Here is a 57,671-nt window from a genome sequence, read left to right on the forward strand (position 1 = left end):
TCACTTACACTACCATTCTGAGTCCCGTTCATAGTTTTTTCTCTGTGAGGGACGAAGAATCTGAACGTAATTTCAATGAGTTATAGTAACTCAGACTCTTCGCTTCGCTCAGAGTGACGGGGATTCATCTAAATCACGTTTTCTTTCATCACTTTTGCCACAGCTTCAGCGCGTGATGAAACGTGGAGTTTTTCGTAGATATTATGGAGGTGGAAACGAACTGTGTGAACGCTGACGAACAATTTATCTGCAATGGATTTGTAACTATGCCCTTCCGTCAACTCCTTTAAAACGTCAATCTCACGATCCGAAAGTTCATAGTCTGTCGATTTCTTTTTTTGCGGCATTTGGAAATAGTTCAGCACTTTTCGTGCGATCTCACCGCTCATGGGAGCTCCCCCTTCATATGCATCACTAATCGCCTGGAGAAATTTTGCTGTAGGGGTTTTCTTTAACAAGTACCCAACGGCACCAGCACGCAACGATTGAAAAATATTTTCATCGTCGGCGTACACTGTCTGCATAACAAACTGTACTTTAGGATATTGTATTTTTAATTCGCGTACGCATTCAATCCCCGATTTTCCTGGAAGGCCGATATCCATCAGTACAACATCCGGTTGTGTTTCAGCAATTCCGTGTAAAGCTTCGGAGTAATTTTTATATGCACCTGTGAGCTCGTATCCGTCGGTTTGTTGAATAATCCAGCTTAGTCCATTGCGGATTTCTTCATCGTCATCAACAATGGCAACGTGGATTACTTTGAATTTAGGTTGTTTTTCAGTCATACTGTTTTTCTACGAGATAAATTACAACAAGTGCTGATAGTTTTCAACTGAACATATAGTCAGTAGTCAATTCGAACACAATGGTAAACAACGTTCACTTTTGTTTCTATCTGTGCAGAGGAATTGTCGCAAAGACTGTTGTCCCTTTTCCCTTGTTAGAATTCAGCGTAAACAGGCCTCCGATCTTTTCGATTCTCAGTCTCATGTTCGTCAATCCGTTCATCCGAGAAAGTTCATTGATATCGAATCCCTTACCGTCGTCGCTGATTTCTATGACAAGATCCTGTTTAACAGCATTGATTGAGACAGCAACATTCTTCGCATTCGAATGGCGCACAACATTGGTCAACGCTTCTTTTACTACTAACAACACAGCACGGATACTGTCTGAACCAACTTTTAATTTATCCAAATCATCGGAGACCGTAAGTTGTAGTTCGATCTCTTTCGCTTCACACACTTCCACCGCAAAGGTTTGAACGCGGTGTAACAAGCGCTCCATGGAACTATTCGTTGGATCAATCGACCAGACAACATCACTCATCGCATCAACCAGCTCACGCGAGATCGCTCCGACTTTTTCGGTCAATGATGGAACTGTAAACTGCAGATCGGTCTGTTTCTTCTCAGAAATCGACTGACGATGAATCATGTCCGACAATAATGCAATTCTCGTCAATCCCGAACCGATGTCATCGTGCAAGTCTGCCGCAATGCGTGAACGAATTTTTTCGATCTCCAGCAAACGGCGCACCCGAACACGTTCAATGGCTGCAAGAACTCCCAACGCCGCCGCAATCATAAGAGAAATAAACCACCACCTCATCCACAACGGCGTGGCAATACTCACAGATAGAATTGACGAAACTTCGCTTGGTTTCCCCTCCTGATTGAGTGCACGGACTGCAAAAATATAATTGCCGGGACTGAGATGCGCGTATGTCACTGAACGATTTGTTGTGGCAATGTGCCACTCTTCTTCCAGCGGTTCAAGCTTGTATTGGAAGCGGAGAGCACCTGTGTTGCGGAACGAAATGGCCGTATAATCAATCGTGATTGTATTCTCTGTAGAGGAAAGTTCGATGTCGTTTGTTACGCGCCGTTGATTGCCATTGACGAAGATGGACGTAAAGAGTACTTGTGGAAACTTTGCCGCCAACATATTATTTGGAATATCAAACATCGTCAATTCAAATCTTGTTAACGCGTACGTCAATTGCGGTGTAGACGCAATTATTTGTACGGGTGATTCTGTATATTGCTGAAGCGATGTGAACCGTTCAATTCGATGATCGGGCATTAGCATCAACCCTGCCTGTGTTCCGATTAAAATTCCGCCATTCGGCGTTTCTGCAAGACTCCAAATCTGATTACTAATTAAACCGTCTTTTGTTGTGCATTGTTTGAGTTTACCGTCTCTATAATAAAAAAGCCCGTTATATCTTGATCCAAACCACATTGTTCCATCATTCGTTTCCAATATCGATCTGAATGGAATTTTGGGAAGCATTGTCAATATCCGGTCGGTCGAATCCAAAACAATCCCCTCGGAAGTTCGCTTAAGAATTCTGTTTTCAGGATCAAATCCCATCGCCCAAATATTTCCTGCTCTGTCTTCATAGAGTGCGCGAACATCACGAAGTTGTGTAGTTTTCTGATAATGAAATTGAGCAACAAGCTTCGGTTTTGATGAATAATCAATCCCTGCTACTCCCCCCTGTAACAGGCCATACCAAAGAATGTTTTTTGAATCGATAAAGAGGGAAATATTCAATCCGCGCGGAAATCCGCTTTCTTCTGATACTGAATATTTTTGGATCAGTGATGAATTCGTTAAATGATCTCTGACCACTTCAAGATACGAAAGCTGACCATCGGCGTCGGTAATCCAAAGATGATTATTAGAATCGACTGCAACAGCAATCGGAAGAGCAATTTTATTATTCACTTTGATAACATGGAGAAATTTTTTCCATTGATTAACGGAATCTTTCCACACTTCGTATAGACCATGCGATGACGGAATCCAAATATGAGCAAAGCGGTCTGATATTCCTTTCCCAGACATGCCCGGAAAAATAAATTGCGTCGATTGCTGAGTTTCCAGTTTTGTAATACCGCGTCCAAAACTTCCAAACCAGATATTCTGTTCACGATCCTGATAACCAATCGTCAGTTCGTTCACTGGTAATCCGTTCGCAGTAGTGTAGATCAAAAAGAACGGACTGCCGACACTTTCTTGAACCATCTGTAGCCCTTCGGTCGTCCCGATCCAATATTGTTTGTTCGGACCAAGCACGGTAAATAATGCCGCAGGAAAAAATAGCTCGTACTTTTTTATGACTGTTTCATCTTTCACAATAAATACTTCCGTATTCTTCTTTCTGCGGACATGAACCACCACCGAACTATCAGCTAATGCACTCACATGAATAATGCTGTCCAATGGGAGGTCCTTCACTCTCGGACGAATGAGTGTTTTTGTATCCGGAGAAAACGTAAACAAGTTCATCTCATCAAAACACCAAATTGTCCCATCGAGACTTTTTGTAAACTTTACGTAGGTTTTCAAGTCGGAAGATGGGAGGTGTTCTACTTCATTATTTTTGAAGTGGTACAGACCGTCATCTGTCCCGCACCAAAGCGATCCATCCTCCATTTCAATAATGGAATTGATATTATCTGAGAACGGATTCTTCCCAAGAGAATACAATTCCGTTTCACCGTCCACGTATCGGATCAAACCTCCGCCGTTTGTTGCAATCCACATCTGCCCCGGATGAACCTTGCTTTCAAGAATATCGTTCACGTATCCCCATACCTTCGTTTCATCAAATCTGATATTTTTGAACTTATCGCCGTCAAAAATACTCACCCCTTCATCGGTGCCAATCCACAAATACCCTTTCGAATCTTGATAGATTTCGGTGATAAAATTTGACACAAGACCGTCTCGTGTGGTAAACGTCTGCACCGGCAGACGTTGAGCTAATACCGTGCCGGCAGTGCACATAATAAAAAATAAAATTGTACTCTTTTTCATACTGAGATTTATAGTAAAGATTATGGATGGAAAATCAAAATTGTCTATGAATACTAAAACATCTCATCCGTAATGAATGTCCTCGCGGCAAGCCGCGAGGTATCTTGTCATGTCCCGCCTTTCGGATTCCGCATAGCGGGATTCTAAAAAGCGGAACCAGCGTACGCTGGCATCCAGGTCCTGGATTCCGGTGCCGAAGGCATCACTTTGTAGACTTTCGCCGGAATGACGCCGCAAGCGGCGGGTCTACGACCTCGTAGAGGGAATTAGACCTTTAAGAGATTAAAATGTGCATAATCTTCTTAATCTTTATTCGGGAAAGCCCTATAAAATCAGGACTTTTATAAACTCAGCAGTTTTTAATAGTCGGAGAGGAAGGTGAAACAGACAAATTGAAGAAATAATCAATGCTGATTTTATCGCGATTTCGATCACTGATGTGATGATATTTGCTGATGCATTGCTTCAAAAAAAAAGCGGATTTTCATCCGCTTTTTTTGAAATCACCTCTATGAATACAACACTATTTCATTAAAATCATCTTCTTAACGACATTGAATGATCCGGATTCCAATCGGTAGAAATACACGCCGCTTGAAAGATTGGAAGCATTAAATGTTACGGCATATTCGCCGGATGTCTGATACGAATTGATCAGTGTTGCTACTTCCTGACCAATAAGATTATAGACTTTCAATGTAATATTGCCATTGTTTGGCAATGAATATTTAATTGTTGTGCTTGGATTGAACGGGTTTGGATAATTTTGATTCAACATATATTGTGTGGGTCGGACAGAATTTTTATTCTCCGTTACGCTGAGCACACCGTTGATCGTAAAGTTAGCCGTACCACTTAATGGACTTCCGTTAATGTCGTACGAAGCATTTACGCTTGCAACGTTTGATTCATTATATCCCGCTTTATCTACAAATACTGAGTATTGTCCCGGCGAAAGTCCTGTAATTGCATAATTCCCTTCTGCGTTGGTAAAGGAATATCCCACAGCTTCACCATTACGATACGCATAGACAACAGCACCCGCACGATTCGATCCATTCATCATCCCATTTCCACCCATGATGCTTACCGTGCCGGTAATGGCGGTGAATCCATTTCCGGAAGGACCAAATTGTTTCACATAGATATCAATGTTGTCAACGCTATTCCCATTCACTTCAATTCTGGTTGCACGTTTCCAGCGAACATTCATTGTGTCAGTGGAATAAAATGCCGGTGCATAATTTCCAAGGGGAAGCGCCATAACAATGTATGTTCCGGGGAGTAGTTCACCAAATTTATACATCCCCAGTGAATCGGTATCGGTGATATAGCTACGACCGATGCGGTGCATATCGTTGTATCGCCATCCATCGCGGAACGCAAGAACGCGGGAAGGAACGACGATATCTTTCACAGAATCCAAAACAGAACCTTTAATTTCACCCAAAACAACCGGAGGTAATGGAGACAATGTAAAATCTATTCCTACGGTATCATTGTGGGCGCGGAAAATATCAGCGGAAAGAATGTTTGATTGTTCATTATAAAATTCCACTGCATATCCTTTTGCACGAGCGAAAGCAATATATCCTCCTGGAGGTAATAACACCGAATAATTTCCGAGGGAGTCTACTTTCGCTTTGATCACATATTCTGAGTTCCCTTCAAGCCTAAAATCACCATGCATATTGTACTCAAAGTACTTGCGAAAATTTTCCAGACCGGCATTCATTCCACTTCCGAAATTCAATGCAAATTCTGCCCGGACAAACACAACACGAGTCTCCGCACCATTAATTGCAAATCCGGTTGTATCGGTGACGGTGCCGTTGATTTTTACTTTTGCAGCATTCATCACGCCGCCGCGAAGTTTAAAATTCGCAATGGAGACTGCCGGAGAATCGATCACTGTGACGATATCTGCCAGTGATACTTCACGCTTGCCGTCATACCATTGACTTTGATATTTTGTAGAAGGAGCATTGGCACGCAGTTTATAATTTCCCGGGTCAACACGATGGATTCTGTAATTTCCATTTGGATCTGTTCGAACAGAATATGCAAATGAAAGATTTGTACTGGTCTCTGTTTTATAGACTTCAATGATCGCATTCGGAATACCGACGTTCAGTGTGTCAGTTATTTTCCCTTGAATAATTCCATTTCCGCCGGATGCACTTACAACAAACTCTTGTTTAGCTACACCGCCTTTATTGGATTTTGCAGTAATAGCAATTTTGATTAATCCTTTTAATTGCGGCGTCCAGGTAACAACACCAGTTATTGAATCGATTTTGAAATTTTCTGTAACCGGCCAGCCCATTTGATTTTGTCCCCATCCAAAATAACGAATCACTGCGGTCGGATCAGAAGAGACCGCTTTGGCTGTATAGATGTATGGAACATTCATTTGAGCATTCTGATTAGGAATAGAAATAAATTTTATATTATCTCTCGGAATCTTGTTTTCAATGGTCAGATTAAGAAATGTGCTTGTGAGAAATACACCCGTGGAGAGTTTTGCACGAACAACAAATGTATAGATTAAGTGTCCACCCAGAGAGACGTCAGGAACTTTTGTGATAGAGTACTGATTTTGTGTCGAATCTATCAGTTCAGCATTTTCCAACGAAGGGGCAATAATTCCGTTTGCAAGAGCACGGTACACCAGATAATAACTAACCGGCGTATTCACCGGTGGAACTTGCCATAAGAGTTTTACTTTTCCGCTGTCAATCTTCCCTTCCAACCGAAATGTTCCGTACGGTGGAAGTCCTGGCAGCTGAACTAAAAACACATTACTCACTTCAACATTCACACCGGTTTTTGCGACAACTCTATATGCAAATATCTGCGGCAACGGAGACATCGTCGGTGGAACTTGATCGACAAATGATGTATCGCTGCCGGTATACATGATTGTACCAACTGTGTCGGAATACGTAGCTCGATAGAGATTGTATTGAGTGGTATTATCCGCGTTGTGCGCTTTCGTCCAAAGTAATTTTACCTGGCCGTTCATTTCTATTTTCGTGGCGACCAATTTTATCTCGGACTTCGTTGTTTGGGCGAGAAGTAAAACAACCCCAAGCAGAGCTAGCAAAATAATAGTAAGGCGTTTATTCATATTTCCTCCAAAAAAAATGATTACTGTTTACCGATGTTAAAAAAATATATCCTCCACGTTGCTGGAGGTCCAAGTTCATTCCGTGGGATTGGACAGAACCAAAATCCACGGAAATTGAAGCATTTGAATGTGAGAACGACATAAGATCTACTGCAACCATCGTACCACAACAAAAATCCCTGAAAATTGTCAAATTCCAGGGATTTATTGTCTTTATCTATGCAAACTTTGCATGGTTAACGCACAATTTGCGTTGAAAAATTGGTTAAAATCGGACTGTGAAAACCATCTGATTTCCCCCACGAATTGAATACGCGGATTGAATATTCATATTGGATCCGGTAAACACGTCGATTTCTGAAACAATATAAATCAGAGCAAATGCGGTAAACGAATAAATCTCAGCTTTACGATATGTGTTATATGTATCATATTTCGAAGAAATTTCCGATACACTTGATGCTTGAAGATAATCTTCTCTGGCACCGGAGCGAAGGAATTCAAAGGCAAAACCTGAAGCAAGGGTAACTGCGCCCGCTCCCAAAAACATATATCCCGATCCTGTTCGGTTTTGGTGGATTTGTTCCCAACCAGGAAAAACAATCGTCCGAAATGATATTGTCGATGATTCTGTCGAATGTTCAACACTTAAGCTAGTAGTATCCGGGGGTGCACTCTTTTTTTGAGCGATGAATTTTGATTTTGCATCATTGAAGACAGAAAGAATTTTCGGCGATGTTAAAACAGGATCAAGTTCGAATGCATCATCGATCCTAAATAAAAGAATAAATCGTTCCTTTGCGATAGCAGATTTCCCTTGTGCAATCAGAGAAAAAGCAATCCACTTTTCGATCTGCACTTTTGTCGAATCATTCAGATCGGGTTCTTCCAGAGTTCTGCGCGCTTCCAATTCTGCGAAAAGATACTGTCCACTGTTATAGAGAGATTCAATCGCAGTAAGAGTAGAATCTCGAGATACAACTTGTGCCAATCCGTTTGCAGAAAACACTGCTAAAAACAAAAGTATAACAATGAATTTTGATGCTATGGCAAAACTGAGTCTCTCGTCAATCCGAACTCCGTAAAGCAGGATGAAGAATTTGAATGTACTATTAATTTTTTCGTCGGACAGAAAACGTCGACCTCGAATTGACATAGATATGGTATTATTGAGATCGCTAATAGTCATTTTAAAAGTACAATCGTAAGTAAGGTGGTGTCTTTTACTTTCACAATAATATCTTTTACAATATCGGAATATGCTGCATTTTTAAATCGAACAGTATGTTTTCCGGCAGAAAGCATCATCGGTTTAGAAAGAGGTGTCGTATCCTTGTATTGTTCATCCACAAACACTTCTGCCCAAGGCGTAACGATACATTGCAAATATCCGGCGTGATCGATAAAATTTCCCATGACGGTCATTTCCTTGTTCGATTCAACATTAATTGATTTCACAATTGGATCAAACGATGGATTTGCAAACATGATGGTATGATTTCCTGTTGCCAGAATGATCGGCTTTGCCATCGGAGTCTCCCCGATCAATTGGTTGTTCACAAATACTTTTGCCCACGGCGTGCTTGTCAGAAATACCTTCGCCGAATCTTTTTGCACAACAGCATTAACCTTTTCTTCGGTTTTTTCCGATAGAGGAATTACGGTTTGTTTCTGAAAAGGCTCGACCTGTTGAGCTTCTTTCTTAACATTATTATCAACGGAAGAATCAACAACAGAATTTTGTGACGGAGAAAGTAATTGCTGTTGTTGAGTGGGTGTCCGCTGCGAAAATGTCATCCACCCAAAAAGCATAATTGCTGCTATGGCTGCAACCCCGATTCCGATCGGTATCAATTGCTTTTTAGACGTTGATGTAATCGGGTGGATAAAGACGGATGATTTTTTTTCGTCGATAAAATTCAATGCTTCGCGCGCTGAAGAAAAACGTTCTTCTTTTTTGGGGTGTAGCATTCGTTGCAGAAACTGAGAGAATTCCGGTGATGATGCCGCATCAAACCGTTGTAACTGATCAGTCTTGAATGCTAGTACTTTTCGCATACATTCTGTATATGTCGATCCTTCAAAGATCCGCTCTCCACTTAAAATTTCAACAAGTGTCACACCAAGAGCAAAAAGATCAGTGCGAGCATCAAGCTCATCTCCGCGAACCTGTTCCGGTGCCATATAGGCAGGAGTCCCTAGAACCATTCCCTCCATCGTCACCGTCGGAGAAAGTGCAACATATGCAAGTCCGAAGTCAGTCACTTTCATCATGTCTCGTTCAGAAACGAGAATATTTCCCGGTTTAATGTCGCGGTGAATGATTCCCTGTTCATGCGCAATCGATAGTCCACGAAGGATATGAATGGCTGTTTTTTTTGCGAACTCAAGATTATTGTTTGTTCCTTTTGCAATCAGTTCTTTTAATGATTCTCCTTCAACAAACTCCATGACAATTGCCGGAGCGCCATCAATTTCCGTCAGGTCGTACACCTGCACAATATGTTCGCTCCGTAGCGCAGCGCACGACCTTGCCTCACGAACAAACCGTTGACGCAGATCGGCATCATTCGCGAGGTGTTTATGAAGCACTTTTAGCAAAACGTTGCGATGAAGCACTTCGTCGAATGCTTTATAAACAATCGTCGAGCCGCTTTCGTTAAGCTTCTGCTCTATTTTGAATTGTGTACCGTTCATCGTTTTACAACTTACCAATGCTCACACAAAGACACAAAGGACTAATTTGAAAATATGTTTTTTAATTGAATTGTTTCAAAAATGGGGCCATTGCGAAAGAGCGCAGTGACCAAAGCAATCTCCGGAAAGTGAAGTTAACAATGTGATTGATTTAGGATTTTTGAAACCATTTTTTGTTTTGTGCCAATATCTTTACTCGCTACTCCATTCTTTAATGCGATATTGCAGCCAGCGGAGCGAAACACCAAGTTTTTCCGCTGTTCTGGTCCTGTTACCGTTCATTTCTGATAACGTTGTTTCGATTAACTGTCGTTCGAAATCGGCAAGCGTCATGGCATTTTTCTGCAGCACGGATTGATCGCTGGAGTCGAACAAGAAATCATCTTTTATCAACTGAGTTCCTCGGCACAATACAACGGCCCGTTCAATGACATTCTGAAACTCCCGCACATTTCCTTTCCATTGATTAGCGAGCATCAATTGCATAGCATCGGGGTGAACACTGTCGATGGGACGTTTATAATTTTCAGCAGCTCTCTTCACAAAATAATTTGCCAGCAACGGAATATCATCTTTCCGTTCTCGAAGCGGGGGTAGATGGATACCAATCACATTTAATCGGAAAAAAAGGTCCTCTCGAAAACGATTTGCTTTCACTTCTTCTTTCAGGTCTTTGTTTGTGGCAGCAATGATACGAATGTTTGCACTCTTATTGACCGTATCCCCAACGCGCCGATATTCTTTTTCCTGGAGCAGGCGGAGGATTTTCGCCTGCAGTGTCAATGGCAACTCGCCGATTTCATCCAAAAAAAGCGTACCGCCATTCGCTACTTCCACTAATCCTTTTTTATCGGAAGCCGCTCCGGTAAATGAACCTTTTACGTAACCGAACAATTCACTCTCCATCAAATTTTCCGGCAATGCCGAACTGTTCACGGCAACGAATGCTTGTCCTTTTCGTGTTCCATGCTCATGGATTGCACGCGCGATCAGTTCCTTACCCGTCCCGCTTTCGCCGGTGATCAACACTGCTGCATCAACATCCAGTACGCGCTGCGAAATCTCGAGTACTTTCCTCCACTTTTCACTCTTTCCGATGATATTGCTGAACAGATGAGAGACATCCACTTCATTCTTTAATCTTGTATTTTGTGATTCCAGAATTGAATACCGTTGAGCATTCTCAATTGCAATCGCGGCCAAACTTCCAAAAACAGTCAGAAATTTCAATGCATCCTCGGTGAATGCTTTGCGAGATTTGCTGCTGTCGAGATAGACAGCTCCGCCAATTCGTTCTCCCGCACGGAGAGGAATGCAGATGATCGAAAGAATTTTCTGTGCCATAATGCTGACTGACGATTCAAATCGTTCATCGCTCATCGCGTCGAATGTCAATACCGGCTCGCCTGATTGTAGAACTGTTGTGACGACAGATGAAGAAGCAGCAAATTCATCTCCCGCTTTTTTGGAATTAAAATTCTTCAGAGCAACAACAGTATAACCACTCTCGCTCTTATCATCAGCAAGCATTACAAATCCACGTTCGGCGGAAAGATGCGTCATAGCAATCTCCAGCACCTTCTCCAACAATGCACCCGGTTCCAAAATGGAATTGACCGTCCGGGTTATCTCAAATAGCGCGTTAAAATTGTCTTTTTGATTTTCCATAATTTTATTTTATGACAAATGCAGATTCTTTTGAGCGTCCATAATTTCCAAAATCGTCAACCACTGAGACTGTCCAAACATAACTTCCGGGAAGAAGCATTGGACGACCGGGATGTGTATAAAAATCATAACTTTCATTACTAGAATTCAATCCAATAAGTGACCATACGACAGTCTGCGTACCGGCGTCAACACGAGAAAGAGAAAGAGTATAAGAATAATTGTAAGTAACATTAGGAGGAGACCATTTGAACATAAGTGAATCTGCCGATACCGTATCGTCCACAAACGGAGAGGGGGATATGGGTGATGCTTCATTTTCAATCACACGTGTAATAAAAAATGGCGCACTGATATTTACCGCTTTATTCACATCACGAGAAATAACCGTCAACGGTCTGCCGACTAAATATTGAATGGTATTTGTCGGAAGATCGTATTTATAAATAGTTGCGTGAAAATTTTTTGTCGTTACGGAATATGTTAGAGGATATTTTAGCGAATCGACTCCAAACCAGACAGAATCGAGGTCGGCAATTCCGTTCGGATCGCTCACCGATGCTGTCACATCCACAAAATATTGCGGACTGGGAAAATATTGATCAATCTTTCGTGTCAGAATCTGTTGAAATGTGACTATCGGGGCACCATTCAATCCACGAACAATCTGAGACGCTGAACCTGATTGCACGGAAACGTTGAAAGTATCATTGGTAAAATTCTGTTTTGTTACGATAAAACTGTGTTTCCCTTCGGAGAGTTTTAAAAACGAGAAGTGACCGGAAGAATCCGTGGTAACTGATACGGATTCATTGCTATTCCTCACGACAGCCCCTGAAATTCCAGAGGACTGGTTGGCAATAATTATCCGCCCATTCACGCTTCCTTCCTTTTTGTATCCTGCCGATTCGGGATCAAGCGGATTGTCACGTGGTACATCATCAACGCACCCGGTCAGGAAAAGTCCAATAAAGAGAATTGTCGTAGTGATTTTCATCTGTAATGTATGAATTTACAATATTTTAGCGAAAAAACCGTAAAAATCAGATATAAGACAGTACGAAGATGAAAAATGTAAAAAGGAAGGAATCAGAGTGTGTTATGCATCAACAAGCAGTTTGTATCCCTTACCATGCACATTTGCAATGGATACATTCGGATCATTTTTGAGATACTTTCGAAGTTTGGAAACATACACATCCATGCTACGGGCTGAATAATAGGAGTTGCTCTCCCAGACACTATTGAGAATAAGTTCACGTTCAACAACCTTGTTTTTATATCTGCACAATACCGTAAGTAATTGCGCCTCTTTTGTGGTCAACGAAATCTTTTTTTTGTCACTGATCTTCAAATGTGATTTTTGAACATCAAAAAGGATTTTGCCAATGGAAAATTGTGCAGGCTCATCTCCATTCAATTCAACAGGTGATGTTCGTTTCAACACAGCGGTGATACGAAGTAGTAATTCTTCCATACTGAATGGCTTGGTGATATAATCGTCAGCACCGATCTTTAATCCTTCAATTCGATCTTCTTTTAAAGATTTTGCCGTCAAAAAAATGACTGGTGTTTGTTGATCATGCAGACGAATATCCTTAACAAATGTGAATCCATCCTTCTTCGGCATCATGACATCAACAAGACAGAGGGAGAATGCAGTTTTTCGAAACGATGCAATTCCGTCAACTCCATTATTGCATAATTGTACGGTGAAACCATTCATCTCCAAATGTTCTTTGAGGATAAATCCGAGATTTGTATCATCTTCCAGAAGTAATATTTGCTGTTTAGGTTTCATTAAGGTGCGATGGGCAGCAAAACCGTCACTATTGTCCCTTCCCCTATTTTACTGTTCAAAGAAACTGTTCCATGATGCGCTTCAACAATCAATTTTACATAACTCAAGCCAAGTCCAAATCCTTTTATATCGTGCGTATTGCCGGTAGAAACCCGATAATATTTATCAAACACTCTCGCTTCATCCTCCTTGGTAATCCCAATACCGTTGTCGGTAATTCGGATGGAAAGATTCGAACCTGACAATTCCGTTTCAATAGTGATTGTGGGAATTGCTGAAGAATATTTAACGGCATTATCTAAAACATTATGAATAATATTCGCCAAATGAAGAGCATCTCCTTTTACAAGCGCGCTCGAAGCATTTAGGTGTGGAGTAATTTTCCCATTTCGTTGTTCGATCTGAAGCGAGATATTTTTCACGGCCTGCCGAATTATGGAATGCATATCCACTTCGACGAATTTTAATTCGAATTCACCCTCTTCAAGGACCGCCATCTGTAAGATTGTATCAACCTGATGCTTCATCCGGTTATTTTCATCAACAATCAATGAGTTGTATTTCAAAATCTTCGGTTTACTTTTTAACACATCCGGTTTTGCGATTGCTTCAGAAGCAAGTGCAATAGTGGAAATCGGAGTTTTGAACTCATGCGTCATATTGTTAATAAAATCGATAATGGAGGCCGCTAATCGTTTTTGAATGACAATCACTCGTAACGTATAAATAAAACTGGCAATGATGATCGACATAAATAATAAGGACATCACCAGCAGCATTGTCATCTCACGTAACACAAATGAAGATTTATCGGGAAGAAAGAGTGCGAGCTCATAGCGCGGAGAAATAACATCATTAGGGAATAACCGTGTTTTGAACGGAGTAACGATAAGCGATTTCCCTTTTGATGAATCATTGGACAATTTGATTGAATCGTGATCCCCTACCGTCACACGAAAACTATACGGCAATGATATTCCGACTCCGGAAAGTGATTGTGTAATCAATGAATCAAGTTTTCCCAGATCCAATCGTTCTTCAATTGGTAAGGTTTCGATCAGAAACAATTTATCAACTACTTGTGCAACAATCTCACCACGGCGTTTTTTGGTTGTATCTCGAAGAATCATCGTCGGTGAATTATTGTCGCTTGCTTTAATCTGAATTTCTGAATTATCAGTGGAATAACTATACGCAAATGATTGCTTACCGTTCGATTTTCCAGATTTTTGTTTCACTATGACCGATGTCATCGTATCAACACCGGACGAATGGAACACTTCCACACGCATCTGCTTCCCTTGTCCGCTTTTTACAGTATCCGAAATTATCCAGGAGAAACCGGCATTCCCCTCCTGTTTTCCAAGAACATGGGTAGAATCATTTTGGAGAAACCGGATAATCTTCTTTTTCCCTTTCTTTTGAGGGAGATCAGGGAGCGTCATTGCAACGTTGAAGATTTTTGATGCTGATTCTTCTTTTTCAATTTGTTGCGAAACCAAATTCAGAGCATTCAACACATTGCGATCAAACGCCTGTTCTTTTTGTTCGTAGGAATCCATTAATAAATAGATTTGCATCGATATCAAGCCGATAAGGGCGGCTGAAACTGCTGCAATCATAAATGCAATATGTCGTTTCTCTTTTTTCACGTCTATAATCTAACAATCTCCGATCACAAAATCTCTCCGTTTAACATTTTTTAACACTTCATAACACTCTTTAACTATGAATCGTGCAACTGCTGGTGTAGATTTGTCGTCAAAACAGCACATCAATACAATACACAACGAAGGAGATACCATGAAATATTTTTTCGCCACGCTAATCGTCGCCCTTCTCACACTCAACACATCGTATAGTCAAGAATCAAAACGGATCACCCGCTCATTTTCCATGGATGATGCCCTAATTGTTCGTGAACTGGGAGCTGTGATCGTACCCAAGAATGATCTATTGATCGTTGAAGTTATTCTCGGAAATCATGAAAAGGAGAATTCCGATATCCAAAAAGATGATCATGTGCTGATGGCAAACGGGAAAAAAGTGAATAGCATAAAAGAACTGCGGGCACAATATGAGCATGCCAACGTTGGTGAAGAATTTAAAGTGGGATTAAAACGGGGAGAGAATTTGATGATTGCAAAATTCATCAAGAAAAGTGAGGAAGAATTGAATAAAGAAGGAAGTCGTGGAGGGATGGTGATGCGCATGGAGAAAAAAGAGGGCGAAGAGGTTCTCCCCGCTTTAGGATTGGTTGTGGGAACAAAAAACAAATCTGCCGTAGTGATCTCCACACTGCCGAGTGTTTCTAATAATTTCAAATCATTTGAACCAAAGCAGGGAGATATTCTTGTCTCAATAAACGGCAAATCTGTTTCATCGGCTGAAGAATTCTCATCGGAGTATACCGAATTACATGAAGGAGACAAAGTGACGATCGTTGTTTCTCGCGATGGAAAAGAGCTGAAAGAGATTTTCAGCAAGCCAAAACCGATGGGCAGAATGATCATGAAGCAATAATTATTTTATTGGTTGTTTGCACTTTTATTGGCGGACAAGTGCGTCCGTCCCGACATTCATTATGAAGCACCTTATCTTTTATATTATTTTATTTTTATCTGCATCGATTTTGTCCGATCGAATTTATGCGCAGGCAAATCCTTATTTCAATCAGCGAGACGATAAATACCGTCTACTCGGATTAAAACGTGCAAAAGAGGCGTTCGAATTTAGCAGAAATGAATTTCAGCGCCAGCAGGATCTCTTTAAGAAAGGATTGCTCTCGCAAGCAGAACTGGATCGGGCAAAAGTTTCGTTTTCTGATGCAGAGGTAAACTATCAGCAATCGCTCCTTGCTGTTCTATTTGAAACGCAGTTTATTTCCGTTGAGAAAGCAGTGAAATATCAGACACGAGACGGAAAGAAACATGTCCGCATCACTCTGATTAACACTTCCGGAGGAAATGCTGAATTTCAAAAACTGATTAAAATGGAAGATCAACTCTTCCGCTCTTTGCAACCCGATGTCATACCCAACATCTACGTTTCAATCGCCAATACCGACAATTCCATAATCAGCCAGCCATACGAAGCAAAGATTGATGAGCTTCGATTCGGCCATCCAAAAGATTTGGATTTTATTCTGCTGCAGGATCTTGATGCGGTTGTCGTCAATGTCATTTATGGTAACGGTTCTTCTCGCACGATGAAAATATTTCTTCAAAAGGATGCATCGCAAAATACAGTGATTGTTCAATCGCAGCAATTTTCGCAGGAAGCTGAGCTTGGAAAAACTGCAACGTACGATCTGACACTGGAACTTTTCAGCGGCACATCGAACACATTCGGATTGGAAGTAGTCAATTTGCCGCAGCAATTGAACCGATACTTCAAAGATCCTCAGACGCAGGCACGATTAAGCCAGTTCAAATTTCTGGAGAATGCTAACACTCGCCGTGCTGCGTTGGATGTTTCTCTTCCCGATCGTCCTTCGTCGGAAATTCAAATGGATAAACCAATGCCATTCTTCGTGCTGGTTATTCCGCGCGATCGAATGGATGAATTTAAAAATGTCGGCTCCCGCACATGGACACTGGAAGAGATCGAAAAATTGCAGATCGGGTATGTAAAATTAGAGCTTGTCCCCCGCGGAAAAGGACGTCTTCTTGTCCGCGCACAACAGTTGTTTCACTCCATTAAACCTGATGGGAAAATTCAGCTTTCGATAGAATTGATTAACGAAGGAACGCGCCGTCTGGACAATTTAAAAATCGAAGCGGATGTTCCTTTGAACTGGACAAAGAAGATTGATCCGATGGTGATACAATCGCTTGATATTTCAGAGGAAAAACGGATCATATTGGAGTTTACTCCGCCAAAAGATATTTCAACCGGGCGGTATGAAATTCGTCTCCGTACTACCGCTCTCTCGGATAATCAACCGGTAAATGGTGAGGACAAAACCATTACGGCAGAGATCCAGACAGAAACAAATATCTGGGGAACAATTGTCGTTGTATTATTGATCCTGGGAGTTATCTCAGGGATCGTGTGGTACGGAATTAAATTGTCTAAGAGATAATTCATCATTGTGACCCTTCAACGCGTCTCGTCCAAAGATCGGACGAGACTTGTTCAGGGTTAACAACATAAAGGAGGAAATTTATTATGGAACACCAACCACTGTTAGAAGCAATTGATTTGACAAAACGATATGAGGACGGCGCTCTTGCGGTAAACAACATTTCTTTTTCCGTTCAACCGGGGGAAATCTTTGCAATGCTCGGCGGAAACGGCGCAGGAAAAACGACAACGATTAACATCTTTTTGAATTTTCTCAAACCGACATCAGGTGAAGCAAGAATTGCCGGAATCCCAACACATGTAGAACCGCTGAAAGCGAAACAACATATCGCTTTCGTTTCGGAAAACGTGATGCTGTATACAAACTTCACGGCACTTCAAAATCTGGATTATTTTGTTCGTCTAGGCGGGAAAACGCAATACACAAAGGATGATTATCGCAGCGTGCTTTTGCGTGTCGGATTACAGGAAGAGGCACATAATAAAAAGCTCAAAGGGTTCTCCAAAGGGATGCGGCAGAAATGCGGAATTGCAATTGCAATCTTAAAGGACGCACCAGCCATTCTGCTGGATGAACCAACCTCCGGACTTGATCCAAAATCCGGATTTGAATTTATGCAGCTGCTCGAATCATTGCGGGATGAAGGGAAAGCAATCCTGATGTCGACACATGATATTTTTCGAGCAAAAGAATCTGCCGATACCATTGGTATCATGCGTCAAGGAAATTTGGTGATGCAAAAAAAACGTACTGAACTTTCCGGAGAGAATTTAGAAAAATTGTATATGAATTACATGGCTGGCGTGAACGAATAATTTTTTCACTTTTGTCATTGCAAGAAGTGAATCCAACGACCGGTGGATGAACAACGAAGCAATCGATCTTGAGCGTGAAAAAGCGAGATCGCCACGTTGTCTCAATCAACATCATCGGCACTCCTTGCGATGACATATCCTAAGTATTTTGGAGATCACTATGATAAAACTCATTGTAGAAAAAGAACTGCGCGATCTTATCGGTTCGACAAAATTTGCGATTACCTTCAGTATCTGTTCTGTATTGATACTGCTGTCGTTCTACATCGGCATTAAAAACTTCCAGATAGCGCAGGCACAATATGAAGCATCAAAAACTGCGAATCTGCGTCAGTATGAAGGAATTACCGATTGGATGAGGGTGCAGGAATATAAGATCTTCCTCCCTCCGCAGCCTCTTGCGACATTGATCAACGGCATTTCCAATGATATCGGACGAACAATTGAAGTGCGCGGGCGGGGTGAACTACGCTCTGAAGACAGTCGATACGGAGACGATCCGATATTTGCCATGTTCCGATTTCTTGATCTCGACTTTATTTTTTCCATTGTCCTTTCTCTTTTCGCCATTCTGTTTGGATACGATTTAATCAATGGTGAAAAAGAGCGGGGGACATTACGGTTGACCTTTTCTAATGCGGTACCGCGGGGATATTATATCATTTCGAAATTTGTCGGATCGTATTTAGCACTTGCCGTTCCGCTGCTGGTTCCCATTTTGATCGGCGTCCTCTTTCTCCCGGCTTTTAATATTGCCCTCTCCGGTGAAGAGTGGTTGAAATTAACACTAATTGTTCTTGCGGGACTAATCTCGATCGGCGTGTTTCTTGCTCTGGCATTATTTGTCTCCGCAAAAACAGAACGATCATCAACATCATTTCTCGTCCTCCTGTCATTATGGATCTTGACGGTAATGATCGTTCCTCGCTTATCGGTGGTTGGATCGGATCTGTTTGTAAATGTCCCAAGTGTTGATGAGATCAACTCACAAAAAAGCCGGTTCATGTCCCAAATTTGGAACGAAGATAGAACAAAAATGAATGGATTCGTCCCGCCCAAAACAGAAAATATGCAGGAGGTAATGAATGCTTTTAATAAGTTTATGCAAAACCTTGCCGATGAACGGGAGAAAAAATTTAATGAATTGACCGCACGGTTAAACGAAGACCGTATGAACCGTCAGGCAGAACAGCAGCAGTTGGCGATGTTTTTTTCAGGAATTTCCCCCTCTGCACTTTTTACACTTGCCGCTTCGGAAGTAACGGGGACGTCCGTCCGGCTGGAACAGCAGTATCTGGCGCAAGCAAAGAATTACCAGCAAGGGTATGCAAAGTTCATGAAAGAAAAGACCGGAATGAATACCGGTGGATTTTCATTCGTTTTCCGAATGGTAACAGATGATAATGCAGAAAAACCAAAACCGATCAACATTGGGGAGGTTCCGCAATTTAATTTCACTCCACTTTCTGTCGCATCAGGGATTGGGTATTACATTGGGTATGTCGGAGTGATGGCAGCATTCAACTTACTCTTCTTTGTCGGTGCGTTCATATCGTTTAAAAAATATGATGTACGATAATCAAGAATTGATCTTGCAATGGCGAATACATTTTTCAACAAGGAGTTCACATGCTTTCTACATTAATCACACACGAATTAAAGAATATTTTTTTCAGTCCAAAATTTTTTCTGACATTCGCGGTTGTTACGCTGTTGCTATTACTCAGCGTTGTTGTCGGAATCAATCAATTCAATAACGCCACAAGGCAATATGAAACAACAACCCAGCTTGTTCAACAGGAAATGCGTGAAGCGCGCGGGTGGATGAGTCTGAACAACAAAGTGCTCCGAAAACCTGACCCGATGCAAATTTTTGTTTCAGGGATTAATAACGACATTGGGAGAATGTCCGGGGTCAACAGTTTCAACGGTATCAAACTAACGAACAGCACCTATTCCGATGATCCAATCTATGCATTATTCCGATTCGTGGATTTTGCATTTATCGTTACGGTTGTATTCTCACTGCTCGCTATTCTTTTTACCTACGATGCAATCAACGGCGAAGCAGAACGAGGAACGCTGCAGTTGACATTCTCCAACGCTGTTCCACGGACTCGGTATATCATTGGAAAATTCATGGGAGCGTGGCTTGGCTTGGTGATTCCTCTCCTGCTTCCAATACTGCTTTCGCTCTTATTATTGCTGGTATGGAATGTGTCAATGACATCGGATCATTGGTTGAAGCTGATCTCACTGTTCGGTGCAGCATTGTTGTATTTGACATTCTTCATTGCACTCGGGATCTTTCTTTCAACAACCACCAAGCGTTCATCCGTTTCGTTTTTATTTTCGCTTGTCATTTGGGTTTGCTTAGTCTTTATTGTTCCGCGGGCCGGTGCAACCGTTGCGGGACAAGTCATCAATGTGCCGACCGTTGCGGAGATTGAATCGCAACGGGATACGTTCTCCAAAGATCGATGGATGCAGTACGAAAAAGTAATGAGCGACAAATGGAAAATACGCAACGAGCCAACACAACGTATGACCAAAGAAGAGCGCGAAGCTTTTCGCGAAGAAAAAATGTGGGAGTGGATGGAAGAAGATGACCGTGACCGCAAACAGGTGCAGATTGATATTGATGAATACACCAAGAAAGTGAACGAAGACCTCCGGAACAAAAAAGCGGAACAGGAGCGTTTTGCATTTACCCTTTCCCGATTCTCACCGACATCGGCATTTCAACTTGCCGCGATGAATCTTGCCGGAACGGATATTGCTTTAAAAACACGATATGAAGATGCATTACAGAATTATCGAACGATCTTCACAACGTATAAAGACAAAAAGCAAAAAGAGAGCGGCGGTATGGGAGGAATTCGAATTGAAATGAACAGCGATGCCGGTATCAAGATCGATACCGGGCGCGAAAGAGGTGTATTGGATACATCAGATATGCCGCGATTCGATCATCCAATCCACACATTCAAAGACGGGATCACACCTGCCATTATTGATTTTGGACTGCTTGGAATTTTTTCGTTGGTTGCGTTTTCGGGAGCTTTTGTGCGGTTTTTACAGTACGATGTGAGGTAACGATTCAATATCAGGTGTATGATATCTTAAAGATGTTCTGTACCTGATACTATTTACAAGTGACGAATACGCTTGTATGATGACATGTAAATAAAATGAATCATCTATGGAAAAGAACAAACAAAAGAAACTTGAGGCAGCGGGTTGGAAATTTGGTAGTGTTGATGAATTTCTCAATCTCAACCAATAAGAAGCTGCATATATTGAATTGAAACTCTCGCTTGGTAAGAATCTTCAAAAGCGACGGCGCTCTCTAAATATTACCCAGAAGGACTTTGCTAAAATGATAAAATCAAGCCAATCTCGTGTTTCAAAAATGGAATCCGGTGATCCCACGGTCACAATTGATTTATTGGTAAAATCTTTATTGATGCATAAGACGCCAAAGAATTCTCTTTCTCGCATCCTTCCTCGATAACTCTCTACAAGGCTGCCTTACGGAGTGGAGCTAATCTGCGTGGTAACATTCCAGCGTGATGGATTCAGTTTTTAAATTACTGATAACTATTTGTATCATAAGTTGTCATTTGAGAACTCAACAATTAAAACTCAATGCGCGTTCGCGGTTACCACGTCAACTTGAGCGACTGGTTAGGGCGCATTTTATTTTAGTAATAGAAGTGTTTTTGCTCGAGTAAATCCATTTGATTGAATTTGACAGAGATAAACTCCGCTTGGTAAATTGTTTGCGTAAAACTCAACTTTATGACCCCCACTTAATTTCACTCCATGCACAAGAGTTTGTACTTCTTGTCCAAGCATATTAAAGATAACAAGCTTCACAAAAGAACTTTTAGACAAATTGTATTCAATTGTTGTTGCTGGATTAAAGGGATTCGGATAGTTTTGTTTCAATTCAAGTGCGAATTGCGACTGGAGTTCTATTTGTTTTACACCAAGTGTTGTCTGGACAGTTCGGAATACTCCGTCTGCATATGTACCGGCAAACAGAATTCCGGCAGAATTAACCGCCATTGAAGGGATCGTTTTTTGCATTGTTCCGAACGTTGTCCAATTGGAACCATTATCCGTTGAACGTATTACTCTGTTGCCCCCTGAACCGCCAAAAATATGTCCGTTGGAGTTGAACGCAAGGGATCGAAGAACAGCAGAGACACCCTCATGTTTTATGAGATCCCAGTTATCACCATTATTGGTTGAACGATAAAGTTCTCCGTTGCAGTCAACAATCGTATACAGATCACCATTGGGCCGGGAAACAATTGTATTCACAATACAATTTGCCACTAATCCATTATTGACTGCAACCCAATCGGTACCATTATTCGTGGAACGGAAAATTCCCCATGCAGGACCGCCGAACGATGCGCCCGCAAAGAGATGGCCACTGGAAGTGACTGCTATTCTCCAAACATTCGTATCCTTCAATCCTATGTTCGTCCAATTCACTCCGCTATTCGTTGATTGATACACTCCGCCTGAACCTACTGATCCACCTGATGCCGCGAACAGATGACCACTTGAATTCACTGCAAGATCGTACACATAATATTGAAGTCCAGTCTTTACGGAGATCCACAGTGAACCGTTATTTGTCGAACGAAAAACACCATCACCTCCTGCATAGATGCTGCCGTCGACATTCACAACCAGAGCACGAATATCAAGGTTTGTGATCCCGGAATTTACTGCGGTCCACGTGGTACCGTTATTAGTGGAACGAAATATGCCGGAATCACGATTCACAGCGAACAGATGATCGTTGGAAGTAACAATGAGCCGTTGAATGTTCCCATTCACAGGTCCGCCTGTTTGCTCCCAAATGTCAGTTTGAGAATACAACGTGTTACTGCAAATTATAAAATAAATTAAAATACATACTTGTAAAATGTTTTTCATGCTGCCTCCTGTATGATGATGATTTTTTATACCCATAAATGCACTCTAACGGACTGGAGCTAACCTGCGTGGTAACGTTTTTGCGCGAACGCAAGTGTTTTTAATTTATTCATATCTTCCGCTAACGTATGCTGTGTTTAGAAATTTCAACTTTGAATAACAAAATTGCGGACGCGGTCACAACGTCAGTTTGAGTGACTGGTTAGCCTGCACCGTTGACTACGACCTTTATTTGGTCTATATTGTAGTCATCTAATTCAGGAGTCATATTATGAAGCTAAGTACTGCCGTAAAACCCATCAGTTATCTTAAAGCTCACGCATCAGAGCTAATTCGAGATATTACAACCAGCCAGCAAACCTTGGTTGTTACCCAGAATGGTGAAGCTAAGGTTGTAATGCAAGACATTCGATCATATGAGCGCATGCAAGAGACGCTAGCTTTGTTAAAAATTCTTACTCGAAGCAAGCAGAATATTTTACGCGGTCAATCAAAGTCCCTTGATGCTTCCTTCACCAACCTCGACAAACGAATAGCGGCATTCAAAAATGAAAAAGTATGACGTTGTCATTGATGTAGAAGCCGAAAACGATATTTTCGCCATTTACACGTATATCGCCATAAATGATTCAGTTGAAAAAGCTGACAAAATTTACGTTGCGCTACGTAAAACCTGCAATAGATTGAAGACTCTTCCATTTCGAGGCCATATCCCTTCCGAATTATTCGATATTGGAGTAGTCGAATTCCGTGAATTGCACTACAAACCCTACCGGATATTCTATTCGATCGACTCTAACATAGTCTCTATTCATTGTGTTATTGATGGAAGACGAGACATCCAGACCATTCTCCAAGAACGTTTGCTGCGCTAATTCGGTGCGGGCTAACGGACTGGAGCTAAGTTGCGTGGTAACTTGTCCGCCGTCTTTTTGGCGGACGTTTTTACGCGAACGCGACCTTGATTAATTTGCTGATAACTGTTTGAATCGTATGTCGTGCTTAAATATTTCAACGTTGAATACAAAAATCGCGTTCGCGGTTACCACGTCAACTTGAGCGACTGGTTAGGCAACACAGGTATATTGATTTATCATATAAATGATATTATATTGATACAAAAAGGAGCATCGCAATGCCAACCATTCGACCAATATCAGATCTCAGAAATAAATCAAATGAGATCTCCAATTTCGTCCACAACTCAAGTGAGCCAATTTTCATCACCAAAAACGGCGAAGGTGATATGGTAGTAATGTCTATTGCACATTATAGCCAATTACAGAAAAAACTCGAACTATATTCAAAACTTGCAGTAGCCGAATCTCAACGAACTGCTGGTGACAAAGGTCGCCCTCTTGATAAAATTATGAAAGACATCCGGAAAAAGATTCGTGGCTAAAATCAAATATACCACACGACTCTTATCCACAGCAGAACAAGACTTTAATGAGATTATCGACTATATCTTGGGGGAAAATGTTTCGGCTGCCATTTCCATTGCCGATAAAATTGAATCTAATCTTCAACTTCTCGAACGCAACCCACAATTAGGGCGGATTCCAAATGATGAAGAGCTGCTTCGATTAGGATACAGATATCTAATAGTGCTTGAATATTTAGTATTCTATAAAATCGAAGATACAACCATCATTGTTTATCGCATACTCCACGGAGCTCGTAATTATAAATCCCTTCTTTAACGACTGCCTATTCTGTGTTGCCTAACGGACTGGAGCTAAGTTGCGTGGTAACGTTTTTACGCGAACGCGAACTTGATTAATTTATTTAAAACTACCGCAATCGTATGTTGTGTTTAGAAATTTCAACTTTGAATACAAAAATCGCGTTCGCGGTTACCACGTCAGGTTGAGCGACTGGTTAGGCAACATATTTTTGAAAATATCTTTTGGTACCTATGGTTTTTTAAACAAAATTAATTTAAGATTTTCTTGAATAGAAGATTTGGCAGGAGCATAACCCCATGAATAATGATATTCTGTTGGCCCATGTTCATCTTCAAATATCATATAATCAGAATACTTCTCGATTTTGATTGGGTATGAGATGACGTAGGTTCGATTCGGAACACTAATAGAACCTCCTACTACTGGAGCATTGAAATGAATTACATTACTTGAAGTAATTATTGTAAATTGTGAAGTTTCGTTTACTGCATAATACTTATGAGAATACCCTATCCCTATAAATTCCGAAGTACGAACAGAATCATTCATAATCTGTCGAACAGTAAGGACCGTATCTTGATTGACAATCGAAGACTTTAATATTTTCCATTCGTGAATCCCCCATTGTTTCGAATATTCTAGGGATAAATCATTGCGGCCTAATTTAGAATATGAAAATTGCCAGGATGTACCAATGGGCAATAACAGTTCATAATATCGCTTCTGAGTTCTGGGATTAATTGTTATTAGTGCAGATGTGGTTGTAGATCTTATTCCATCACTAAAAATTGACGATACGTGATACATTCCAAGATGTGAGTACACATGGTAAATAGTGGTGTCTAATACTCGATTCAAATTTGAAAATATCAAGATTGTTCCATCTGTAAAATCGACAGATCCACTGAACAATGTGCGATCGTATGCATGAAGTTTAATTTTTAGCGTGTCGCCATAGCTGAGAGATGTTGTATCGGTAGTTATGGTTACGATTGGCGGAGGGTCTGATACTGTGACATCAAGATTCTTTGTTGTAACTTTTTCACCATCACCAAATGATGCTGCAACGGAATATGCTCCAGAATGCGAATAAATGTGTTCAACAGTTGTATCCAGAACATGACTCAAATGAGGAAATGTCATTATCGTCCCATCTTTGAAGTCGAGGAACCCATTTGATAATGAAAAATCATCAGCATGGAGAGTAATCCTTAGCGTGTCCTCAAATAAATTAAGAGTTGATTTATTTGGTACTAGTGTTAAGGTCGGTGTGAAGAAGTTTAAAACCATAACCCTGATATTCTTTGTGGATGTATTCTCCCCATCGTTAAATGATGCTGAAATACCGTAGAAACTTTGAGATTTGTAGTAATGAAAAAGTGTTGTATCGATAACCGACTCCTTAATACTAAATACAACAATATTACTATCGCCGAAATCCACCGATCCGTTTTTTAATGTCGCATCCGAAACATGAAGGGTAAGTTTTAAAGTATCCCCAAATAACATACTTGAATCAATTCCTGTAATTGTAATGACCGGCGGTTCGTTTACTATATTATGTTTGGAGGGAACAGGAGATTCACAAGAAATAATAAAAAGTGAAAGTGGAATTATGCTAATGAGTATTATATTTAATTTCATATGACCTCGTTTTTGTTGCCTAACGGACTGGAGCTAACCTGCGTGGTAACGTTTTTACGCGGACGCAATGTCGATTAACTTGCCGATTACTAAATGTGTCGTATGTTATGTTTAGATATTTCAACTTCGAATACGAAAATTGCGGCCGCGGTTACCACGTCAGGTTGAGCGACTGGTTAGGCAGCAAGATCACATTTCAATGTCGAAAGTTGGTAAATCATTATTACCTTCAACTCTAAATTTGCACTTTGCTGATACTTTTATTTCTATGACGGGTCTTCCCATACCTATTAATGAATAAATAATTCGTGCTTGTTTCCCATTACTAGTAATTAATTTTGAATCAGGACCTGTTGAAAAGGCGCCGCCATCAAGGTGAGGCCAAATGTCTTGTATTACACTTAAATTTAATCCTAAAATTGAAACACCTATGGCAATTGTCCCCAATGGCTCATTTTTAGTAGTAATGAAAAATAATTTAAGAGTATAGCCATCAGTATTTTGCGTCACTTCTTTTTTGTGAAATCGTATGGCATTAGGTTGAGCAAGTTTTTTTGTTTCAATTATTTCATTTTGTAATTTTTCTAATGCTTCGTCTATTTTCAAATTAGGATACTTTTTTACTGCTAATTTTATGAATGGTTCTAATTTGTCTTTAACTTCACTAATTTTAGATTGAAGTATTAAACTACGATCCCCCGAATTCTTTTCACTGTTATTTATTACTTTTAACAAACTATCTAGTTGAATTTTTAGACTATCATTCTTTCTAATTAATTCTGCTTGAACATCCTCTTGTTTTTTTAGGCTAATATTTGTTTCAATATCATCCAGTATAATTGTAAAAGCACTGAACAATAAACTCAAAATCAAAAGAACAAGGAATCCTCTTTTGATGTACTTATTTTTCGATATTTCCTTACTCCAATACTTTTCAACAATTGCAATAATGAAAAGTATAATCGAACCTAATAATTTTAGTATCATATTGTTTATTGCTGCCTAACGGACTGGAACTAAGCTGCGTTGCAACGTTTTATCGCGGCCTCGAAAACACTATTTGTAATTTCGTTTTCTCTTCCGCTGTCGTATGTAGTGTTTTCGTTTTTCAACTTATGATTAAAACCCAAGCCGCGATTGCAACGTCAGCTTGAGTGACTTGTTAGGTGGCTGCTATTATATTTGTAGTTTGCCGAGTTTTAAAAAACTGTTTTTTAACTTGTGCGTTCGCAAACTACATACACTTCAGTTTTAGAGCCAACGGCGTGCGAAGCCAATTTTAGATTCGTAAAAACTCGAACCTCAATACAATTTCTCTTGATAAACTTGTTTAACTCCGTAAAATCTTCAATTGGCGCACAAACGCTGACTGCCATTTACACTTTTTTCGCCGTTGGCGCAGCCACCTAACGGACTGGAGCTAAGCTGCGTGCAAATGTTCCAGCGCGTTGGTTGTATTTTTAAATTAAAAATGAAGTCGCGTGTACTATGTTGTGTTTAAATCTTACAACACAATCCGACTAAGAGCGACGGCGATTTGCACGTCAGCTTGAGCGACTTGTTAGGTGGCTGCTATTATATTTGTAGTTTGCCGAGTTTTGAAAACTGTTTTTTAACTTGTGCGTTCGCAAACTACATACACTTCAGTTTTAGAGCCAACGGCGTGCGAAGCCAATTTTAGATTCGATTACACTCGAACCTCAATACAATTTCTCTTGATAAACTTGTTTAACTCCGTAAAATCTTCACTTGATGCACAAACATTGACTGCCATTTACACTTTTTTCGCCGTTGGCGCAGCCACCTAACGGACTGAAACTAAACTGCGTGCAAACGTTCCAGCGCGGTGGACTGTGTTTTTAAATTGCTGATAACTATCGCTGTCGTAAATTGCCATTTGAGAACTCAACACTCAAAACTCAGAGCGCGTCGCGGTTTGCACGTCATGTTTGAGTGACTGGTTAGCCCGCTGAAACTATTTTTTGAAACGCTATATTGTTGGCGGCTGATGTAAAATACAATTATTGAAAACCACAAAACTTGAATAATAGAAACTAATTTTTTGTTTTAACTTTTTGGCATCAACTGAGCTCGCAAACTTTTACAAAACTCGACTTTGATTTACATTTTTGCCGCCAACAATGCGGGCTAACGGACTGGAACTAAGCCGCGTTGCGAATGCTTTTGCGGCCTCGGTGCCCGATTAAATTTAAAATGCAGTTTCGTATCGTAAGTTGTGTGTAGATCAGTTGACACTTGATAAGAAAATCGCCGCCGCGTTCGCAACGTCGGCTTGAGTGACTGGTTAGCCAGCGTTACATTAATTAATCCAAGATTCACCTGATATGATGCCGGCCAATTTTGTTTCAACATATCTCGCATAATTGTTTATAACTTCTCTTTTATTATCAACATTGAAAGATAAATTGAGCTTTGAAAATTCATCGTCAGTTTTGAACATATCATTGATCGATATGAATACTTTCTCATTAAACGACTTGTAAATAAATGGAAAATACTTTGGATATAATCTTGTGATATTACACTCCATTATTCCGCCAGTATATGCCTTAAGTATAATATGGATAACTCTATTTCGCTTCTTGGATCTGAATATTACTCCATACTCAGGGCCGGCATCATACGATTCTTTTGAGTACTTCAACGATACTAAATAGGCAAATGCTTTTTCGACTTCTTCAAGCACATCAGTTTTTGTCTTCATACTTAATATTGTAGAATGCTATTCAACGCTGGCTAACGGACTGGAGCTAAGTTGCGTGGTAACGTTTTTACGCGAACGCGACCTTGATTAATTAATTTAAAACTGCTTCTGTCGTATGTTGTACTTAAATATTACAACTTTGAATACAAAAATCGCGTTCGCGGTTACCACGTCAACTTGAGCGACTGGTTAGGTTGCAGTTTAAAAGTTACCGAATAATGCACCAAGTGTTATTCCGTAAACATTGAATCCTTGATTGAATTCAGAAAAACCTCCCAAGTACATTCCGAAATATTGAAACCTAAGTTCTAAATCTAATTCTACAATATTGGTAGAATACTTCTCAGAAATGAAATCATATTCATTATCTAACAACTTATAAACAATAATTTTTCCTCGTTTAATCAATTCACCTTTGCCTATACCATATTTTCCGTTTATCAATAATTCAGGAAGATTTCGAAATGGTTGAATTGATATTCCAACTAAATATGAATATGAAGTAATTTTTTCAGGAGGTTCTATTAATGCAAATTCATTATTTCTTGTTCTATCAACTTTAAAAAGAAGATGATAATAACTTACTGAAACGCCAAGTCGTGCTACAGTTCCTCCTTGAGATTCTTGATAACCTCCACGAGACAACCCAAATCCCATATTTCCGTATGCAATAAACTTTTCTAAGTCTTGACAGAAAGCATTAATTGTGAACAATATCAACAAACAAATTATCTTCATAGTGTGATGTTTACTGCAACCTAACGGACGGGAGCTAACCTGCGTGGTAACGTTCCAGCGCGAGGGATTCTGTTTTTAAATTTAAAATGATGTCGCGTATCGTAAGTTGTCATTTGAGAACTCAACACTTAAAACTCAAAGCGCGTCGCGGTTACCACGTCAGGTTGAGCGACTGGTTAGCCGGCTTACAGTTATATTATTTAGCATTTAGAAACAGTTCAGTAAATGTTGAATCAAAATATACCCATAGTGAAACAGAAATAACCAATACGCTTATGGTTATTACATAATCCAAATAGGATTCCTTTTTTACATTATCGATACCGCTAAACTCTTTCACTATATCTCTATACTTCTGTTTCCAGAAGAACAAATAATACTGAATAAGAGCAGAGACTATTAACATCGATATTCCAATGGTCTTGTTAACAACTATGATAGGATGGTTGATAATTAAAGATATTAGGTCAAAAATCGTCCATAAATTTAACCAAAATATTAAAGCCATTCCAAGTGTAGATCCAAATTCTGGATCAATAGAATTAAAACTAAGACTGATCTTATAATGTCTATAAAATAAATATCTCCACATTTTCATTTTAACTCGTACAATATATTTTTAAGCCGGCTAACGGACTGGAGCTAAGCTGCGTGCAAATGTTCCAGCGCGTTGATTATATTTTTAAATTAAAAACGAAGTCGCGTGTACAATGTTGTGTTTAGATTTCTCAACTCAATCAGTTCAAGAGCGACGGTGATTTGCACGTCAGCTTGAGCGACTGGTTAGGTGGCAGACGGTGTTATTTCTTTTTACGTTTCTTCCACAATTTATATTTTTTAATGTCTTCACCAATCGATTTTAATACCCACATTATTACAGCGGCATCATCAATTAAACCACCAGGTAAAAAATCTGGAATTAAATCTATTGGCGTAATCAAATACACCAATGCGACTATAATTAGTATTAAAGTCTTTGTTGGTATTGTCGTGTATTTACCCGAATACCACGCCTTCAGTATTTCCAGTAACAATTTTAAATCTTTGAGAAAAGATTTCACTTCAATCGGATATTTTTGTGTGTAACTACCAACGGCTGCCAAAAGTCTTTTAATCTTTTTAGGATTTGAAAGATAATCAGTCGCTTGTTTATAATACCTTGTTAATCCTGTTGGTTTCGCCATAACTACTTCTTTAAATAAAATGAAATACCTGTTACTGCCACCTAACGGACTGGAGCTAAGCTGCGTGGCGATGTTGTACCGCGGACGCAACGTTGATTAATTTTCCGATCACTATCGATGACGTATGTTGTGTTGAACTTTTTCAACTTTGAATAACAAATTTGCGGCCGCGATCGCCACGTCGGCTTGAGCGACTGGTTAGAACACACGCGGTAGAATATTAGATTAACAAATCTTCTTACCGGATTTCCCACGGTTTCCCATTAATTTGGAGTGGATACTTTAAATACAAACCTATTTCTTTAATACTTGATTTTTCTTTTCGTGAGGTGTACTCATAATATGGAAATAGGTAAAATCCTATAAATGGAGTTACGCTCAAACCAATATCTGTTTCTCCATTCTCCAAAATCCAAGTGGGGCCGACAGATAAGCCAACCGATGTTGAAGTAGAGCTACCTTGAGCTCCCAAGTGGATTTTCTTTCTACCATTCCAGTAATTGATATCCAAAACAATGCCATATAAAGCACTTTTACTACCTTCTCCTGTAAGACTAACTTCGAAACCATATGTGAAACCACCATTTTCAGAGAATATATATCCTAATTTAATCCCGGGATTCAACCATATACGTGATTGTGAAAAAAGTTTATTTGAATTGAAAAACATCGTTGTAATAAAAATAAAGAAGATGGATATAAGTTTCATCTTATCCTCACGATCAATGCAAACAACTACGAATTAAATATTTCGTGTGTTCTAACGGACTGGAGCTAACCTGCGTGGTAACGTTTTTACGCGGACGCAAGCTTGATTGATTAATTTAAAACCATTTCTGTCGTATGTTGTGCTTAGATATTTCAACATTGAATACAAAAATTGCGGCCGCGGTTACCACGTCAGGTTGAGCGACTGGTTAGGCAGCGCGTATTAAGTATGATCCTCGATTTCGACTGATAGATTAAGTATGCGATAAATAGCATCCATTAATTGCATGGCATCATTATGAACTTTCTTGATTGAATTGAACCCGCAGGAATAAATGGTAATTGAATCTCCATCTGTTAATAATACCTTCATCTTGCCAGTGAATGTGTAGTAATTAATCGCAGATATAGAGAATACTACATTACTTATCGATTCCTTATCAATAGTTGTATTAGAAGAATACTCCTTAAATATTTCTTTTGTCTCAACAACAATCTGATCATTCTCTATTGTTATAGAGATTGGGGCAGTTTCGTTAAAGGACCAAGTAACCATGACCATGACAAACATGGAAATGATTGATACAATAATCATGATTTCATGGTAATCAGAAAGAATGAGTCCCCATATCAACCCAGGTATAATTATCACGAATCCAATCCACCAGTAGTTTTCGGATTCATCCAAAAGAGCCATGAATTTTGTCTTGGTGTCTTCGTAGACTACATATTTTTGCATATCAATATCTGTAGAGTGTTTATTTCGCGCTGCCTAACGGACTGGAGCTAAGCCGCGTTGTAACGTTCCAGCGCGCCGCGATTGATTATTAATTTGCTGATAACTATTTCTATCGTAAGTTGTCATTTGAGAACTCAACACTCGCAACTCAAGCGCGGGCGCGGTTACAACGTCGGCTTGAGCGACTGGTTAGCCCGCAATGGAAATTAAATCGCAGACTGTTTTGACTTTGTACGACATCTTTAAAGAACACAACTATTTAATTTACAGAAATTGTTGGCGGTTGGTGTAGCCATGTTAAATTGAACAACAACTTTTGAATGTTAAAGAACGATTTGTTTCTATTTCTTGTTGCTTAAACAAAACTCGATTTATAAACCTCGCTCGCCCCATATTTTACTTTTGCCGCCAACAATTGCGGGCTAACGGACTGGAGCTAACCTGCGTGGTAACGTTTTTACGCGGACGCAAGCTTGATTAATTTGCTGATAACTATCGCTACCGTATGTTGTGTTTAGAAATTTCAACATTGAATACAAAAATTGCGGCCGCGGTTACCACGTCAGGTTGAGCGACTGGTTAGCCTGCACATCTATTTTAAATTATAACTTTTCAATTCCATCACTGCTAATAAATATGGTATTCGTGTTGATGTAGAGAAACCATACGCTTCAATTTTTGCAACACCTTTCTCAGAAACATAAGCAATCTCATAACCAATTGTGAGTACTGATGGGATATTCATGCTATCAATTCCATATATATTTTTATTGGTAACATATTTATAACAGTTAAATTCTCCAGCTACTACGAGAATATTGCTGTTTATCGATTCAATGGTAGTCGTATCATAGGTTGTTTGATTAAATACTGATGGGAATAAATATTTCGAATTTACTGAAGCAGGATATTTATAGGTCAACAATAGAGACTCTCTAATAATAGAGCCAGAATCTCTATGTGAGTATACTTCATAATAACCGTCATTTTTTTCAATTGCCAACTTCGATATACTATTTGAGGCTTTTGCAGTATCCTCATTAATAATATAGAATTGGTCAGTTGCAATCATTGTATCGCGCAATATCCTTCTATAATAATTATACGATTCAGTGACATTTCCATTCTTATTATATATCCTAAAATTATAAGTCCATGAATTACCGATTGATAGATTCATCCGTGGTACAGCTGCCGGACCACTTCGAATATCTACAACATTTTCTTTACAACTCTGCAAGAACATTACAACAAGTATTGAAACAAAAATCACTTTTTTCATATTATTGGAATAGCTGATTGTGCAGGCTAACGGACTGGAGCTAAGTTGCGTGGTAACGTTTTTACGCGAACGCGACCTTGATTAATTTGCTGATAACTGTTTGAATCGTATGTTGTGCTTAAATATTTCAACTTGGAATACAAAAATCGCGTTCGCGGTTACCACGTCAACTTGAGCGACTGGTTAGGGCGCCTTACGATAAAAACGTCCTTGGTACAGAGAATATATTTCTGTAAAGTTAGCGCTTGTATCATTGGGATCATTATAATTATCAATTGTTATTTCATACGAACCTGGTTCGATTTCTTTTTTAGATTTAATATTCTTTATCACTGTTTCTGAATATGGACCATTTCTGTCTATAACCTCGATATTACCTTCCAAATTCAACGATAGTAAATATCCCTCCTGATAAGCATCGGGATAATATGAAATAAACACTAAAATTAGATTTTTTGAGATCCGATGATATAGATAATTGTTTATTGGTTTTACCTTATTTGATTTTATGTCAAATAAAGATTTGGCTTTGCCATATCCTTTCGATTCTAAAAAAATAGATATTTTTTTATCAGTCAGAATCTTAAACCCTATATTTGAGTATCTTTTGGATTGACTTTCCGATATTGTTAATAAAAAAAGTATGCTAATTACTATTCGTATCATATTTTTAGGCGCCCTAACGGACTGGAGCTAACCTGCGTGGTAACGTTTTTACGCGGACGCAATGCCGATTAACTCGCCGATTACTAAATATGTTGTATGTTGTGTTTAGAATTTTCAACTTTGAATACAAAAATTGCGGCCGCGGTTACCACGTCAGGTTGAGCGACTGGTTAGGCGCACACATCGAATTCGTGCATTCACGAACTGACCTGCTTTTGCGTGGTGTGTCCCAAACCATCTTTATCTTTATCCTACTCTCTTCATCTGTTCTCGTCGCTTGAAATCGGCTTCACTCTTTGGGTCGGATGGGTGTCTCCCCTGACGGTTCGTAGTTAGCAATAATAATCCCTGTTGTCGAAACTTCGGTTCTAACGAGTCTAAAAGTGCTAATTGGCGTACCGGGTCCAAATAGATGTTGGCCACTCCCGATTACTACCGGGAAGGTCAAGATGTAAATCTTGTCAATCAATCCTTCGACAAGAAGTGGTGGATAGAGTGAAGCGCTGCCTTGGATGAGTAGGTCGCGACCTTCACTTGCCTTTAGTTTCTTTATATCATCTATTCCGCGAAGTCTGAATGTGTTATCCCAAGCAAAAGTATCTTCTCTGTGCGTCAACACATACTTGTTTGCTTTTGCAATACCTTCGGCGATGACAAAACCTTTTGTGTGATGTGGCCAATAGCCGGCAAATACATCGTAAGTTTTACGGCCTAAAAGCAGGTCGAAGGGTGCTCCAAATATGCTGTCATAAACTGCCATAGCCTTGTCATCCCAGAACGCTGGGGACCAGCCCTGCTTAAAGTAGTCAGATGGCGTGTTCGGATCTTGGATAACACCATCCATCGTTTGACGGACTGCGAGAGTAATCTTTCTCATATCAATTCTCCTAGAATCAATTGTGCGATTTGAATTGGCGCGACGCCGGCATCTGCACTGGCAAGCCCCACACGAACGTGCTTCAACAAATCATTCCATCCAGGTGCGCCTAACGGACTGGAGCTAACCTGCGTGGTAACGTTTCAGCGCGCCGCGATTGTTTTTTAATTTGCTGATAACTGTTTGTATCGTAAGTTGTCATTTGAGAACTCAGCACTCAAAACTCAAAGCGCGTCGCGGTTACCACGTCAGGTTGAGCGACTGGTTAGGCAACATGGGAGCCTATGTTAAATATGTTATGAATTCTTTTACACTTTGGGCAATTATCTCATCCTTCTGGCTTTGATGATCCCAAAATCTAACAGTACCATCGCACACTCTAAGATAAAAATTGCCGTTATAATCTACTCCGATTATACACGCTTCTTTCTTCTTCCACCATGATGCCGAAAGAGGTCGCCAATCCTTCTCTCTAATCAATAAAACAACATTGAATTGTCGATCCTTTATTATAAAAGTATTTTTGTAATAAAGAGTTAAAATGGCTTTATCAATTATGTCCAATTCATTTTCCATGTTGCCTAACGGACTGGAGCTAAGTTGCGTGGTAACGTTTTTACGCGAACGCGACCTTGATTAATTTGCTGAAAACTGTTTCTGTCGTATGTTGTGCTTAAATATTTCAACTTTGAATACAAAAATCGCGTTCGCGGTTACCACGTCAACTTGAGCGACTGGTTAGCCCGCGCAACTATTTTTTTAAACGCTACACTGCTGGCGGTTGGCGTAAGCCACGTTTAATTGAACAACAATTTTTGAAGGTTAAAGAACTGTTTATTTGTTTTTTTATTTTACAACAAAACTCAAATTGAACTGCAAAACTTGAGCAACATTTTATTTTGCCGCCAGCAGAGCGGGCTAACGGACTGGAGCTAAGCTGCGTAGCGACGTTTTTACGCGGACGCAACTTTGATTAATTTATTTAAAACTACCGCTGACGTATGTTGCGTTGAATTTTTACAACTTTGAATAACAAATTTGCGGCCGCGGTCGCTACGTCAGCTTGAGCGACTGGTTAGCCAGCCTGACTAAAATATTTTTTAATGACCAACTGAACTTGTTGCACCCCCTCATCGGATAGTATTACCGATTTCGCCTTTGTTTTTGGATCACTGATAAAACCTTTCGCGTGTAACCTGTCTAAAACATTCCAATCGTACGATTTCCACGATCTTTTTATTTCGCTGTCCTTAAAACTCGTTAGGTGTAACAATGCCAAAACGATTTCATCTACTTTTGATTCGTCTATATTCATTGCTTCCTCCAAACTTTTTAAGGCTGGCTAACGGACTGGAACTAAACTGCGTGCAAACGTTCCAGCGCGGTGGGTTGTGTTTTAAAATTGCTGATAACTATCGCTGCCATAAGTTGTTATTTGAGAACACAACACTCAAAACTTAAAGCGCGCCGCGGTTTGCACGTCATGTTTGAGTGACTGGTTAGGCGGCAAATTATAAGGTTGGCGCAATTACCGCCATTGCTTCTGCCGAAGTTCTAACCGGAATTATCTCGAATCCCACTATATCCTTCCATTGGTCGGTCCATTTTGAAAACAGTGCATAATCTTCCGTTTCGATCAATTGAAAACATTTCGTGAATTCTAAATCAACCCAACTTGATACATAATTCAATCCCTCCGGTAACATCCTTCCTCGTTCTTTCGATCGTTGGTAAACAGCTTTTGCGCCAACCGTTTTGAATTTTTCGTAAACCATATATAACATTGTTCACCTTCGTAGAATATTTTTATTTGCCGCCTAACGGACTGGAACTAAACTGCGTGCAAACGTTCCAGCGCGCTGGATTGTGTTTTTAAATTGCTGACAACTATCGCTGTCATAAGTTGTCATTTGAGAACTCAACACTTAATATTCAAAGCGCGTCGCGGTTTGCACGTCATGTTTGAGTGACTGGTTAGCCCGCTAAAACTATTTTTTGAAACGCTACACTGCTGGCGGCTGGCGTAAGCCACGTTGAATTGAACAACAACTTTTGAATGTTAAAGAGTGTTTATTTGCTTTTATTGATTTTACAACAAATCTCAAATTGAACTACACAACTTGAGCAACATTTTATTTTGCCGCCAGCAGAGCGGGCTAACGGACTGGAACTAAACTGCGTGCAAACGTTCCAGCGCGTTGGATAATGTTTTTATATTGCTGATAACAGTTCGTATCGTAAGTTGTCGATTGAGGACACAACACTCAAAACTTAAAGCGCGTCGCGGTTTGCACGTCATGTTTGAGTGACTGGTTAGCCCGCTAAAACTAATTTTTTGAAACGCTACACTGCTGGCGGCTGGCGTAAGCCACATTTAATTAAACAACAATTTTTGAATGTTAAAGAACTGTTTATTTGTTTTTTTGATTTTGCAACAAATCTCAAATTGAATTACAAAACTTGAGCAACATTTTAATTTGCCGCCAGCAGAGCGGGCTAACGGACTGGAGCTAAGCTGCGTTGCAACGTTCCAGCGCGTTGGATTAAAAGTTTAAAATAAAAATGTGCTTTCGTATCGTAAGCTGTATTTAGAAATCTCAACACTCAAAAACTTTTGCGCGGCGGCGGTTGCAACGTCTGCTTGAGCGACTGGTTAGCCCGCTGGACATTAAATCTATTAAAAACAACCTGCCTGTTTTAACACATCAATTAACTTCCATATTGGTAAATCTAATGAAATATCTAACTTCATTTTGAAATGAGTTTCAAGTGAATTTCGTAATTCTTGTTCGCTGTACCCAAATACATCATATACTGTTGCTTTGTCAGAAACAAAGTACGGTTGATATTGGGAGTCTGGTTCAATAACATTGATTAGAATATCTAGTTCTCGTTTACGCTTGAGAGTCTCCGTTTGATCTTCATATGTATATTTTTCGTTCATCGTTCTTTGCCAGCGGGCTAACGGACTGGAGCTAAGTTGCGTGGTAACGTTTTTACGCGAACGCGACCTTGATTAATTTACTGATAACTACCGCTACCGTATGTTGTGTTTAGAAATTTCAACGTTGAATACAAAATTCGCGTTCGCGGTTACCACGTCAACTTGAGCGACTGGTTAGGCGGCACAATTACTTTCTAGAAAATAATTCTCCATCTGCATCAAGCGCACCTACTCCCGCAAACATTAAAGTATCCTGGCCATTAAATTCTACTGCACTATTCCAAGTATTAGTATTTGAGAATATTCTAAACATTACAAGACCACTATCAGGATACGATGGCCAACGTTTATCCCTTCGAATTGAGAATACTCCCTTTTGAAAAACAGTATCCCTTTTATAAATTTCAAACGTACTATCACGATAATAAATATGTTTTACTGTATACCCTACACTCTTTGGTGTTATGACGGATCCACCACCATAGCTCGCAATCCAATCCCAAATACCAAATATTAAATCTTTGCGTTGCTGTTGGTGTACAGATGTTATCGATACAGATAGAATGCCGGTAAAATTATTAGAGCGAAATCGAATAGATTTTATCGAACCAGAAAGTGATCTATCAATTATAATAGATTTAGTGCCGGAAATAGTATCTTCTCGAAGTATTACACTCTTTGAATCATAAAGTGAAATAATTACTCTACCATTTGCATAACTGACTGAGGAAACATTAATAATGATACTATCAGTACTGAATGATACTATGTGTATTGTATCTTTAGTATAATCAACTCCATTAACCACGTTCAAATAATAACCAGGAAGATTTACTGTAGTTATAGACGTCGTAGGAGATGCGATATTCACCTGTTGAATTATCGTAGATTTTTCATCGCAACCAAAAATGATCATTGCAAATAATATTCCAACAAAAATAATCTTCTTCATATTGAATTGTAATTGGTAGATACTTATTTTGTGCCGCCTAACGGACTGGAGCTAAGTTGCGTGCAAACGTTCTAGCGCGCTGGTTGTATTTTTAGATTAAAAATGAGCCTGCGTATCGTAAGTTGTCATTTGAGAACTCAACACTTTCGCCAAAGAGCGACGGCGGTTTGCACGTCAACTTGAGCGACTGGTTAGGCGGTAGCGCTTGATTAATGTGGCAAAATAAATAAATGCTGATATTATCACACTGTTAAAAATATATTTGATTGGATACGATATTAACACACCGAACCAAGAGTAGCCGATAATTGCGCCAAGATACATCCCTTCTGAATCGGCTCCGTTTGCGAGTAAGTATTCAGGGTTTCGCTTCAACGTTAAAGCAACCATATCGGTAGAGTATTCTGTATTAATGAACGTCACATAAACAAAAGACAAAACACCAATAACAAAACCTGCCATTGTTATAGAGTAAATATTTGTAAGCAATCTTTTTTTATTAGTGATATCAAATTTCAAATACTTTTTAAATTCATAATTAATACCGATTACAGATAAGAAGCAGAAGAAAAACATTAATACATCATTTGAAAATGAATGCCAATGAAAGTGTCTTTTGAGTGCGTAGTATTGCATCAGTATTAAACTGAACGATACCAGTGAATTAAGCATTGAGTATTTAACTACTATTTTCCACATTTTAATGTTGTTTCGCTACCGCCTAACGGACTGGAACTAAACTGCGTGCAAACGTTCCAGAGCGCCGGGATTGATTTTAAATTAAAAATGATACCGCGTATTGTAAGTTGTCATTTGAGAACTCAACACTCAAAGCTCAAAGCTCAAAGCGCGTCGCGGTTTGCACGTCATGTTTGAGTGACTGGTTAGCCCGCTAAAACTATTTTTTGAAACGCTACACTGCTGGCGGCTGGCGTAAGCCACGTTGAATTACACAACAACTTTTGAATGTTAAAAAACTGTTTATTTGTTTTTTTTGATTTTACAACAAATCTCAAATTTAACTACACAACTTGAGCAACATTTTATTTTGCCGCCAGCAGAGCGGGCTAACGGACTGGAGCTAACCTGCGTGGTAACGTTCCAGCGCGCGGGATTCTGTTTTTAAATTTAAAATCTACTTTCGTATCGTAAGTTGTCATTTGAAAACTCAACACTCAAAACTCAGAGCGCGTCGCGGTTACCACGTCAGGTTGAGCGACTGGTTAGGCAGCAAGTTGTTTTATAATTGATAAACAGCGCCAATATTTAATGAATAATGAACACGATCCGAGTAATTAGTGTAATGCTTCCAAGCAATGTCTAAATCAATTTGAGGTAATACTTTTAATTGAAAACCAATTCCCAACGTATGCACAAAATAATTCTTATTAGGGAATTGAATGCTTGAATTAAACTCAGAAGAAGATAAATCGGACCACGTAACTCGAACTAAACCAATTCTTTCAATTACATATCCACCACCAGAAGAGAAATATACTCTAAAATTATCGTCGGGAAGATCAAACAGCTTAAAATCAACAAATAATCTGGTTATTTGAGATGCTTCGCCAGTTGAATGTTCTACTCTATTTTCTGGAATCATTACTTCAGGCGAATAACGATTGAAAGAATAGTAATTGAATTCGATTGTTGGTGTGATTGACAATTGGTTTGTTAAAATATATTCAAGTCCAAAACCAGCATTTATACCAACATTCCAATTTGGATACAGATATGTTGTTTCATCAATAGAACCAAGCTGTGTTGGCGAATTGATACCGGAGTATATTACAACCTTGGGTTGAGTAAATACTGAAAAGGACAAGAGAAAAAATAAAGTTAATATTCTCATTAAATATTGCTTCCAGTAATTCTTGCTGCCTAACGGACTGGAGCTAACCTGCGTGGTAACGTGCCAGCGCGTTGGATTGTGTTTTTAAATTTAAAATCTGCTTTCGTATCGTAAGTTGTCATTTGAGAACACAACACTTAAAACTCAGAGCGCGTCGCGGTTACCACGTCAGGTTGAGCGACTGGTTAGGCACGCTTTAACTAATGCTTATTTTCAAATGTAATTGAATTTGATGAAACGTATTCTCCTCGCAGCAAGGTAGTGAGCGTGTTTAATTCCTCTTGATATTTTGTTTTGTATTCTGCATCAAAACCATAGCAACATAACCGATCTGGTTTTTGAAACCTGTATTTTAACATTATTGTATATTTTCCTGCTGGCAATTCTCTGAAATCATACATCCAAAGTTTCACTGGAGAATAATCAATAGTCTGACGTTCTGGTACACTAATTACATCATCTCTATCAGGGAATATTTTTTCACCTACACAATCAGTTCTCATCATAATTCGAGGAACTATTGTTCCCTTGCTATCTTTGACTATAGCCTCGATTGGTTCAATACATTCAAAAACACGAAGCAACGTGAACGAAATGTCTGAATTATTTTGCATCGAAGCGTGAAGAGTAAGAAAACCTTCTCTAAATGTATAACAATCCAATTTTAACGTTAGAATTGGCTGTTTTGTATTTTCTTTTTCTATTGCCTTATGGTAATTTTCAATATCGTTGGTGGATTCCACCCAAGGAACCTTTATCATTGCGTTACAAATGATTGTTTGGTTCAAATCATAAATTATCACTGTATCCGTTTGAGTTATGTATAAAAGACCATTAATTCTTAGAATGTGTTTGCCCATTGGTACATTATCAATGACATAATTACCATTTCCATCTACTAAGCTTCCAAGATTTTCATTTAGAAGATAAACTGAAAAAAGCTCAAATGATTTTTGGCCATCTTCAAGTTTCAAAGTACCCTTTATAGTCGCTGATGACCCACAACAATAGATCATACCGAACAATAATATTACTTTCTTTAATTTTGACATATTCATTTAAGCGTGCCTAACGGACTGGAGCTAAGTTGCGTGGTAACGTTTTTACGCGAACGCGACCTTGATTAATTAATTTAAAACTGTTTCTGTCGTATGTTGTGCTTAAATATTTCAACTTTGAATACAATAATCGCGTTCGCGGTTACCACGTCAACTTGAGCGACTGGTTAGGCACGCAGCAGATCATTTTAGCAAATACACTTTTTTTGTAATACTACCACTTGCAGTTAACAAACGTAAAAAATACATTCCTGAAGATAGATTATTCCCTTCCAATATTATATTATTCAAACCACTGGAAGAAAATCGCTCATAAACACTCATCTTCTTTTGACCCAAAATATCGTACAAATCGATTCGGACGTTGGAACTTGTTGGAATTGAATATTGAATAGTTGTATTTGGATTAAATGGGTTTGGATAAACAACCAAACTTAAATAATATGTATCAATAATATTATCATGGTTTTTGTCAACCTTTGTGATTATACGTTTCCCATTTATTACAACTTCTGTTAGTACTAAATAATAGAAAGCACCTTCTAATCTATACCACCCAATACTATCGATTAAATATTGATAAAAAGAACAATCAACACAACTCCTTCCATAAACAAATCCCCACGAACGTCTTTCAACGTTAAGATATGTGGTTAATTTATTTTCGATACATTTACGAAAATAACCTCCCTTATCAAAAAACATATAATCTTTGGGCGCAGTAAAATCGTAATACAATATTTCCAATGAATCATACTTGGAGTAATGATATACCTTGCTATCTTCTTGTCTTAAAAACATTGTATCAGGATGTCCAATTGAACAATACACAAGTTTGTAAACTTTTCCGTTAATAAGCTCTTCGGATACAACTTTTATTTTCCCATGGGTATAGAGAGTACCAAATGTCCATTCATTACCTATATCAAGGGGTAAATATCCTGTAGTCTGCGAATTAAGGAAGACTATAAAGAATAAATTCAATTTTATTATTTTATTAATCATTTTCGAATGTATTTTCTGCGTGCCTAACGGACTGGAACTAAACTGCGTGCAAACGTTCCAGCGCGCTGGATTGTGTTTTTAAATTGCTGATAACTATCGCTGTCATAAGTTGTAATTTGAGAACTCAACACTTAAAACTCAAAGCGCGTCGCGGTTTGCACGTCATGTTTGAGTGACTGGTTAGCCCGCTAAAACTATTTTTTGAAACGCCACACTGCTGGCGGCTGGCGTAAGCCATGTTGAATTGCACAACAACTTTTGAATGTTAATGAACTGTTTATTTGTTTTTTTTGATTTTACAACAAATCTCAAATTGAACTACAAAACTAGAGCAACATTTTATTTTGCCGCCAGCAGAGCGGGCTAACGGACTGGAGCTAAGCTGCGTTGCAACGTTCCAGCGCGTGGATTAAAGTTTTAAATTTAAAATGGTGTTTCGTAACGTAAGTTGTGTTTAGAAAACTCAACTTACAAAACCTGAGCGCGTCGGCGGTTGCAACGTCAGTTTGAGCGACTGGTTAGGTTGCAGTTAAAAATTCCCGAATATTGCACCCACAGTTACTCCGTAAATATCGAATCTTCTATTAAACTCAAAGAATCCTCCCAAATACATTCCGAAATATTGAAACCTGAGTTCTAAATCTAATTCCAATATATTTGTTGTATACTTCTCTGATATAATCTCATAATCATCGTCAAATGGTCTGTAAAAGATAATTTTACCGCGTTTTATCTTTTCGCCATTTCCTATACCATATTTCCCAACAACAAATAATTCGGGTAGATTACGAAAGGGTTGAGTGGAAACACCAATTAAACCAGAATATGAAGTAATCTTTTCGGGGGGTTCAAATATCGATGGTTCATTATTGATAGTTCTATCAATTTTAATATGAAGGTAATACATGCTTAATGAAACACCAAGCCGTGCCACCGTTCCGCCGTCGTGGTCTTGGAAACCTCCTTGAGATAATCCAATTCCCATATTTCCATATACCACTAATTTTTCTGAGTCTTGGCAAAAGACATTTGTTATTACAACAATCAGTAAGAGAAATGATTTCATAGTTTGAGGTTTTCTGCAACCTAACGGACTGGAACTAAGCCGCGTGGTAACGTTCCAGAGCGCGGGATTGTGTTTTTAAATTGCTGATAACTGTTATTATCGTAAGTTCTCATTTGACAACTCAACACTCAAAACTCAGGGCGCGTCGCGGTTACCACGTCGGCTTGAGTGACTGGTTAGGTGCCACGTTATTTTATTTTGAAGTACGATGATATTTCTGGTTCGAGATCAACATCCGTATTCACGCCAAACAATATTTTGGGCTTCAGAATACCATCGCACAATATTACTCCAACTATTTCAGTAGATTTAAGACGTTCGAACTTAAAACTTCTCTTTGAATACTTCACTTCAATAATTTCCGCACTAGACATTACCATTTTTATATTTTTTGATTTTAAGATATCCTTGAGATTATTAGCGTAATATTGAAAATCGCTAACAACTTCTTCAATGCCTGAATCTTCATATTTGGCAAGACTATCAAACTCTGCTTGGTTAGGACCATAAAATATTGCCACTTTGCCGGAATAAACTTCCGAATTATGCTTTGTCCGTTTTTGAGCTACAAGGACAATGTTGATTAGTACGATTAACACTAGTATTGATTTTGTTGTATGCATATTTCGTGGCACCTAACGGACTGGAGCTAAGTTGCGTGCAAACGTTCCAGCGCGCCGGCTATATTTTTAATTAAAAATGAACTCGCGTATCGTAAGTTGTCATTTTAGAACTCAACACTTTCGGCAAAGAGCGACGGCGGTTTGCACGTCAACTTGAGCGACTGGTTAGGCAGCCTGTTTTAATTAATATTTACCACTTGACTATATGTCAGATATGACATATCTTAATTATGTATGAGCAATGATCATAAACCACTTGCCTGGTTACATGGTGAAGTAAAAACTCCGCCAATGTCACAAGCTGCAAGAATAGAAACTGGATTCCTACTTCGCAAACTGCAGCGTGGTGATTTGATCTCGCTTCCTTGGTCTCGTCCTATGCCATCAATTGGACCACGCTGCCATGAATTACGAATAACTGATGAAACTACAATTTGGCGGTTAATCTATCGTATTGATCCGGATGCAATTGTCATTCTTGAAATATTTAAGAAAAAGACACAACAAACACCCAAAAATATTATTGACCAATGTAAAAAGCGAATTCGTTTATATGACGCTCAATAAACAACAGGAATTATCTATGGAAAAGAACAAAAAACAAAAACTGGAAGCAGCCGGCTGGAAAATTGGAAGTGTTGATGAATTTCTCAATCTCAACCAGCAAGAATCCGAATATATTGAACTAAAGCTCTCGTTAAGTAAAAACCTTCAAAAACGTCGCCGTTTATTAAAATTGACTCAAAAAGACTTTGCAAAAATGATAAAGTCTAGTCAATCTCGTGTTGCAAAAATGGAATCCGGTGATCCCACTGTTACGATTGATTTATTGGTGAAATCATTACTAACCCTAAAGGCACCGAAGAACTCTCTCGCACGAATTCTTCCTCGATAAAACTTTCTTAAAGGCTGCCTAACGGACTGGAGCTAAGTTGCGTGGTAACGTTTTATCGCGGCCACGAAATACATTTTGTGAATTGCTGATAACTTGTGCTATCGTATGTTGTGTTCTCGTTTTTCAACATTCGATTGAAATCCAACGCCGCGGTTACCACGTCAACTTGAGCGACTCGTTAGGCAACACGCGAGCTTGTTGAACAATTGCCAACAATTACAACTGAACTTTCTTCTTTAAGTGATTGCTTATTTTGAACAACTTTTCCTGACTTCGACCCCAATTGTTGGCAATTGGATGATTTATGAATGCAGGTGTCGTAATTTCGTTTTATGCTTTTTTGGAATTACACCACTTTTGCTTCGTGTTGCCTAACGGACTGGAGCTAAGTTGCGTGGTAACGTTTTTACGCGAACGCGACCTTGATTAACTCGCCAACAACTGTTTGAATCGTATGTTGTGCTTAAATATTTCAACTTTGAATACAAAAATCGCGTTCGCGGTTACCACGTCAACTTGAGCGACTGGTTAGGCAACAAGGAGATTAATTCATTACTCCTCCTCTTTTTCTACCAGTTCGTAATAATTCTCGTGTTTTAATATTGAATGTACATTCTTCTTCTATAGTTGGTGTCACTCCACCTTCTATTAACTCTTTAAATTGGGGGTGGTTCTTAGGTGTTGCCTCTTCTTCAGAATCAGTATAAAATGTTATTACAAAATTAGTATCAATTGATATGGGTGTTGAATAAGAACAAACCAATATTGACTTTCGAGTTGATAAATCAACAACATCGAGGCCACGATCTGGCCCAGTTCCTAAATCGAGAAAGAGATATTTATCCTTTAAGCCTTTGAACCATTCTCCCATCTCAGCACCATTATAAATTGGATTTGCGAGATAAATTACCGCACTATCAGCATAAACATTTACATCGTTATATACTTTGATGATATCGCCGGCAAATTCATTTTGTTTCAGTATAACCACACTGTAATTTGGATACTTAAAAAGTGTGCCCAGTGAGTCTTGATAAATATTTGGTTTATCGGTTCCCTCAAACTGAACTTCATTATTATTCTCACTCGATTTCTCAAAGAGGATTACTTTTATTGTGTCGAGTGTTTGTAATATGGGATTTTCTAAAATAAAAGAATCTTTTAGTAATGAGTCCTTTTTTAAACTATTCATTTGATTTTCAGATCGATCCTTTGTACTACACCCAACAATAATTAAGGACAGGATTAATGTTGTTCTTATTATTTTACTCATAAGGTATTGTTCAAATGTTTCTTCTTGTTGCCTAACGGACTGGAGCTAAGCTGCGTGCAAATGCTCCAGCGCGTTGATTATGTTTTTAAATTTAAAATCCTGTTTCGTAACATATGTTGTAAGTTGATTACACCACACTTAATATTTAAGAGCGTCGGCGGTTTGCACGTCAGCTTGAGCGACTGGTTAGCCGGCAAATCCAAATGTATGCGTTGTATTCTTACTGTCGCACTGTCAAAATGATAAAATTCACCATTGAACTTTTGTTTCGTCGAATCTGTAAAATACACTCCAAATATTTTTGCGTAGATTTTTACACTGTCAACATTTTCGAGAATATTTGGGATGTTGATTTGAATTGATGCAACCGGAGGATTAATTGGATCTGGATTTTCTGGAACACTTGAAAAATCGGTTGTATCAACAAAACTATTAATAGAGATAATCTGATTTGTGACTCGACCATAACTATGACGAAAATAACCGTCTAAACCATAGTTTAATTGAGTAATCATAACTGAATCATTACGGTAATACACTTTTGCACTGCAATTTATTTTATTAAGAACAAACTCTGGTGTTTGTGTTGATTGAACAAGGTTTGATTTATCACAACCTACAATTGCAAAAAAAAATACGACGTAATTAAAATACTTTTTGTACATATACGATCTTGCTTTTTGCCGGCTAACGGACTGGAGCTAACCTGCGTGGTAACGTTCCAGCGCGCAGGATTATATTTTTAAATTTAAAATCTACTTTCGTATCGTAAGTTGTCATTTGAGAACTCAACACTCATAACTCAGAGCGTGTCGCGGTTACCACGTCAGGTTGAGCGACTGGTTAGGGCGCAGAATTTGTATTATTTATTTTCAAGTAATATTTCACCATCCGATTTAACGATATACATTCCATTATCACTGAAAATGTAGTGTGGTAATCTTGGTCTTTGGCTCAAGACAAAAAACACATCCGTTTCAACCGGTGTTTTAATAATTATATGCGAATGCATTCCTGCCATTGCACCTTCTACTGGCTGTGGCATCATAATTACAGATTTATGTAATCTTGTTATTCTCAAAATATTTGAACCATCTTTTGAAACTATATAGCGAACATCACCACCTAATGGCGTTTCTTTGTTGTTTGTCTTAGCAGGAATGTAATAAACCAAAATATTTTGTGATGTATCGGGAAAAACATAGTAATTATAAGTTAAATTTTGTTTACCAAAATCTAATTTTGTCAATGTAATCGCTTTTGAAGCTCGCATTAACCAAGAAGAATCACGTTTGCCTTCTTTATATTCTTTCACCGATAATATCTTCATCATTTTTGATAGACTTATTTCATAAGCTATGATAAACGAATTTTGATCTTGCGATGATTTCCCAAAATATACTGTCCACACAGAATCATTATCTTTCGCAAGAAATTGGCCTAACCTTTCATTGTCTGGATGATACGTCACTAACGTATCTGAAGCCAACCAACAAGAAACGTCATAATTATATAAATCATATCCCCGAGAAGTAATATTGGCAAGTTGAGATTCATACTGATGTGAATATTTTGTCATATTCTGATTACTACAAGAACATAATATAAATATGGTTATTATTGTTGGGATGATTGTTTTCATTGTTTTCCTGCGCCCTAACGGACTGGAACTAAGCCGCGTGGTAACGTTCCAGAGCGCCGGGATCAGTTTTTATATTTAAAATGTGCTCTCGTATCGTATGTTATCAATTGATAACTCAACACTTAAAACTCAGGGCGCGTCGCGGTTACCACGTCGGCTTGAGTGACTGGTTAGGCGCACTAAATATTTTGATAGATATTTTTTTTGTGGAACAAATGTAAAATGAAAATTGGACTATACGATACTGCAATCTTGATCCATTGATTCTCTTTATTTAGCTGTAATTCACTTTTCCCAACAAACCGTCCAATAGAATATTCTACAATTCTGTACGTTCCACTAATTAACCCATCTACAGCAGAAATAAATTCATCAAATTTTTGTTGATTCCAACAGGGAAACCAGGATGCACTCAAACTTTTGGTTGAAAGAAACAATTCATCGTCCTGTAGGTTTATACTAATCCCGAACTTTAAGCCTGCCTGAGGTAAAATGTTTAATTCAGCATCAACATTTGGATGTTCGAGAATCAATTCACTATCAAGATTGGGAAATCTCGTTCGAATAATGTCTACAGCCTTCACAAATATTTCTTTTTCTTTCTTCATTAAGTGCGCCTAACGGACTGGAGCTAAGCTGCGTGGCGATGTTGTACCGCGGACGCAACGTTGATTAATTTTCTGATTACTACTGCTGACGTATGTTGTGTTGAACTTTTACAATATTGAATAACAAAATTGCGGCCGCGATCGCCATGTCAGCTTGAGCGACTGGTTAGGCAACATGCGAGTTTGATGGACAATTGCCAACAATAATAACTGAACTTTCTTCTTTAAGTGACTGCTTATTTTGAACAACTTTTGCTGACTACAACAACAATTATTGGCAATTGAATGACTTCTGAATGCTGGTGGTATAATTTCGTTTAATGCTTTTTTGCAATTACACCGCTTTTGCTTCGTGTTGCCTAACGGACTGGAACTAAACTGCGTTGTGACGTTGTGTCGCGGACGCGAGCCCGATTAATTTGCTGATAACTGTTTGAATCGTATGTTGTGTTTAGAAATTTCAACTTTGAATAACAAAATCGCGGACGCGGTCACAACGTCAGTTTGAGTGACTTGTTAGCCCGCAACTAATATTTTTTCTTGCGCTATACTGCTGGCGGTTGGCGTAAGCCACGTTTAATTGAACAACAACTTTTGAAGGTTAAAGAACTGTTTATTTGCTTTTTTGATTTTACAACAAAACTCAAATTGAACTGCAAAACTTGAGCAACATTTTTATTTTGCCGCCAGCAGAGCGGGCTAACGGACTGGAGCTAAACTGCGTGCAAACGTTCCAGCGCGCCGGTTGTATTTTTAAAATAAAAATGTGCTCGCGTATCGTAAGTTGTCATTTGAGAACTCAACACTTAAAACTCAAAGCGCGTCGCGGTTTGCACGTCATGTTTGAGTGACTGGTTAGCCCGCTACACTATTTTTTGAAACGCTACACTGCTGGCGGCTGGCGTAAGCCACGTTGAATTGAACAACAACTTATGAATGTAAAAAAACTGTTTAATTGTTTTTTTTGATTTTACAACAGAACTCAAATTGAACTACACAACTTGAGCAACATTTTATTTTGCCGCCAGCAGAGCGGGCTAACGGACTGGAGCTAACCTGCGTGGTAACGTTTTTACGCGGACGCAATGCCGATTAGCTCGCCGATTACTAAATATGTTGTATGTTGTGTTTAGATATTTCAACATTGAATACAAAAATTGCGGCCGCGGTTACCACGTCAGGTTGAGCGACTGGTTAGGGCGCACATATTATGGTTACTTCTCGCCATACGAAGTTTTAATTGACAATAATCGTCCAATGTCTCGCATGACATTAATATTCTCAAATGCAAAATCAGATCTTGAAGAACGCTGGTCAACATTATTTTCAATCAACATATTATATGATAGCAAATTTAATTGCCGTGAAGCACTCATTATATTTTTTAATGACGGTAGACCAAATACCAAACGAACCACTGCAAACCAAAGAATTACATGTGTCTTTGAGACAACCTCAGCTGATTTTGATTTTATTTCAGACGATATCTCTTTATCAAATGATGCATTTGCAAGCTTTGCCTGATGAAGAAGTAACACATTACTAATTCCGCTGAGAGTTTTTTTCAATTCTTGTGAAGGAATAATAATACGAGTAAGAATAATTTGACCAATTACATAAACGAGAATACCGCCTAAAACTGTAAATATTAGAGTATCCATCAATTATCCTTTTGTGCGCCCTAACGGACTGGAGCTAAGTTGCGTGGTAACGTTTTTACGCGAACGCGACCTTGATTAATTTGCTGATAACTGTTTGAATCGTATTTTGTGTTTAGAATTTTCAACTTCGAATACAAAAATCGCGTTCGCGGTTACCACGTCAACTTGAGCGACTGGTTAGCTGGCATTTATGGAACAATAATGACTTGACTATTTGAAAATACTAATCCAGTAGTGTACATCTCATAAGAATTAGCAAAGGGATTATAATTATAATAGTATCCCCCGCTACGTGGTGCGGCAAATGCTAATGCATATAATGTAGAACCACTGGACAATTCATAGCTTGTTTTATAGTCTTCATTAAAGGCAAATACACTCGAAAATGATGTTGAATCTGCTGGAACACCAACATATTGACTGAATAAAAAGTTTATTGTAGCAGACGTTGTAAAAGGTTCTTTTGAAAATAATATCCTGATTATCCTATTAAGAGAATCGGCACTAGATATTTTTCCTTTGGCAAACACTGAAGTGTTATTACTTGATTGAGTTAATTTAAACTCAATAATTGTTGTTGGCGGTATTTGTGACAACCAAATTCTATAATAAAGGAAAAGAGTGCCTCCCCCAACAAATTGTACTCCATATTCTTTATAAGTTATGTATCCAGGTTTTGAAAATACTATATCATATATACCCGCCGGCACACCGCTTAATTTCCAAGTCCCATTAGGTAACGATTGAGTAGAATATTGTCTTCCATCTAATGTAATTGTTACACCGCTATTATCTTTAAGTACTTGCCCATTGTCGGAATATAAAAATATGTTGCCTGCAATATCACCATACATCGTTGGGCCTGCAGGCCCCGGGTCACCTTTACATCCTGTTGAATAAACAATTAATACAATTATTAAGATTATGTTTTTCATGAGTATTCCTAGGATGTATATTTAATGCCAGCTAACGGACTGGAGCTAAGTTGCGTGGTAACGTTTTTACGCGAACGCGACCTTGATTAATTAATTTAAAACTGTTTCTATCGTATGTTGTACTTAGATATTTCGACATTGAATACAAAAATCGCGTTCGCGGTTACCACGTCAACTTGAGCGACTGGTTAGGGTGCAATTGCGATTCTATGCTTGAGAATATTTATTTCTCTTAAAGTATAAATCGGTAAAATCACTAAAAGAAACCTGATAATTAATTGACCATTTTCTTTGGAAATTGGTATTCCCTCGACTAAGCCGTAATCTAATCCATCAAAAATCCCCCTAAACATTAGAATGCCACCTATAAAAGTGAATGCAAAAGGAAGTAAATACACAGCAATTATAACCACACTGAGATTTCGCCATTTAATGGCTAAATCATTCAATCCAATTTCATTACAGAGATGCTTTATAAAAAGTGCAAACAAGTAGAATGACAGAATTGATAATGAAATAGCAATAGCAAGTACGTTTCTAAAGAGTTCTAAATCTCGTGTTGTTACAACGACGATAAAAGTTAATGAATGAAATACAATGAAAACCCAAAGTGCCAGTAAGCAATTGTATAATATCTTAAACTGTTTTGATCCCTCAATACCATAGAACAACAATAACGATCCTAGGATAAGAGTATTGCCAAATGTTCGGAAATGGTAATGAATGCCACTCAACGAATGAAGTGAAATAAATATTATACCGGCAAAAGACAGTATCGTAAACCATTTTAATGTGTCAGTATCAAGTTTAGTGTTCATTCAATTGCACCCTAACGGACGGCAGCTAAGTTGCGTTGCAACGTTCCAGCGCGTTGGAACGGTTTTTAAATTAAAAATGCTATTTCGTAACGTATGTTGTGTTTAGAACTCTCGACACTTGAGTGAAAGCGCGCCGCGGTTGCAACGTCAATTTGAGCTGCTGGTTAGCCAGCGTGTATTTATTTTGTGTCAACGCTGTCTACTGAATTACTTACTCCCTTTATTTTATATAGATACTCTTTATTGGGAGACCAATTAGTTCTATGTGTTGCGAACTGATATTCAGCATCAATCGCTGGCAGAATCTTCGTCCAAAACCGAAACAGATGATATTCACCATAACTTCCCACATAACCAATTTTCGAGTTCCAACAGTGGTTATCAAAATCACTATACGAAACAATACTCCATTGAAGTGAATCTGGAGTACTGAATGTTGGATATTCACCCCTCAGAATAATTCGTGAACCTTCCGGACATCGTGGTATCGGTGAGCAACACCATAATATTGACAATATCCCAATTACAACTATTTTCATTTTGGTAAATGCTTATTCACGCTGGCTAACGGACTGGAGCTAAGTTGCGTGGTAACTTTTTTACGCGAACGCGACCTAGATTAATTAATTTAAAATTACCGCAATCGTATGTTGTGCTTAAATATTTCAACTTTGAATACAAAAATCGCGTTCGCGGTTACCACGTCAACTTGAGCGACTGGTTAGGTTTCATTTCAATCCGTCGTTTAAATGTTTGACCATCTTTCGCAGTGAAACTAATATTTTTTCCTTTTTACTTTCTTCAGACGTTGTATATTTTGATAATATATTACAGATCCTTACCATTTGTCCAGTAGCAGTTGATTCATAGGCTTCATATACTTTACCCGCTCGTCTTCCATATTCACCAACAACCTCAAAATGGTAAATTGTTCCATCCAAACCGCCTGTAGACCTATTTTCATATCTTGTATTCAGTGTCATTTTGTATAACACTTCTCTTATTGAGTTTGCGTCTTTAATATCAATTACTTTTTTATATACCAAAGTATAATTTTGATGAGGATCATAAATAATATTTTTTTCTTCTAATCGGTGTAATTTATTATAGATATTTTCTTTTGACTGTATCAAATAAACAATCATCGTGTCAGTTTCATTTTTCCGTACAATAAACACTGCCCATTCTTTTTGAAATGCTGGAATACAAATCATCGCTACAATGGGGGATCCAGATAATTTTGAATAATATTGTTGTGAAACAATATTGTAATAGTCATAAAAGTCATTTTGAAACCCAAATGGACTATCCTCGGGTGATAAATGTGATTGACTTTGAATATTAGTAAATATTAAAAACAATAATAGAATCATAGATAGTTTAATTTTATTGCTCATACTGATATGCCTGTTTAAATGAAACCTAACGGACTGGAGCTAAGTTGCGTGGTAACGTTTTTACGCGAACGCGACCTTAATTAATTTGCTGATAACTGTTTGAATCGTATGTTGTGTTTAGATATTTCAACTTTGAATACAAAATTCGCGTTCGCGGTTACCACGTCAACTTGAGCGACTGGTTAGGCGCCACATATTGTGATACAGTATTTATGAACACAATTTAGATTAGAACAATTCGATCTGGCATAACAAAAAGAAATACTCTTTTTGCAGTGAACTTAAACTGCCGAATAGTTGATATTAGTTCATTAATTTGATTTTCATAATTTAATTCAAATTCAGGAAACGGTTTTAACGGTTCAATTGCAATTATCAATGTACAATCGCTGTAATCTTTCGCTGCTTTCTTTTTACAAACTGAAATAACTTCTGGAATTAATAATTTAAGTTCATTACCAGGATTAACAATTTGAACTTCCCCATGACCCTTTTCAACAACTAACTGGGAATCATTGGCCTCAAGTTGACCATTTTGCGGAACCGTCATTTCAATTTTATCCACCTGTTTAACAGATTCATTGAAGACAAGCGCATCATATCCCTGACTTCCTAAAACAGGTTGTATAAGATAACTGTCAGGGTACATCTTAATTGAGAAGAGACTTAATGGTACAATTTCGTCCAAGAATTCTTTGTAAAGACCTTTCTTAAAAATACCGTAATTCATTTCTACTTTATTAGCTCTAACATTGTCTTTAAGATTGATTACAAACTCACGTAAAGCCGTGGGAGATCTTCTTTTTTCTATTTCTACGGCAGCAATCATCAATTATAGTTTATTACGTACTTCACTGATTAGTGGCGCCTAACGGACTGGAACTAACCTGCGTTGCAACGTTCCAGTGCGTGAGATTGTGTTTTTAATTTGCTGATTACTATCGCTATCGTATGTTGTGTGTTCATTTCACCACACTCGAAAACTCAGAGCGTAAGCGGTTGCAACGTCAGGTTGAGTGACTGGTTAGCCCGCCAACAAATTACTGCCAATAACTTTTTTTTCTTTTTAAATGAACTATTTCATCGCTTCCAACAAATTTGCCAGTGAGTTCTTTCTTGCCGATTTTGTCCTTAAAAGTACGGCTACTTTGTTTATCGGGGATTGTAAACTCAATCTCATTGTTATCGACTTTAACTTGCACTAAAACTGGCGGCGTTGGCACTCCCTCTGCTTCTTGCACAAGAGCATAATGTTGTCTTTTCATTCCGTCTGTAGAATAAACAATAAAAACCTCCATCCCACTAACATCCCCACTTTCTTTGCCATATTCAAAATTCGTGTAACGCCTACACTAACCACGCCGTGCCGCACTCCACGCTCTTCTATAAAATAAGTGCGGCATGGAACGAGCACAACTGATTTTGTACTGAGATTCAACATTGCTTATCAAATGTGCGAGTGACGTGGTTTGTGTTGTTAGCTACCGTGCGAGCACCCTCATCACTGAGTACTTCTGAGTTATCCGGAAAAAGAGATTTCTCATTTTTGTGCAACACTATTTACTTCTATCCAATATCCATCTGGGTCTTGAAAGAAGATCTGCTTAATCCCATCCGCTCTTATGTTAATTTTGTTTAGAGTACCTGGCCAATCCGAATAAGCTACTTTCATTCTTTCAAGTATTTTAATGAGTAAATCAAAGTCACTTGTAGTCAGGGCAAGATGGACGGCTTTGTTTACAGTTACCGTATCTTTTAGAATGGCTATCAAATGCAACTCCTTTTGCTCTCCCAGAGAAAACCAACGTACGCCCTCCAATCTTGCTCGATTAGTTATTTCGGTTAAACCAAGTACATTTCTATAGAACTCCGAAGAACGATTTACATCTCTTACTGATAATGCCAAATGATTGAATGTCAAAGGTGGCGGAGCGTCCGATTGAGCAAATAATTCTGGCAATGAGATGAAGCAGAAAAATGTCAGCACGACGGCAGCTTGGAACTTCATGGCATGGACTCCTTAATGAATGACTGATGATTGAGATTACTGGGTGCGAGCATGGCAGCTAACTGCCTGTTATTTGTTGCTTTTGACCGTACGCTTGAGAGAATAAAACTACAAGAAAGAGAAAACTCAAAATATTTTTTTGTTTTGACATTTTATAAACCTCCTCTCTTAATTATGCGGGCTAACGGACTGGAACTAAGCCGCGTTGCGAATGCTTTTGCGGCCCCGGAGCCCGGTTAAATTGAAAACGCTGTTTCGTATCGTAAGTTGTGTTTAGAATTGCTGACACTTAATGTTAAAATCGAGGCCGCGATCGCAACGTCGGCTTGAGTGACTGGTTAGGGCGCATGGTAGTTAATAAAAATTCCTTGCGACTAATTAAAAACGAATATTTTAAGCAACCAGACCACAATTATAGCAATACCGATAAACAATGAGAGTGTGACAAGTTTTCTTGAAGTCGATTCATACTTCACCTTTTGCGTCTCTTCAATTGCTACCAGATACATAACACACTTGTAATTTGAAAAAAGCATTATGAATACTAAAAATAACGTAGAAGCCAAATGATACAATGGCCATTGTGGTACTTTTAAATCAAATAACCCAAAATGTTCTCTATAAATAAGAAAAGCTGCAAAAGATGTAACAAAGAGAAAACAATAAATTGAGGCTTTGATCTTGATCTTTCTGTTTTCCACAATTATCAACATCTTTCTGGGTATGTTTTTTTGCACCCTAACGGACTGGAACTAAGCCGCGTGGTAACGTTCCCGTAAAGAAAACTGCTTTTTAAATTGCTGATCTCTTCCGCTATAGTATGTTGTGCTTAGATTTTACGACACTTCCCGGCTAAACCCTATACAGTTACCACGTCGGCTTGAGTGACTGGTTAGGCGACACACGGTAGACATTTTTACCCGCCTGACGAAATGAATGATATTACGAGGCCAATAATTAATACAATAAATGCAATTTGTTTATATCTCCATCATTCGGTTGTGTAATATTCTTTTTTGGGAAATGGTGAAATAAACGACTTTCTATAAGTCTCGTCGCCAAGTTCTGTCAAACTTTTATTTGCGACATAATTGATAATGCCGCTAATAATTATTGTTCCGAATAATATTAATTGAGTGTCGCCCATTTATTATAAAGAATATTTTTTTGTGGCGCCTAACGGACTGGAACTAAGCTGCGTTGCAACGTTTTATCGCGGCCTCGAAAATACTTTTCGTGATTTCGTTCGCTCTTTCGCTGACGTATGTTGTGTTCTCGTTTTTCAACTTTCGAATAAAACCCAAGCCGCGGTTGCAACGTCAGCTTGAGTGACTGGTTAGGCAACATAAAGCAGTACCATTGTGATTTAATAAATAGTATGTTTTTTATTTATTACCAAATCATAAATCATACGGTTACCATTATGACCAAGATAAAAATGGTACATCACTTGAAACACAATTGCTAAAAAATAAAAGGTTGAAAGTAGCAAAATAAATATCACGGTGAAGAATATCGTACTTTTCCATAATCTTTTGAAAAGTGCCCATACTGCGCCGCCAAAAAATGCACTCCAATTCCATTGACCACCATATTCTTTAGCAGAATAACCAATTTTCAATAACTCTAATACGTAATAATTGGATAATTTATTTGATATTTCTTTGATTCTATTATCAACAAATTTTTTGTTCGAAG

At 38.7% G+C, this 57,671-nt stretch carries 57 protein-coding genes (1 of these 57 running past the window's edge); 12 read left to right on the plus strand and 45 right to left on the minus strand.

Features of this window, described 5'->3' with window-relative positions:
• Positions 1–128 precede the first annotated feature (128 nt).
• The 9 genes from WDA22_17075 to WDA22_17115 all read right to left on the minus strand — a co-directional run bounded on the left by WDA22_17075 (position 129) and on the right by WDA22_17115 (position 14,749).
• Positions 129–788, minus strand: coding sequence for a response regulator transcription factor (locus WDA22_17075; GenBank protein ID MFA5835194.1), 660 nt, complete (start codon positions 786–788; stop codon positions 129–131).
• A 106-nt stretch (positions 789–894) separates the two neighbouring features.
• Entirely contained in the window at positions 895–3,831 is a 2,937-nt protein-coding gene (locus WDA22_17080) for a two-component regulator propeller domain-containing protein (GenBank protein ID MFA5835195.1), read from the minus strand.
• A gap of 523 nt (positions 3,832–4,354) precedes the next feature.
• Positions 4,355–6,961 carry a carboxypeptidase regulatory-like domain-containing protein gene (locus WDA22_17085; protein ID MFA5835196.1) on the minus strand — a complete coding sequence of 869 codons (2,607 nt, stop codon included), beginning with the start codon at positions 6,959–6,961 and terminating at the stop codon, positions 4,355–4,357.
• A gap of 265 nt (positions 6,962–7,226) precedes the next feature.
• Positions 7,227–8,117: a hypothetical protein gene (locus WDA22_17090; GenBank protein MFA5835197.1), complete on the minus strand. Its 891-nt coding sequence runs from the start codon at positions 8,115–8,117 to the stop codon at positions 7,227–7,229.
• 29 nt (positions 8,118–8,146) lie between these two features.
• Positions 8,147–9,658: a serine/threonine-protein kinase gene (locus tag WDA22_17095; protein MFA5835198.1), complete on the minus strand. Its 1,512-nt coding sequence runs from the start codon at positions 9,656–9,658 to the stop codon at positions 8,147–8,149.
• A gap of 192 nt (positions 9,659–9,850) precedes the next feature.
• Positions 9,851–11,326, minus strand: a complete 1,476-nt coding sequence (locus tag WDA22_17100; protein ID MFA5835199.1) for a sigma 54-interacting transcriptional regulator — start codon at positions 11,324–11,326, stop codon at positions 9,851–9,853.
• Positions 11,327–11,330: 4 nt separating this feature from the next.
• Positions 11,331–12,323 (minus strand): carboxypeptidase-like regulatory domain-containing protein, encoded by a 993-nt coding sequence (locus tag WDA22_17105; protein MFA5835200.1) that lies wholly within the window; start codon positions 12,321–12,323, stop codon positions 11,331–11,333.
• A gap of 102 nt (positions 12,324–12,425) precedes the next feature.
• Positions 12,426–13,127 (minus strand): response regulator transcription factor, encoded by a 702-nt coding sequence (locus WDA22_17110; GenBank protein MFA5835201.1) that lies wholly within the window; start codon positions 13,125–13,127, stop codon positions 12,426–12,428.
• On the minus strand, positions 13,127–14,749 hold the full coding sequence (locus WDA22_17115) for a HAMP domain-containing sensor histidine kinase (protein MFA5835202.1): 1,623 nt from the start codon (positions 14,747–14,749) through the stop codon (positions 13,127–13,129). Before WDA22_17115 ends, WDA22_17110 begins: the two co-directional genes overlap by 1 nt.
• Before the next feature lie 106 nt (positions 14,750–14,855).
• Between WDA22_17115 and WDA22_17120 the strand changes: the two genes are divergently transcribed.
• The 6 genes from WDA22_17120 to WDA22_17145 all read left to right on the plus strand — a co-directional run bounded on the left by WDA22_17120 (position 14,856) and on the right by WDA22_17145 (position 21,543).
• On the plus strand, positions 14,856–15,650 hold the full coding sequence (locus tag WDA22_17120) for a PDZ domain-containing protein (protein ID MFA5835203.1): 795 nt from the start codon (positions 14,856–14,858) through the stop codon (positions 15,648–15,650).
• A 61-nt stretch (positions 15,651–15,711) separates the two neighbouring features.
• Positions 15,712–17,211 carry an NEW3 domain-containing protein gene (locus WDA22_17125; protein MFA5835204.1) on the plus strand — a complete coding sequence of 500 codons (1,500 nt, stop codon included), beginning with the start codon at positions 15,712–15,714 and terminating at the stop codon, positions 17,209–17,211.
• Between the two features lie 86 nt (positions 17,212–17,297).
• A complete protein-coding gene (locus tag WDA22_17130) occupies positions 17,298–18,029 on the plus strand; it encodes an ABC transporter ATP-binding protein (protein MFA5835205.1) in 732 nt (243 codons plus the stop codon).
• A 160-nt stretch (positions 18,030–18,189) separates the two neighbouring features.
• Entirely contained in the window at positions 18,190–19,608 is a 1,419-nt protein-coding gene (locus tag WDA22_17135; protein MFA5835206.1) for an ABC transporter permease subunit, read from the plus strand.
• Between the two features lie 50 nt (positions 19,609–19,658).
• On the plus strand, positions 19,659–21,125 hold the full coding sequence (locus WDA22_17140; GenBank protein ID MFA5835207.1) for an ABC transporter permease subunit: 1,467 nt from the start codon (positions 19,659–19,661) through the stop codon (positions 21,123–21,125).
• 208 nt (positions 21,126–21,333) lie between these two features.
• Positions 21,334–21,543, plus strand: coding sequence for a helix-turn-helix transcriptional regulator (locus tag WDA22_17145; protein ID MFA5835208.1), 210 nt, complete (start codon positions 21,334–21,336; stop codon positions 21,541–21,543).
• Between the two features lie 185 nt (positions 21,544–21,728).
• Here the strand turns inward: WDA22_17145 and WDA22_17150 are convergent, their stop codons facing one another.
• A complete protein-coding gene (locus tag WDA22_17150) occupies positions 21,729–22,985 on the minus strand; it encodes a T9SS type A sorting domain-containing protein (protein MFA5835209.1) in 1,257 nt (418 codons plus the stop codon).
• A gap of 271 nt (positions 22,986–23,256) precedes the next feature.
• Between WDA22_17150 and WDA22_17155 the strand changes: the two genes are divergently transcribed.
• The 4 genes from WDA22_17155 (at position 23,257) to WDA22_17170 (ending at position 24,688) form a co-directional block, all read left to right on the plus strand.
• Positions 23,257–23,547 carry a type II toxin-antitoxin system Phd/YefM family antitoxin gene (locus WDA22_17155; protein MFA5835210.1) on the plus strand — a complete coding sequence of 97 codons (291 nt, stop codon included), beginning with the start codon at positions 23,257–23,259 and terminating at the stop codon, positions 23,545–23,547.
• On the plus strand, positions 23,534–23,860 hold the full coding sequence (locus WDA22_17160) for a type II toxin-antitoxin system RelE/ParE family toxin (protein ID MFA5835211.1): 327 nt from the start codon (positions 23,534–23,536) through the stop codon (positions 23,858–23,860). The genes WDA22_17155 and WDA22_17160 overlap by 14 nt, the downstream gene beginning before the upstream one ends.
• Before the next feature lie 260 nt (positions 23,861–24,120).
• Entirely contained in the window at positions 24,121–24,387 is a 267-nt protein-coding gene (locus tag WDA22_17165; protein MFA5835212.1) for a type II toxin-antitoxin system Phd/YefM family antitoxin, read from the plus strand.
• Positions 24,380–24,688 carry a type II toxin-antitoxin system RelE/ParE family toxin gene (locus tag WDA22_17170; GenBank protein MFA5835213.1) on the plus strand — a complete coding sequence of 103 codons (309 nt, stop codon included), beginning with the start codon at positions 24,380–24,382 and terminating at the stop codon, positions 24,686–24,688. Before WDA22_17165 ends, WDA22_17170 begins: the two co-directional genes overlap by 8 nt.
• 213 nt (positions 24,689–24,901) lie before the next feature.
• Here the strand turns inward: WDA22_17170 and WDA22_17175 are convergent, their stop codons facing one another.
• From WDA22_17175 to WDA22_17275, 21 genes are all read right to left on the minus strand, one after another.
• Positions 24,902–26,317, minus strand: coding sequence for a hypothetical protein (locus tag WDA22_17175; GenBank protein ID MFA5835214.1), 1,416 nt, complete (start codon positions 26,315–26,317; stop codon positions 24,902–24,904).
• Between the two features lie 189 nt (positions 26,318–26,506).
• Complete coding sequence (locus WDA22_17180; protein ID MFA5835215.1) at positions 26,507–27,304, minus strand: hypothetical protein; 798 nt, start codon at positions 27,302–27,304, stop codon at positions 26,507–26,509.
• Positions 27,305–28,637: 1,333 nt separating this feature from the next.
• Positions 28,638–29,042 carry a hypothetical protein gene (locus WDA22_17185; protein ID MFA5835216.1) on the minus strand — a complete coding sequence of 135 codons (405 nt, stop codon included), beginning with the start codon at positions 29,040–29,042 and terminating at the stop codon, positions 28,638–28,640.
• Positions 29,043–29,243: 201 nt separating this feature from the next.
• Entirely contained in the window at positions 29,244–29,780 is a 537-nt protein-coding gene (locus WDA22_17190) for a hypothetical protein (protein MFA5835217.1), read from the minus strand.
• A gap of 196 nt (positions 29,781–29,976) precedes the next feature.
• Positions 29,977–30,186 carry a hypothetical protein gene (locus WDA22_17195; GenBank protein MFA5835218.1) on the minus strand — a complete coding sequence of 70 codons (210 nt, stop codon included), beginning with the start codon at positions 30,184–30,186 and terminating at the stop codon, positions 29,977–29,979.
• A 394-nt stretch (positions 30,187–30,580) separates the two neighbouring features.
• Positions 30,581–30,964 (minus strand): DUF1232 domain-containing protein, encoded by a 384-nt coding sequence (locus WDA22_17200; protein ID MFA5835219.1) that lies wholly within the window; start codon positions 30,962–30,964, stop codon positions 30,581–30,583.
• 238 nt (positions 30,965–31,202) lie between these two features.
• Positions 31,203–31,673: a hypothetical protein gene (locus WDA22_17205; protein ID MFA5835220.1), complete on the minus strand. Its 471-nt coding sequence runs from the start codon at positions 31,671–31,673 to the stop codon at positions 31,203–31,205.
• 222 nt (positions 31,674–31,895) lie between these two features.
• On the minus strand, positions 31,896–32,411 hold the full coding sequence (locus tag WDA22_17210; GenBank protein MFA5835221.1) for a hypothetical protein: 516 nt from the start codon (positions 32,409–32,411) through the stop codon (positions 31,896–31,898).
• 592 nt (positions 32,412–33,003) lie between these two features.
• Positions 33,004–33,693, minus strand: coding sequence for a hypothetical protein (locus WDA22_17215; GenBank protein MFA5835222.1), 690 nt, complete (start codon positions 33,691–33,693; stop codon positions 33,004–33,006).
• 955 nt (positions 33,694–34,648) lie between these two features.
• Entirely contained in the window at positions 34,649–35,236 is a 588-nt protein-coding gene (locus WDA22_17220) for a dihydrofolate reductase family protein (protein ID MFA5835223.1), read from the minus strand.
• A gap of 282 nt (positions 35,237–35,518) precedes the next feature.
• On the minus strand, positions 35,519–35,812 hold the full coding sequence (locus WDA22_17225) for a hypothetical protein (GenBank protein MFA5835224.1): 294 nt from the start codon (positions 35,810–35,812) through the stop codon (positions 35,519–35,521).
• A gap of 499 nt (positions 35,813–36,311) precedes the next feature.
• On the minus strand, positions 36,312–36,551 hold the full coding sequence (locus tag WDA22_17230; GenBank protein MFA5835225.1) for a DUF6429 family protein: 240 nt from the start codon (positions 36,549–36,551) through the stop codon (positions 36,312–36,314).
• A gap of 196 nt (positions 36,552–36,747) precedes the next feature.
• The gene (locus WDA22_17235; GenBank protein MFA5835226.1) at positions 36,748–37,020 is read right to left on the minus strand and encodes a DUF3303 family protein; all 273 of its coding nucleotides are present in this window, start codon (positions 37,018–37,020) and stop codon (positions 36,748–36,750) included.
• An 893-nt stretch (positions 37,021–37,913) separates the two neighbouring features.
• Positions 37,914–38,180, minus strand: coding sequence for a hypothetical protein (locus WDA22_17240; GenBank protein ID MFA5835227.1), 267 nt, complete (start codon positions 38,178–38,180; stop codon positions 37,914–37,916).
• A gap of 187 nt (positions 38,181–38,367) precedes the next feature.
• A complete protein-coding gene (locus WDA22_17245) occupies positions 38,368–39,132 on the minus strand; it encodes a hypothetical protein (GenBank protein MFA5835228.1) in 765 nt (254 codons plus the stop codon).
• Between the two features lie 174 nt (positions 39,133–39,306).
• Complete coding sequence (locus WDA22_17250) at positions 39,307–39,594, minus strand: hypothetical protein (protein MFA5835229.1); 288 nt, start codon at positions 39,592–39,594, stop codon at positions 39,307–39,309.
• A 778-nt stretch (positions 39,595–40,372) separates the two neighbouring features.
• Entirely contained in the window at positions 40,373–40,984 is a 612-nt protein-coding gene (locus WDA22_17255) for a hypothetical protein (protein MFA5835230.1), read from the minus strand.
• Positions 40,985–41,184: 200 nt separating this feature from the next.
• Positions 41,185–41,958, minus strand: coding sequence for a hypothetical protein (locus WDA22_17260; GenBank protein MFA5835231.1), 774 nt, complete (start codon positions 41,956–41,958; stop codon positions 41,185–41,187).
• A gap of 267 nt (positions 41,959–42,225) precedes the next feature.
• Complete coding sequence (locus tag WDA22_17265) at positions 42,226–43,047, minus strand: T9SS type A sorting domain-containing protein (protein ID MFA5835232.1); 822 nt, start codon at positions 43,045–43,047, stop codon at positions 42,226–42,228.
• 529 nt (positions 43,048–43,576) lie between these two features.
• On the minus strand, positions 43,577–44,113 hold the full coding sequence (locus WDA22_17270) for a hypothetical protein (GenBank protein MFA5835233.1): 537 nt from the start codon (positions 44,111–44,113) through the stop codon (positions 43,577–43,579).
• A gap of 188 nt (positions 44,114–44,301) precedes the next feature.
• Complete coding sequence (locus WDA22_17275) at positions 44,302–44,736, minus strand: hypothetical protein (protein ID MFA5835234.1); 435 nt, start codon at positions 44,734–44,736, stop codon at positions 44,302–44,304.
• A 234-nt stretch (positions 44,737–44,970) separates the two neighbouring features.
• On the opposite strand from WDA22_17275, the gene WDA22_17280 reads away from it, so the two are divergent.
• Together WDA22_17280 and WDA22_17285 are read left to right on the plus strand one after the other, a co-directional pair.
• The gene (locus tag WDA22_17280; protein ID MFA5835235.1) at positions 44,971–45,303 is read left to right on the plus strand and encodes a type II toxin-antitoxin system RelE/ParE family toxin; all 333 of its coding nucleotides are present in this window, start codon (positions 44,971–44,973) and stop codon (positions 45,301–45,303) included.
• 16 nt (positions 45,304–45,319) lie between these two features.
• The gene (locus WDA22_17285; GenBank protein ID MFA5835236.1) at positions 45,320–45,631 is read left to right on the plus strand and encodes a helix-turn-helix transcriptional regulator; all 312 of its coding nucleotides are present in this window, start codon (positions 45,320–45,322) and stop codon (positions 45,629–45,631) included.
• A gap of 544 nt (positions 45,632–46,175) precedes the next feature.
• On the opposite strand, the gene WDA22_17290 is transcribed toward WDA22_17285, so the two are convergent.
• From WDA22_17290 to WDA22_17355, 14 genes are all read right to left on the minus strand, one after another.
• Entirely contained in the window at positions 46,176–46,904 is a 729-nt protein-coding gene (locus WDA22_17290; GenBank protein MFA5835237.1) for a hypothetical protein, read from the minus strand.
• 77 nt (positions 46,905–46,981) lie between these two features.
• Positions 46,982–47,419: a hypothetical protein gene (locus WDA22_17295; GenBank protein ID MFA5835238.1), complete on the minus strand. Its 438-nt coding sequence runs from the start codon at positions 47,417–47,419 to the stop codon at positions 46,982–46,984.
• A gap of 347 nt (positions 47,420–47,766) precedes the next feature.
• Positions 47,767–48,546, minus strand: coding sequence for a hypothetical protein (locus WDA22_17300; protein MFA5835239.1), 780 nt, complete (start codon positions 48,544–48,546; stop codon positions 47,767–47,769).
• Between the two features lie 179 nt (positions 48,547–48,725).
• Complete coding sequence (locus WDA22_17305; protein ID MFA5835240.1) at positions 48,726–49,154, minus strand: hypothetical protein; 429 nt, start codon at positions 49,152–49,154, stop codon at positions 48,726–48,728.
• A gap of 1,214 nt (positions 49,155–50,368) precedes the next feature.
• Positions 50,369–50,815: a hypothetical protein gene (locus WDA22_17310; GenBank protein ID MFA5835241.1), complete on the minus strand. Its 447-nt coding sequence runs from the start codon at positions 50,813–50,815 to the stop codon at positions 50,369–50,371.
• A 188-nt stretch (positions 50,816–51,003) separates the two neighbouring features.
• Entirely contained in the window at positions 51,004–51,750 is a 747-nt protein-coding gene (locus WDA22_17315) for a carboxypeptidase-like regulatory domain-containing protein (GenBank protein MFA5835242.1), read from the minus strand.
• 188 nt (positions 51,751–51,938) lie between these two features.
• Entirely contained in the window at positions 51,939–52,568 is a 630-nt protein-coding gene (locus tag WDA22_17320) for a hypothetical protein (GenBank protein ID MFA5835243.1), read from the minus strand.
• Positions 52,569–52,747: 179 nt separating this feature from the next.
• Positions 52,748–53,107 (minus strand): hypothetical protein, encoded by a 360-nt coding sequence (locus WDA22_17325; protein MFA5835244.1) that lies wholly within the window; start codon positions 53,105–53,107, stop codon positions 52,748–52,750.
• Between the two features lie 189 nt (positions 53,108–53,296).
• Complete coding sequence (locus WDA22_17330; protein MFA5835245.1) at positions 53,297–53,965, minus strand: hypothetical protein; 669 nt, start codon at positions 53,963–53,965, stop codon at positions 53,297–53,299.
• A 223-nt stretch (positions 53,966–54,188) separates the two neighbouring features.
• Positions 54,189–54,794, minus strand: coding sequence for a hypothetical protein (locus tag WDA22_17335; GenBank protein MFA5835246.1), 606 nt, complete (start codon positions 54,792–54,794; stop codon positions 54,189–54,191).
• 211 nt (positions 54,795–55,005) lie between these two features.
• Positions 55,006–55,263, minus strand: a complete 258-nt coding sequence (locus WDA22_17340) for a hypothetical protein (GenBank protein ID MFA5835247.1) — start codon at positions 55,261–55,263, stop codon at positions 55,006–55,008.
• Positions 55,264–55,505: 242 nt separating this feature from the next.
• Positions 55,506–55,973 carry a VOC family protein gene (locus WDA22_17345; GenBank protein ID MFA5835248.1) on the minus strand — a complete coding sequence of 156 codons (468 nt, stop codon included), beginning with the start codon at positions 55,971–55,973 and terminating at the stop codon, positions 55,506–55,508.
• Between the two features lie 991 nt (positions 55,974–56,964).
• Complete coding sequence (locus WDA22_17350) at positions 56,965–57,120, minus strand: hypothetical protein (GenBank protein MFA5835249.1); 156 nt, start codon at positions 57,118–57,120, stop codon at positions 56,965–56,967.
• Positions 57,121–57,339: 219 nt separating this feature from the next.
• A protein-coding gene (locus WDA22_17355) for a DUF2628 domain-containing protein (protein MFA5835250.1) crosses the window boundary here: on the minus strand, positions 57,340–57,671 show its 3' portion. It continues 100 nt past the right edge of the window; only the last 332 of its 432 coding nucleotides appear in the window; its start codon lies beyond the right edge, outside the window; the stop codon is at positions 57,340–57,342.

Source organism: Bacteroidota bacterium, from assembly GCA_041658205.1.
Lineage (GTDB): Bacteria > Bacteroidota > Ignavibacteria > UBA10030 > UBA8401 > UBA8401.

Excerpts from the sequence above, each read along its gene's own strand:
- WDA22_17295 (MFA5835238.1), bottom strand. The coding sequence starts at position 47,419 with ATGATTACTCAATTAAACTATGGTTTAGACGGTTATTTTCGTCATAGT.
- WDA22_17120 (MFA5835203.1), top strand. The coding sequence starts at position 14,856 with ATGAATCGTGCAACTGCTGGTGTAGATTTGTCGTCAAAACAGCACATC.
- WDA22_17140 (MFA5835207.1), top strand. The coding sequence starts at position 19,659 with ATGCTTTCTACATTAATCACACACGAATTAAAGAATATTTTTTTCAGT.
- WDA22_17110 (MFA5835201.1), bottom strand. The coding sequence starts at position 13,127 with ATGAAACCTAAACAGCAAATATTACTTCTGGAAGATGATACAAATCTC.
- WDA22_17200 (MFA5835219.1), bottom strand. The coding sequence starts at position 30,964 with ATGGCGAAACCAACAGGATTAACAAGGTATTATAAACAAGCGACTGAT.
- WDA22_17325 (MFA5835244.1), bottom strand. The coding sequence starts at position 53,107 with ATGAAAATAGTTGTAATTGGGATATTGTCAATATTATGGTGTTGCTCA.
- WDA22_17155 (MFA5835210.1), top strand. The coding sequence starts at position 23,257 with ATGAAGCTAAGTACTGCCGTAAAACCCATCAGTTATCTTAAAGCTCAC.
- WDA22_17250 (MFA5835229.1), bottom strand. The coding sequence starts at position 39,594 with ATGGCAGGTTTTGTTATTGGTGTTTTGTCTTTTGTTTATGTGACGTTC.
- WDA22_17275 (MFA5835234.1), bottom strand. The coding sequence starts at position 44,736 with ATGCATACAACAAAATCAATACTAGTGTTAATCGTACTAATCAACATT.
- WDA22_17085 (MFA5835196.1), bottom strand. The coding sequence starts at position 6,961 with ATGAATAAACGCCTTACTATTATTTTGCTAGCTCTGCTTGGGGTTGTT.
- WDA22_17350 (MFA5835249.1), bottom strand. The coding sequence starts at position 57,120 with ATGGGCGACACTCAATTAATATTATTCGGAACAATAATTATTAGCGGC.
- WDA22_17305 (MFA5835240.1), bottom strand. The coding sequence starts at position 49,154 with ATGAAGAAAGAAAAAGAAATATTTGTGAAGGCTGTAGACATTATTCGA.
- WDA22_17340 (MFA5835247.1), bottom strand. The coding sequence starts at position 55,263 with ATGGAGGTTTTTATTGTTTATTCTACAGACGGAATGAAAAGACAACAT.
- WDA22_17220 (MFA5835223.1), bottom strand. The coding sequence starts at position 35,236 with ATGAGAAAGATTACTCTCGCAGTCCGTCAAACGATGGATGGTGTTATC.
- WDA22_17330 (MFA5835245.1), bottom strand. The coding sequence starts at position 53,965 with ATGAGCAATAAAATTAAACTATCTATGATTCTATTATTGTTTTTAATA.
- WDA22_17205 (MFA5835220.1), bottom strand. The coding sequence starts at position 31,673 with ATGAAACTTATATCCATCTTCTTTATTTTTATTACAACGATGTTTTTC.
- WDA22_17165 (MFA5835212.1), top strand. The coding sequence starts at position 24,121 with ATGCCAACCATTCGACCAATATCAGATCTCAGAAATAAATCAAATGAG.
- WDA22_17290 (MFA5835237.1), bottom strand. The coding sequence starts at position 46,904 with ATGAGTAAAATAATAAGAACAACATTAATCCTGTCCTTAATTATTGTT.
- WDA22_17090 (MFA5835197.1), bottom strand. The coding sequence starts at position 8,117 with ATGTCAATTCGAGGTCGACGTTTTCTGTCCGACGAAAAAATTAATAGT.
- WDA22_17150 (MFA5835209.1), bottom strand. The coding sequence starts at position 22,985 with ATGAAAAACATTTTACAAGTATGTATTTTAATTTATTTTATAATTTGC.
- WDA22_17105 (MFA5835200.1), bottom strand. The coding sequence starts at position 12,323 with ATGAAAATCACTACGACAATTCTCTTTATTGGACTTTTCCTGACCGGG.
- WDA22_17240 (MFA5835227.1), bottom strand. The coding sequence starts at position 38,180 with ATGAACGAAAAATATACATATGAAGATCAAACGGAGACTCTCAAGCGT.
- WDA22_17235 (MFA5835226.1), bottom strand. The coding sequence starts at position 37,020 with ATGTTATATATGGTTTACGAAAAATTCAAAACGGTTGGCGCAAAAGCT.
- WDA22_17345 (MFA5835248.1), bottom strand. The coding sequence starts at position 55,973 with ATGAAGTTCCAAGCTGCCGTCGTGCTGACATTTTTCTGCTTCATCTCA.
- WDA22_17270 (MFA5835233.1), bottom strand. The coding sequence starts at position 44,113 with ATGAAATCATTTCTCTTACTGATTGTTGTAATAACAAATGTCTTTTGC.
- WDA22_17280 (MFA5835235.1), top strand. The coding sequence starts at position 44,971 with ATGAGCAATGATCATAAACCACTTGCCTGGTTACATGGTGAAGTAAAA.
- WDA22_17190 (MFA5835217.1), bottom strand. The coding sequence starts at position 29,780 with ATGAAGATAATTTGTTTGTTGATATTGTTCACAATTAATGCTTTCTGT.
- WDA22_17180 (MFA5835215.1), bottom strand. The coding sequence starts at position 27,304 with ATGATACTAAAATTATTAGGTTCGATTATACTTTTCATTATTGCAATT.
- WDA22_17100 (MFA5835199.1), bottom strand. The coding sequence starts at position 11,326 with ATGGAAAATCAAAAAGACAATTTTAACGCGCTATTTGAGATAACCCGG.
- WDA22_17230 (MFA5835225.1), bottom strand. The coding sequence starts at position 36,551 with ATGAATATAGACGAATCAAAAGTAGATGAAATCGTTTTGGCATTGTTA.
- WDA22_17185 (MFA5835216.1), bottom strand. The coding sequence starts at position 29,042 with ATGAAGACAAAAACTGATGTGCTTGAAGAAGTCGAAAAAGCATTTGCC.
- WDA22_17175 (MFA5835214.1), bottom strand. The coding sequence starts at position 26,317 with ATGAAATTAAATATAATACTCATTAGCATAATTCCACTTTCACTTTTT.
- WDA22_17080 (MFA5835195.1), bottom strand. The coding sequence starts at position 3,831 with ATGAAAAAGAGTACAATTTTATTTTTTATTATGTGCACTGCCGGCACG.
- WDA22_17095 (MFA5835198.1), bottom strand. The coding sequence starts at position 9,658 with ATGAACGGTACACAATTCAAAATAGAGCAGAAGCTTAACGAAAGCGGC.
- WDA22_17075 (MFA5835194.1), bottom strand. The coding sequence starts at position 788 with ATGACTGAAAAACAACCTAAATTCAAAGTAATCCACGTTGCCATTGTT.
- WDA22_17245 (MFA5835228.1), bottom strand. The coding sequence starts at position 39,132 with ATGAAGAAGATTATTTTTGTTGGAATATTATTTGCAATGATCATTTTT.
- WDA22_17255 (MFA5835230.1), bottom strand. The coding sequence starts at position 40,984 with ATGAGAATATTAACTTTATTTTTTCTCTTGTCCTTTTCAGTATTTACT.
- WDA22_17320 (MFA5835243.1), bottom strand. The coding sequence starts at position 52,568 with ATGAACACTAAACTTGATACTGACACATTAAAATGGTTTACGATACTG.
- WDA22_17335 (MFA5835246.1), bottom strand. The coding sequence starts at position 54,794 with ATGATTGCTGCCGTAGAAATAGAAAAAAGAAGATCTCCCACGGCTTTA.
- WDA22_17115 (MFA5835202.1), bottom strand. The coding sequence starts at position 14,749 with ATGATTGCAGCAGTTTCAGCCGCCCTTATCGGCTTGATATCGATGCAA.
- WDA22_17130 (MFA5835205.1), top strand. The coding sequence starts at position 17,298 with ATGGAACACCAACCACTGTTAGAAGCAATTGATTTGACAAAACGATAT.
- WDA22_17315 (MFA5835242.1), bottom strand. The coding sequence starts at position 51,750 with ATGAAAAACATAATCTTAATAATTGTATTAATTGTTTATTCAACAGGA.
- WDA22_17210 (MFA5835221.1), bottom strand. The coding sequence starts at position 32,411 with ATGCAAAAATATGTAGTCTACGAAGACACCAAGACAAAATTCATGGCT.
- WDA22_17195 (MFA5835218.1), bottom strand. The coding sequence starts at position 30,186 with ATGTTAATAGTCTCTGCTCTTATTCAGTATTATTTGTTCTTCTGGAAA.
- WDA22_17135 (MFA5835206.1), top strand. The coding sequence starts at position 18,190 with ATGATAAAACTCATTGTAGAAAAAGAACTGCGCGATCTTATCGGTTCG.
- WDA22_17125 (MFA5835204.1), top strand. The coding sequence starts at position 15,712 with ATGAAGCACCTTATCTTTTATATTATTTTATTTTTATCTGCATCGATT.
- WDA22_17265 (MFA5835232.1), bottom strand. The coding sequence starts at position 43,047 with ATGATTAATAAAATAATAAAATTGAATTTATTCTTTATAGTCTTCCTT.
- WDA22_17160 (MFA5835211.1), top strand. The coding sequence starts at position 23,534 with ATGAAAAAGTATGACGTTGTCATTGATGTAGAAGCCGAAAACGATATT.
- WDA22_17310 (MFA5835241.1), bottom strand. The coding sequence starts at position 50,815 with ATGGATACTCTAATATTTACAGTTTTAGGCGGTATTCTCGTTTATGTA.
- WDA22_17285 (MFA5835236.1), top strand. The coding sequence starts at position 45,320 with ATGGAAAAGAACAAAAAACAAAAACTGGAAGCAGCCGGCTGGAAAATT.
- WDA22_17225 (MFA5835224.1), bottom strand. The coding sequence starts at position 35,812 with ATGGAAAATGAATTGGACATAATTGATAAAGCCATTTTAACTCTTTAT.
- WDA22_17300 (MFA5835239.1), bottom strand. The coding sequence starts at position 48,546 with ATGAAAACAATCATCCCAACAATAATAACCATATTTATATTATGTTCT.
- WDA22_17215 (MFA5835222.1), bottom strand. The coding sequence starts at position 33,693 with ATGAAAAAAGTGATTTTTGTTTCAATACTTGTTGTAATGTTCTTGCAG.